We start from the raw sequence: 57,671 nt of genomic DNA, 5'->3' as shown, positions 1-57,671 counted from the left end.
AGAGAATGATTTATTACTAAACATTCTGCCTAAGATTTATATCATTATATTTTCATCAGAATGCTCAAATGTGTAAGGAGATAAGTTACATACTATGAAAAAGAAACAGCAACGACCTCGGATGAGTCCACCCAAATTTTTAGCCATCGGCTTCGTTACTATTGCGCTTATAGGCACCTTTCTGCTTATGCTTCCGATTTCAGGAGAACAAGGCATACATACAAGACTAGTCGATGCTTTCTTTACAGCTGTATCCGCAATTAGTGTTACGGGACTTACGGTTGTAGATACAGGGACGCACTGGTCAACTTTTGGACAGATTGTTATTCTCATGCTCATTCAACTTGGAGGCTTAGGCTTCATGACCTCTGCCACCTGGATCGCGCTTGTGCTTAATCGCAGAATATCTCTGCGGGAACGGATGATTTTACAGGAAGCCATGGGTCAATACCAGATCCAAGGGATTGTGGACCTAATCCGGCGTGTTCTAGTCTATGCCTTTACAATTGAAGGTATTGGTGCATTTCTTCTGACTTTGCGGTTTTGGAAAGAGATGCCGCTTACTGACGCTCTTTATCTCGGTGTCTTTCAGAGTGTTTCCATATTCAATAATGCCGGGTTCGATTTACTCGGAAGTATTCATGGTCCGTTTACCGGTTTTGTAATCTATGGGACTGATCCCATACTTAATATCATCAACATGTGCCTTATCTTCCTTGGTGGCATTGGATTCATCGTCATGTTTGATGTTATGGAATTTCCCAAATGTCGCAAACTGTCTTTGCATTCCAAAGTCGTACTCTCGGTATCAGGTGCGTTAATACTCATCGGTGCATTTGCTCTGTTTGCACTAGAATTCAGTAATCCCAAAACACTCGGATCCCTCTCCTATCCGCAAAAGGTTATGGCGTCCTTCTTCCAATCGATTACTTCTCGGTCTGGGGGTATAAGTACAATCAACATCGGTGAACTTCAGCAATCCTCTCAATTTTTCTTAATCATGCTCATGTTCATCGGAGCTGCTCCCGGTTCCACGGGTGGAGGTATTAAAGTAACCACCTTTGCCGTACTGGTTGGATCTGTGATCACGATGATAAAAGGAAAACGTGACGTTGTTCTGTTTAGGAACCGTATTTCTGAAGCCATTGTCTATAAAGCAGTTACGTTAACCATTATTTCACTGCTGGTTTTGGTTGGTTTCTCGATGTTCCTTTCGGCTACGGAATCCAGTGATTTTCTAACCATTCTGTTTGAAGCCGTATCTGCATTCTGTACGGTAGGTCTATCTATGGGGCTTTCAACCGAATTAACCGATGTAGGTAAATTCACGGTTGCGATTCTGATGTTACTTGGACGCCTCGGGCCACTAACTTTAGCTTATGCTCTGAATCGTAAACGTTATAAAGATCTGTACCGTCATCCTGAAGGCAGAATCATCATCGGATAATAGAATGAAATAGAATATTCCTGCCTGAATCACAGAACAAACCGTCCGCTCCCATCAAGGAGTAGGACGGTTTGTCTGTTTTCACCCCTTTTTATGTAAGGGGCGTGAATTAAGCCTCGAATCCACCAGCGTCGATGGCCGCATCAAGCAGATCATCGAACAAATCATCGTTCTCTTCGATAAGAGCATCGACTTTCAGAAAATCCTCTTCCGGTCCGGATTCCCCAGCAAAGTTCAAACTATAATCCCAGTCTTTCCCGTTCTTGCTTAAGAACGTAATTTCATATGCGGCAGCTTGTCCTTCCATTGTAAAAACCGCATACCCTACAAAATTATTCTCTTCATCACGGCGCATATCTGCGCGTTCGATGGTTAACTGTGACATGAGTCCACTCTCCTTAATTAATGCTTAGCCTAATGCTTAACCTGATACTCACAGATCACAGTATATCATTTTTTGATGTGTTCGATTAGAATTTTTCATCTGCTGGGCAATCTAGTATAATGTGGTTATGATTTTAAAAAATTATGTAATTGGAGGGTACCAAATGTCCGACTTTAAATCATCCCTGGACAAATATGCGGAATTGACTGTAAAAGTAGGGGTCAATGTACAGAAGGGGCAGACCTTAGTGGTCCACGCACCAGTAGAATCCGCTGAATTTATTCGCTTAATCGCTGCTAAAGCGTACGAAGCGGGGGCCCGCCTGGTCAAAGTGATCTGGAACGATGAAAGCTTAACACGCCTTCAGTATGAGAAATCCTCTGATGATGTGTTTACAGAAAAACCAAAATGGTTTGCTGGTGAAATGGTTGAACTCGTAGAGAACGGTGCAGCTGTACTACATGTACTAGCAGAGAACCCGGATCTTCTGAATGGGATTGATCCCGAAAGAATTGCGAACTTCTATAAAACACGCGGCGAAGCTATGAAGCAGTATCGTGCTTATCAGCAAGCTGATAAATTTAGCTGGTGCCTGATTGCTGTTCCATCCCCTTCTTGGGCTGCTAAAGTGTTCCCTGATGTACCTGAAGCTGAACAAATGGACAAACTGTGGGAAGCTATTTTCCATACCGTTCGTGTAGATCAAGATAACCCGGTTGAAGCTTGGCAAGAGCATTTGAAAGTTCTTGATCAGAAATCAGCTGTATTAAATCAAAAGAAATATAAAGCTTTGCATTACATAGCTCCTGGCACCGATCTAACGATTGAGCTTCCGAAGGGACATATTTGGGCTCAAGGAGATAGCATTAATGAGAAGGGTCACACCTTCGTTGCTAATATGCCTACAGAAGAAGTCTTCACAGCTCCATTAAAGACTGGAGTCAACGGCACCGTAAGCAGCACCAAACCGCTAAGTTACGCTGGAAATATTGTAGATAAATTCTCACTTACATTTGAGAACGGTAAAGTTGTCAGCTTTACAGCTGAGCAAGGATACGAAACATTAGAGCGATTGCTCAATATGGATGAAGGTGCACGATATTTAGGTGAGGTTGCTCTCGTTCCCCACAAGTCTCCTATCTCCGAATCCAATATTTTATATTACAACACACTATTTGATGAGAATGCCTCCAACCATTTGGCAATCGGAAGTGCGTATGCATTTTGCCTAGAGGGTGGTAAGGAAATGTCTCAAGATGACCTCGTGAAGCATGGTCTGAATACGAGTGTTACACACGTTGATTTCATGATTGGCTCCGCTGATATGGATATAAACGGTATTACTGAAGATGGCCATGAAGAGCCGGTATTCCGTAACGGAAACTGGGCATTTTAATCCACGACACAGCACCGAAATCCTTAGGGATTAGGTCGCTGTGTCTCTTCGTAAAGCGGCCTCTCCCACTCTATTATTGACCTGAGGTTGATTATACTAATACACATGATGTCTGGAGGATATTATATATGCTTACCTTTGAACAAAAACTTGAGCGTTATGCTGAACTGGCTGTAAAGGTCGGTGCTAACGTACAACCGGAACAAACCTTGGTTGTGAACGCTATGATTGAAGCTGCAGAGCTTGTTCGTCTCGTTGTTAAAAAAGCGTACGAAGCAGGTGCTAAGAACGTTAAAGTTAATTACAGCGACGAACAGGTTAACCGTATTCGTTATGATATGGCATCTGATGAATCTTTCCTCGAACCACCTAAGTACTATGCTGAGGAAATGACTGAGCTAGCTGAGAATGGTGCTGCCTTCATGACGATTCTCTCCGCTAATCCTGATCTGATGAAAGGCGTCAATCCAGAACGAATTTCAAATCACCAGCGTACCTTTGGCTCTGCAATGGCTAAGTATCGCCAATATCAGCAATCTGACAAGATGAGCTGGACCGGTCTAGCTTTTGCATCGCCAGATTGGGCTGCAAAAGTGTTCCCTGATGCTCCACAGGATAAGCAAGTTCCAATGCTATGGGATGCGATATTCCAAGCGGTACGAGCAGATCAGGATGATCCGATTGCTGCTTGGGAGGAACATATTAACAAGCTTCAGCAAAAATCAGATGAGCTCAACAACAAAAAATATCATAAGCTCCATTTCGTTTCGGAAGGAACAGATCTAACAATTGAGTTGCCAGAAGGACATATTTGGGCGCAAGCTGGTAGCATTAATGAAAAAGGCGACCGGTTCGTAGCCAATATTCCAACTGAAGAAGTATTCACCGCTCCTTTAAAAACAGGAGTTAACGGCACTGTACGCAGTACGAAACCGCTGAGTTATGGCGGAAACATTATCGATAACTTCTCGATTACGTTTGAGAACGGACGTATCGTTGGTTTTACAGCTGAAGAAGGTCAAGATACACTTGCCCGTCTGATTGAAATGGATGAAGGCTCTCATTATTTAGGTGAAGTGGCATTGGTGCCTTATGCATCCCCCATCTCTGAGAGTGGTATCCTCTACTACACCACTTTATTTGATGAGAATGCATCCTGTCACTTGGCGATCGGAAGCGCCTATGCTTTTAACATCGAAGGCGGAAAAACGATGTCTGCAGAACAGCTTGCAGAAAGCGGGCTGAACGCGAGTATTACACATGTTGATTTTATGATGGGGTCTAAAGATCTGAACATAACGGGTATTACTCGTGATGGTAAGGAAGAACCTATCTTCGTGAATGGTAACTGGGCTTAAGTTCTAGTTGCAGAATTAAATAAGTATAATAAAACAGCGATTCTCTAATGATCTTAGAGAGTCGCTGTTTTATTATATCTTGATTACGCTTAATTCACGTTAATCTAACCGCGAATAAATTAGAAAATATTGGAGCGTTTCAAACGTAAATGAGTTAAAATAGTGAGAGGTTAAGCAAGAGGATACACCGGGGAAGGAGATAATCGCGTGTCTAACCGACTGCAACTACTCCTTGCAGCAGATTTTAGTGAAATAAGTGAGCCTCTTCAAGAGGAGGTTTACTACGAATTTTATGATTTGGTCTATGGACAAATTATGTATGTACTCCGAGACCACGCTGCTGTTGAGGACATCATTCAAGAATCATTCATAAAAGTAATAACAAATAAGCCTCTTTTTGATAATGAAAATAAATTAAAAGCATGGTTACGTGTGGTATCTAAAAATACAACAATGAATTATTTGAGAAAAAATAAAAAATACCGTAACCAAATGGATGTTGATCGTGTTTTTATAAGTGAAGAGCAAATGGATGCTTCTTCCACTAATGTTGAACATCAAGTTGAATCTAAAATGATGGAAGAATCAATCATACATTATTTAGATCAGTTAAAGCCTGAATATCGAGTACTCATTGAATATCGTTGGAAACACGGGTTATCTTACAGGGAAATCGCCGATCTACTGGACACCAGAGAAGAAATTGTCAAACAGCGACTATTTCGTGCCAGGGAATCCGTAAAAAAAATGCTTTATAAGGAGTGGGGTGTTTTGGATGAACAACGAAAAATATGATGATTGGTTTAATGAAGTTTTTGATCAAGCTTTTGAGCGCGCTGCAAACACCCCTTCACCAGTTAGTAATGACACCAAACGTAACTCCTGGCTACAAGTCAAGCAGCAACTCGCATTGAAGAACAAGCGGAAACAAAGCAGACGTAGATTTCAACTCGCCGCCGTCATTGCTGCATCTATGGCAATGGGCGCCATTATATTCTCACCACCAGCGGTTACTCAAGCGGTCTCTCCTATCTATCAGCAGATCAAGGAATGGGGCGACGGATTTGTAACCATTATATCTGGTAAGAAGACCCCATCATCGGGAACAGTAGCAAAGACTAGTCCCCCTATTGATGATGCAGAAGAAGTAGGTAATCTAGGTGAGAAATTGCTATGGAGTAGCTCCTCTGGGGATTACGATTTTACTTTAGAAGAAGTGAAATCCAAGTTAACATTTCCATACCCAGAATTCGCATACCTCCCGAATAATTATCAGTATAATGATGTCATAGTAGCTCCTAAGGATGATAAAGCACCGATTGATCAAATGACCGTTCAATATATATCGTCTGATAGCAAGCTTCTCAACATTTTATATATCGATTTAGAAGGTGATATCGCAGTAAGTACCGTCGGTTCTCCCGATTCAAAAACTCTTCACTTGAAATCAGGTACAGAAGCGATTTATTCAGAAATTTTCAGTAAGACCCATACCCTGCAATTTACACATAATAATGTGTTAATTCAGATTTTTGGAGAAGATATTAGCAAAAATGAACTGTTAAAGATTGCAAATAGCTTAAAATAAACAAATGGTGTACCCCATCGGGTACACCATTTGTTTTATTAATCCAATTATTGACCCATTAAGAGAGATTGAGTAAACAAGGTTTGTTCTTCATAGGTTGAACCTTTACGAACATAGTGTAGAGTTTTACCGCGATAATAATATCCATCAGAAGCGCTGAAACTCTTAGTTGAAGAATAAGTACTAGCATTAGAGGTAGACCCATCAATTATATCGATATCAATCCAAGTAGAACCTGTCCAACGTTGAAATTGAAAATAAACACCAATGAGGTCCATCGATTGATTTGCGTATGTAGTAGCTGTTAATTGCATGCTAGTAGTCGTCTTCTTTATTGAAGATGATGCATTCGATAAATAAGTACTCATTGGACTTACGGAGTTCAAATTCAATTCAATTGGCGGCGGAGTTGTCTTTGCACCAGGCTCCCTATCCGTTGTGGATGTGTCAGCGGATGCCCCTCCTGCAATCGCTAAACTTAACAACAACGTGGCTGAGAATGCAGTAATAACTCGAAAACGTTTATTCGTCTTTGACATAATTTTCACCTTTTTTCTCATTATTTTATTAAGCACCCACATTTTAACATTATGAATAACCTAAATATTTACAATTATTTCATCATTTTCTGTCATGTAAAATCATGTGAAGCGAAAGAGAACCCAAATAAGTAACATAAAAAGACAGTGGCTTAAAGCCACTGTCTTTCTGAACTGACACTTATTAGGCGCCAGCTTCCGCTTGTAATGCATGTTGTCTTATCAGACGTATGCGAGATATTCTCTTATTCTCTGTTTCTTCTACGATGAACAAGTATTCGCCATAAGAATAGGATTGACCTTTGTGCGGAAGAATGGCTTCCAAACGGGAAGAAAACCATCCGCCAATCGTATCATAATCCTCTGTTTCTACGTCCAGACCAAATTGATCATTGATTTCATCAATCAACATCAAACCGTCAATCGAATACTCATCTTCGGACACAATTTCAATACCTTGCCGTTCCTCATCGAACTCATCCTGGATTTCACCAACGATTTCCTCCATGATGTCTTCCAGTGTAACGAGTCCGGACGTTCCGCCGTATTCATCGATCAGAATAGCGATTTGTGTCTTGCTTCGCTGCATTCTTTTTAGCAGTTCACTGATCTGGATCGATTCAGGAACCGCGATAATCGGACGAATCAATGACAGTTGATCATGAACATGACCTCGCATCAGATCTTTAATATGAATGAAGCCAATAATGTGATCTTTATCTTCTTCACAGATCGGATAGCGGGTTCTCATGCCTTCAAGCGCAATATCGAGATTTTTGTCTACAGACAAATTTGTATACAGACAAATCATATCCGTTCGTGGAATCATGATTTCTCTTGCTGTTGTATCTGCAAACTCAAAAATATTATCAACTAAGGTTAGTTCCGTATTGTTAATCAATCCAATCTCGCTGCTCTCCTTCATCAGATCGCGAATCTCTTCCTCAGTATGGGCATTCCCTCTTTCAATGACTGGTGTCATCCGGAATAACCGCAGCAGACCGCTTGATAAACGGTTTACCAACCATATGATTGGATACATTATTTTATAAAAGACATACATCGGTCTAGCTGTTAAAAGCATAATCGACTCTGCCTTTCGAACAGCTACCGTCTTCGGAGCAAGTTCTCCAAAGACCATATGCATCACAGCAATTAACGTAAATGCAATCACAGTAGCCACGACATGCATTAAAGTATCTCCAAGCCCTAATGACTGAAACCATGGAGCTATCATCCACGCAATCGCACGTTCTCCGATCCATCCAAGTAAAATAGATGAAACCGTAATACCTAACTGGCAAGCGGACAAGTAATCATCTAGATTACGTAAAATCTTCTGTCCAATTCTTGCATTCTTGTTTCCTTCTTCAACAAGATTATCAATCCGGCTTCCTCTAACTTTTACAAAAGCTAATTCTGCAGATACAAAAAAACCGTTAAGTAATACTAAAAGCAATACCAAGGATATTCCTAACCAACTCGGTAAAGGGTCGCTCAATCGATCTCCTACCCGCCTTATCAATTGCTAAGACGAATAGGAACACCTCCTTCGGTTATTAAAAATGTGTGGAGCCATTATGCACAACAACGTATTCACAACACGCGTCAACTTCCCAATGGTCTCATCTCCTCATCTGATTAAACGTAAACAACCTATATAAGTAATTATATAGTTATACGATACACAGTCAAACTCGCTCTTATGACATAAAACTGCGATGTTACATGCTGTTTTTATGTTTATCACCATTTAACACTCATTTACACCAATTTGATGCTCTCTTAATGCTCTCCATTCATAATAGATCAAGAAGTACTATAATGAGGAGGATTTGGTATAATGAAGAACCGTTCAACTCGCATGACTGCTCTTCTGCTTACGCTTGTAACTGCCTTGGGAGGAACATCGCCCAGCCTTGCTTTTGCAGAAGGAGTAAGTGTAAATCAGGAAGTCTCCACTGCACCTGTCATTACGATTTTACCTATTGACGGAGCAGCGATATTAGCTGGACAGAAACTAGACTTTCAAGTAGAAGTTACGGGTCTTTCATCAACAGAAACATTACAGGTACTCGTTAACGGTAAGGATGCTTCATTATACTTCGGCAAAAAACCTGCAATAACGCACACAACAAAAGATCGTTCGGAATATACAATAAGGGATATTTCGTTTAACACACCTGGACAAATCACGATTCAAGCTTTAAGCAAACATAAAGGAAAGACCATTTCGACCACCGTCAATTATAACGTCTATCAAGCTATTGGGGACGGGAAGAAAGCAAAGAATGTAATTCTAATGGTCGGAGACGGGATGAGTGCGAACATTAGAACAGCAGCTCGCGTCGTATCCAAAGGTATGCAGCAGGGCAAGTTCAATGGCTGGCTGGAGATGGAGAAAATGGAGTCACTCGGTATGGTTACCACATCAGGCATGGACTCGATCGTCACAGATTCTGCTAACAGTGCATCTGCTTATGCCACAGGACATAAAACAGCAGTCAATGCTGAAGGTGTTTATCCGAATAATACTCCTGATCCGTTTGATGATCCCAAAGTGGAGAACATTATTGAATTATTAAAAAGAACACGAGGTATGTCAACAGGCCTTGTAACTACAGCGGACATAACAGATGCAACGCCAGCGGCTATGGCAAACCACACTCGCTCCCGTTATGAGTCTGAGTTTATTGCTAAATCCTATTTAGATCCAATACACCGTCCTGATGTGCTGCTTGGTGGCGGAAGAGAATGGTTCCTCCCCGCTTCAGACGGTGGCAAACGGAAAGATCAGATCAATCTGATTGATACCTATAAAAAAGAAGGCTACTCCTACGTCACGAATGCTTCTGAGCTCAACCAGGCTTCAGCGAACGGGAAACTCCTAGGTTTGTTTCGACCTGGGAATATGAATGTCTATTTTGATCGGGAGTATACACAACCAAACAATCCTGACATCGTTGGAGACTATAAAGATCAGCCTACACTAATGGAAATGACGTCTAAAGCACTAAATGTTCTGGATAACAATCAAAACGGATTTTTCCTCATGGTTGAAAGTGCTTCAATCGATAAACAAGCCCATACCATGGATATGGAACGAGTCTTATGGGATACCATTGAATTTGACCAGACCGTAGGACTTGTAAAGGATTATGTGCTTAAACACCCTGACACACTCGTTATCGTAACAGCCGATCACGGACACTCGATGACACTAAACGGTACTTTCTCCGTGAAAGATGCTTCGGGCAAATCAGGGGATGAACTACGTGAGCTTATTGGTACCTATGCGGATTCAAAATTCCCAACCTATGTAGATGCTGATGGAGACGGTTTTCCAGACAAACCGGATACTGATTGGAAGCTTGCTATTGGGTGGGGGAATCATCCAGATTACAATGATAATTATCTGACGAATCCGAAACCAATCAGTCCGACCATTCAAGATCCTACAGTAACGGATAAATCATGGTATATCGCTAATCCCGATAAGGACCCAGATGGAGTCCATTATAATGGTAACCTACCTCATGACGAGGGGCAGGAAGTCCATACCTTCGATGATGTACCGATCAATGCATCAGGTCCTGGGTCGTCTCTCTTTAATGGATATATGGATAATACGGAAGTATTCCGAAAAATCATGACCGCACTCCAGTTAGATCCAGTTAAAGAACAAGTGAAAAAATAATAATTGCATAATCAAAAGCCGCACGTCTCAATGAGATGTACGGCTTTTCATTTCGTCTGTACATTACTAATTATCTTGCCGTTGGCGGCGGATTGCCGATCACGCCCGGATATTGATAATGCAGAGGCTCATTAAACACAACATAGTCAAGATTCACCATAAGCAGAATGATTCTACGGCCGGTTTGAGGTTCACTGATGACAATATGATCGCGTCCAGCTGCTTCTATAACACCTGTAAAGATCTTTGCATTCCACTGGGAGTTGTTCTCATAAGTCATATAAAATGTTGCTTGTTTTCCGAGATTCAAACGCAAAATATTCTCAACATAGGATTGCTCAAACTGTGGAGGTGCAGGAACGACTTTACCGCCCGGAGTCATTGCAGCACCGCTCGGCATCTGTGGAGGAACATTACCTGTATATCCAGCGCCACGGTTTTGTTGCTGAGCTCCTTGCTGACCCCCTTGTTGGAATCCTTGCTGAAATCCTTGTTGTTGCTGGATACCTGGATATCCATTTCCAATCGTAAAGTTCCCAGGTGTGAATCCATTATTAAACATAAGTAATTTCCTCCTTTAATATGCAAAAAAGACGATTAGTATACACTCGGACAATCTTCATAAGTAGGCGCAAAAAAGCAGTGCGCTTTATAACGTCCCGTATTCGCTTGGTCGTACCAGGTCGGTGGGCAATCTCCCTCCGGCCGGAAAAACCACAATGCATTGTTGGCAGGCCAGGTCCGTTCACCATTGATAGCACGCTGAGCGAGCCTTCGATCCCGTTCCCTAGCTCTCTGATAAAAGTAGCCTTTCTGGGTAGCTTCAAATCCTCCCGGACTCTGGTAGACCATGTCGTTCATGTTGCGGATATTTTTGAAATCCATACAGTTTCCTAATATCCGGTTCACTCCGACATTACCGACCATGAGCATACCCTGATCGCCTTCACCTTCTGCCTCAGCACGCATCAACCTTGCCAACAAATCCACGTCTGATGAATTAGCCTTGATTACGGCCACAGTCCTCCTCCTCGCTTCCTTGTTTTCACGATGTATCTTATGTGCATCCGCCCAGTAAGGTGACTCCTTACAACATGATTTTTATAAATTACACTGATCTTACACAATCAGCCATCAGCTTTAATATCTCACTTCTATACTTAATGACGTAAGACCAAGCTGGAAAGTGAGGTAATGACTAACTTATGGAAAAAGAATTCACGCTCTCCTCTCCCATGCAATCGCAGCCACGATCGTCTTCACCTAAAAAGAAAGAATTGCTCACTGGGGCCAGAAGTGCGTCCATTACAAAAACCAGGCGCAAAGAAGTAATACTCGCTTATGTGCTATTAGCACCTTCTCTTCTGCTATTCGGCATCTTCTTGTTCTACCCGCTCCTGAAGTCAGTGTATCTCAGTTTATTTCTCACAGATCCACAAGGCCGGGTTGCCGAATTTGTCGGCATGGCTAACTTCAAAGAAATTGTCACTTCTGAAAAATTCTACACAAGTTTTACAAACACATTAATATTCATCGCATTAACAGTGCCTGCTGGTATAGCAGCAGCTTTACTCCTTGCAGGGTTAACTCATAACAAACTGATAGGCATGAAGGTATTCAGGTTCATATTCTCGTTACCGATGGCAGTATCAGTAGGTACCGGTTCCATGATCTGGATGATTATGTATCACCCTACTCTAGGAATACTTGAATACTTAATTATTTCTTACATCTCATTGGAATTAGTCCTGTACAATGGTTGACCGATCCCAAATGGGCCATGCTCTCCGTTTCATTAATGACCATTTGGATGAATCTTGGTTTTAATTACATTTTGATGCTAAGCGGGATGCAGGGTGTCTCCGACGACATTTATGACAGCACCAAAATCGATGGTTCAGGACCGCTGCGTACATTTTACAGAATTACACTGCCTTTGATCTCTCCTACACTATTCTTCACGCTTGTTGTCTCTGTCATAGGCGCTTTTCAGGCTTTCGGCCAAATTAATATTCTGACTAAAGGAGGCCCAATGAATAGTACGAATGTGATGGTGTACAACATTTATCAGGATGCGTTCATTAACTTTCGCTTTGGAATTGGAAGTGCTCAAGCACTCATCTTGTTTGCTATCATTCTTCTCCTCACCTTTGCCCAATTCAAATTTGTAGAAAAGAAGGTGCACTATCAATGAGCATGCGGCTATTACCCAAAAGCTTCATTTACTTATCATTGCTTATCAGTGCACTTATTGTTGCATTTCCCCTGCTTTACACCTTGTCGAACTCTATGATGAGTGAAGCTGAATCTGCCGTATATCCGCCGCCCTTACTGCCTTCCGCTCTGAATATGGACAATTTCGTAAAAGTCATAGATACCATTCCCGTCCTAAGATTCATTGGGAACAGTATGTTCGTTTCTGTGTCCATTATGGTAGGTCAGATAATCACCGCCAGTTTGGCGGCATATGCCTTTGCATTTCTCAGGTTTCCAGGCAAAACGCTGTTATTCAGCTTGTTTCTAGCCACGATGATGGTTCCATGGGAAGTGATTATGATTCCGAATTACCTAACTGTAAAAAGCCTGAACTGGCTTGATTCCTATACAGGACTTATCGTCCCTTTTCTTGCTACCGCATTCGGAACTTTTTTGCTTAGACAATATTTCATGCAGCTTCCTAAAGAGTTATTCGAGGCTGCGCGGGTCGATGGCTGCGGGCATTTAAGAATGTTCCTGAAGCTAGTGATGCCGCTATCTTTACCGGGAATAGCTACGCTCGGCGTTTACTCTTTTCTTAACAACTGGAATATGTATTTGTGGCCACTTCTGACTACCAATCGAGAGGAAATGCGCACAGTACAGATCGGTATTGGCATGCTTCAGTTTGAGGAAATGAACTCGTGGAATTTAATTCTGGCCGGGGTGTTAACTCTACTACTCCCTTCTCTATTGCTGCTTGCTCTTGGGCTAAAACCACTTCTTCGTGGAATTACTGCAGGAGCGCTCAAAGGTTAACAGACCACCTTGATAAGACTGATGAATCCATATTATCCTTGCGGGGCCAAATATGCTTGGCAACTGCAATTTTGATATAGATGAGCATTTTGCAACAATCCAATAAGCAACCAGGCAAAATGCTGGCTACATACTATATTTTTAAAGGGAGAGATTAACCGCTCATGAAACGTATTGGAAAAAGATCTTTCACGCTAATGTTGCTCGCTTGTTTTATGCTTATAAGTTCTGCTTGTGGAAGTAATAGTGCTCAACCACAGGGTGCAAGCTCCGATACTGCTGAGGCAGCAGGTGCAAGTACTCCTATCTCTAAGGAGCCTGTAAAAGTCGTATGGTGGCATTCCATGAGTGGAGAACTTGGTACGGTAGCGGATAAACTGATCTCGGACTTTAACGCTGAACATCCCGATATTCAGGTTGAAGGCGTCTTCCAAGGAACGTATGATGAAAGTTTAAACAAGTTAAAAGCTTCTCTCGGATCTGCTAGTGGTCCAGCAATGATCCAGGTTTATGAAATCGGCAGCCGCTTTATGATGGATACCAAGGCCGTCAAGCCTGTTCAAGACTTTATAGATGCTGAGCAATATGACATTTCCAGTCTTGAGCCGAACATTAAAAGTTACTATACATTCGATGATAAGCTTTATTCCATGCCATTCAATTCATCCAACCCGATTCTTTATTACAACAAGGATGCCTTTAAAGCGGCTGGCTTAGATCCGGAAAATCCTCCGAAAACCTATGAGGAAGTGGCCGATGCGGCAAAACAGTTGACCAAGGATGGTCAGACTGGTGCTTCATTCGCTATTTACGGATGGTTTATTGAACAATTTTTTGCTAACCAGGGTGTTGAGCTACTGAATAACGGTAATGGACGTAGTGAGATAGCTACAGCATCACAAGTCAACCATGCGGCAGGAGTTAAGACACTCGAGTGGTGGAAAGCAATGCTAGATAATAAAACGTTACTCAATCTCGGCCGAAAAACAGATGATACGAAAAAAGCTTTTGCAGCAGGACAAGTTGCTATGATGCTTGACTCTACCGCCTCCCTACGCGGCATCGTGAGCGCTTCTGAAGGCAAATTTGAAGTAGGTACAGCTTTCTTACCAAAACCTTCTGACGGCGGTGCAGGGGGCGTTATTATCGGTGGAGCTAGTCTATGGCTACTGAACAACAAAACGGAGGCCGAGCAACAAGGGGCTTGGGAATTCATGAAGTATCTTGCTGAGCCTAAAACACAAGCTTACTGGCATGTAAATACAGGGTATTTCCCGGTTACCACCAAGGCGTACGATGAGACTATTGTCAAAGAAAATCTTGCGAAATATCCTCAGTTCCAGACAGCTATTGATCAGCTCCATCAAACAGAACCTAATCAAGCGACGCAAGGTGCTGTTATGGGTGTATTCCCAGAGGCTCGTCAAATTACAGAAACAGCAATAGAAGAAGTACTCAATGGGAAGAAAACGCCGCAGGAAGCTCTGGACTCAGCAGCACAAGAGATCACATCTAAAATTGAAACGTACAACAAAACCGTAAAATAAGATTGATGTTGAATATGTAAGGTGGAATAGGCACACTTTCTTACAGCACAACAGACCCCGTTGCACATGCAGCGGGGTCTGTTCGTTAAATTACATTATTGAAATGAAAGCATAATACCAGCATAAATTGCAACTGATGCACCTAGGCTACATAAGAGAACTGCTCCCGCCCGTCGATTTCGTTTAAATAGAACAAGCATACCTGTTAGTAAGACAGCTCCGATCATGAATAGTATTAAACCGGGTACGCTCCATATAAAGCTGAGTGAGCTTCCCTCAAAACCAGGGTGGAACCATCGGAATGTGTCAGCCCCTTCAGCCGCTGATATAGGCAAGGTGAGATCATGAGGTGCCGCCTGCTGATTCATATAACCAGTAACGATATAGATCAGCCACAATAAAACACCTTCATTCCTAGACCAAGTAGCGGGTTTAAATCCAGGATCATGTAACATTTTTCTTTTCATCAAATAACCATTAATAAAACCGAATACTAAAAGCGGGAGTATTAAAATATGCTTGATAAGAAGGGCTTGTCCATATGGGACTACCCAGCTCATCGTGAGATCAGGTGTCACACCACTCATCAGAAACAGTCCAGATCCGATCACAATGAGAACGGAGATGATGGCTAAAGGATGAAACCATTTTAGAAAAGCACTCCATCCATCTGTTCCTTTATTAAACCATCCGACCATAAGCAGTGTTCCTGTCCAGATCGCCATTGCTGTAAAGTGTCCGAAAAAAGCAAATTCGCCCTTAAATCCAAACAATGAAGCTGCATGGTTAAAGGATGACATTGAGAAAGCAATTCCTAACAAGCTAATAGGCATTAACCAGCGTACAACAGCTTTAGGTCTTCGGTGAATGATAACGGACAATACGGCCATAAGAAGCGATAACGTCGCTACCCATGCATACCTCTCACCTTCTTGGAACGAGAACATCACCGCTTTAAAAGATTGAGCAAATCCAACATCATCTTTAAAGAACATAATGATTTGGAGAATCGGGATGTAGGCACATAAAGCTACGACGACAGCTGCTGCAGGACCTAGCCATATCGGAAACTTTATGAGCGGTTTCTTCGTTTCAGGTGCAAAAGCAAGAACGGTTATTCCTGCTAGGATTGCATATCCCAAGTAAAGGAACGGTTCACTTATCCAATACATTGACTACCTTCTTTTCCGGGATTGTTTAAAGGCAACATACCCTCCGATTGCTGCCAAGACCACAATCAGTGCAATCCACAATGTATTTCCAGATCCGGATTCATCGGCAACCGCAGGAGATTGAGGCTGCTCTTCATTTGTAGTATCGTTCGTAGAAGAATCTACAGTGTCTGCAGGTTCTTCACTTGGTGCATCTTGATCAGTATTGGTTGTTCCATTTCCAGCCTCATTGTTATCAGCTTGATTGTCGGCAGGCTCCTCAGCCTGATCTTGTTCAACATTTGGTGCTTCGACTTGAAACGTGTAATTACCTTTAACTGGATGTCCGTCACCACCAACGATTTTCCATTCAACTGTATAAGTTCCAGAGATTAGCGGACTTCCTAAAGTCGCTTTTAGCTCCGTCTCCTCCACTTTAACCTCGGTAGTGTCTATCTTCTCATTCTTATCGTTTGTGATGCTGAGTGTACTGAGAGTCGGATCAATCTTTTCATTAAAGGATAAGATAAGTTCCTGAACTGATTCTTTTGTCACTGCATTGGCAGCAGGAATGCTAGATTCGAGTTTTGAATGTGCCCAAGATCCGTTAGGAAACATAAAAATAAGGAACATTGCGAATAGCAGAATTTTGATGGATTTCGTCGATTTCAACGGTAAGTCCCCCTTGTTGGATAAGTATTATCTTAATTTTTAACTTTTCTCATAATAGCAAAGTCAGGACAGCAAAGCTAATGAGGAATTTGTGAATTATTAAAAACACATCGGATATGTCAGAATTATAATACGAAATTGGTTTACATAATATTGTTTATGTAACTATATAAACAGCTGGATTTTTGCAAAAAACGGAAAAAGAGCGATCACCCTAATAGGAATGGTCGCTCTAACATGTATTTTTGATAAGAATAATCTCTGGATTAAGTTCATTAAACGGTTCGTTAATGATTTAATCATATTAATATTTAACCTTATTAATTATTCTTCGTAAATCATCTTTCGTGTCATCCCGCCATCGACAACTAGATGAGCTCCGGTAACAAAAGTGTTGGCAGGATCAGTAAGATAAAAACAGGCACGTGCAATATCGTCAGGGTTTCCTACTCTACCAGCAGGATGCTGGGCGTGATCCCGTTCAGATAGTGCACTATACTCTTTTGTCTCAATCCATCCTGGACTAATGCAATTTACTCTTATCCCATCAGGACCCAAACTTACGGCGAGAGCATGAGTTAAAGATGTAATTGCCCCCTTGGAGGCAGCATAAGCTTCAGAATTAGGCTCTGACATTACCGATCGAGTAGAAGAAATATTGACAATGGATCCACCGGATCCACCTTCTTTCATATACTTCGCGGCCTCACGAGATACTAAAAAACAACTGCGAGCGTTCGTGTTCAGTACATCGTCCCATTCATCAATCGTTAATTCATATGGCGACTTCCAGCGTGAAATCCCAGCGTTGTTAATGACGATGTGAATGGCACCTGTCGTCTCAATCGAATATTTTATAAGGTTTATTACATCGTCTTCCTTACGTACATCACAAGTTGTAAACAATATCGAAAAGCCGTCTTTAAGCAGTGCCTGCTCTACTTGACGGCCTTTTTCCTCATTATAATCTGCAATTATAACCTTCGCACCTTCAGCAGCATAGGCACGAGCTAAACCAAGGCCAATACCCTGTGAACCGCCAGTAATGATAACCGTCATATTCTGAAATTTCATATTCGGACTCCTCCTTGTTGTACATGATTATATAACAAAGAGGAAGTCACACAAAGTAATCACCGATGGTTTTCATAACCTCGTACAAGCTCGTGATGGTGACGAGGATAACGTTCAAATTTATAATACCGTGTTCCCTGGAAGGATAGTCTCCCCTCATCCCCTTCTGCACAAATGCCGAACTCGTCACCATTTACCGAGAATTCCATCCGATCTCCACTCTCAACTTCAAAGGTCAGGTAATAGAAAGTCCGGGTACGGCTGGACATATTGTCATCTGGATGATGGCTGTGTGTAACCTCGCTTCTTTTGCTGACGATACGAGAATTTACGGTTAGTAGTGGCTGCCTGTTATTACGGTTCCATTGCATAATACCTTTACCTGCAGATAGCAGTATAATACCAAGGATAACAACAAATACCACGGGCATAACACTGCCAAAAAAATCGAACATCCAAACTGAATCCGATCCCATATACGCTCCCCCTCCCGCCATACAACGTTCTTCATCCCCTGGAACCTTTGTCTTCATTAAATTATATGCAATGATAAAGACAACTTTAACTCATCCCTTGGAAAAAAACTCGATTGTTGTTGGACAAGAGGGTAAACATAACAAAAAGCTGGTATCTGTATCGCTACAAACAACCAGCTTTAAGTCATAAGTTGACTCATTCTCTTTAATTGTCGTCTTAACATGTTATTAAGCATGCATCATTTGCAGAAATTCCTTAGTTTCACGTTGTCCTGCATCTTCATCAGTTGGGAGAAGTCCTTGCTCTGCCCAGCAAGCTCTGCATTTTTCTTCAGTTTCACATAGGTGTGCATCATCACAGTTATAGCATAAGCGAAGCAAGTTAACAGTCATCATATCAGTTTCGATTCTCATCTCAATCACTCCTATTTGTTTTAGCTCTTCTTTACACTTTTATAATAACATGAGATTCGCTCTTATAATGTGAATTATTTCACAATATTGTGAACATCATTTAAATATTGTTCATTTAAAGCTCAGATGTCGTAATTCGTACTAAATCTATGATTCATGAATTTGAAAAAAAACTGCATCACTTCCTATAATAAGAAAGCAACGCAGTCTTAACGTGATATCTTTATCTAACTCTCCAAGTTTCGCCTCCATTGATGCTCTGCAGAAGTCTGGATCGTTTTCCATCAGCAGATTCTACAAGCATCCATCCTACACTGGAGGAAGCAAATTGCATTTTCGAAATAATAGGGAAATCATCAAGCTGTTCTGTAAGATCTGGATCTGCGGGAAATGGAGTCCATGTTTTTCCCATATTCTTGGTGTGATAAACAATCCCGTCATTTACAGTCCATCCTTCAGTAAGAGTTCTAAAGACAGGACTCAAAGTGCCTTTACTTTCTTTAGGATTTAAAGGGAATTCGATTAGTTTCCATGTGTTTCCGCTATCTGATGAGAAATATCCTAAAAATTTCGTAGTTTTATTGAAACAGCTGACAGGTATCCATACATCATTTGTACTTCCGAGAAATTGCGGTGTTCCAGCTATGTAATTTTGACATTTATCAAGCTTGGAATCTTGGAATACATCCTTGGAAGCACTCCACTTGGTCCCCCCATCGCGAGTAATATATAGCTTAGGACCTTTAGTTTCTTTAACTACGGCTAGTCCAGTATAAGAGTTCGCAAAATTCATTCCGACCAAATGTCCTGTACGTGGGATAATATTCGCAGGAGTTCGGGACGCAGGGTAATCTGTATTTTGCATAATGTTTGTCCATTTCCCGCCATTATCATTGGTCCGGAATAAAGCTTTTCCCTGGGATCCAGGGGAGGTCTCTCCAGCAGTCATTACCCATCCTCGCTCGGAAGAAGCAAAGGATAAAGCAGTTACTTGATGCACATCTGGTAAAGAAGATAACTTCCATTCCTTACCGCCATTAACCGTATTCAACAATATGGTCTCTTTACCATTGGGAGCATTGCGAACGATCCACCCATGATCCCTATCCGTAAAGAAGATATCCCGGCCATATACAAGCTTTTCTGCAAAATTAATGTTCGATGAAGGAGAGATATTCACCCAAGTCTCCCCAAAGTCTTCTGTTAGATATAGTCTTAATGATGTCTTAGTCAGACCCCAAGCAATCCCCTTAGACTCACTAAACATATAAAAGTCTGTAAGTCTGGTTTGTATTTGATATTTACTTTGTTCCTTAGGTGTATTGTTTGCCTCTTCAATCGTCGTAACAACGGTTAAAGTTTGTCCATCCTCTACGGATTCAGTATCTTCGTCTATGACAGTTCGTTCAACTGGTGCCGGTGTAGAGTCTGATGAACAAGCGGCAACAATCATTATTAGAATAAATAGCATTACAATGCTAAGACTATACGAATGATTGCGTAATCTCAAGCAGGCTCCTCCTTCGTAATCATCAAGCGTAATCATGTCGCTTTTTCGGTCATTATATCATAAGACTATTGCTATTATAGAACTGAACCTTTTCAGTTTGATAACAATACTGTATCCATTTTACTAATTTATAACATATATTATCTGCGTGAATAATGTAGGCTCCGGGTTGGAACACTTCACAATGTGTTATTTACATGCTATCAGACTAACCTAACTTTTGGAGGCGAATCTCATGTCAAAACCAGACAACCGCAAAGATAATGTTGCTCATTTACAAAAATCCGTACAGGACACCATTGAAAATTATCGTGAAGCAAACGATTATCTCAATGAGTTTGGTGATGAAATCTCTGCTTCCGAAAAACAACAGATTTTGGATAAGAATGAACGCAGAGAGAAAAGTATTCGTGGTTTCCGAGAGGAAATCAAAGATGAAGCCAGTCATCAAAGCGGCGAGTAATTAATCACCTTAATAACATTTGATCGTAACGAAAAAAAGGAGTCTCCATCATGGAGACTCTTTTTTTGTGCACTCTACTTCTAAAAGATAAGTAGGAGTATAAATGTTTACATATTGTCACTTTTCCCCGATGAATTCATGACTAAAAATATTGTATTTTTATAAAATATTTTAAATAAATTCGCGTAAAGAATATCCATTTCGGTTATTAACCCCTATAATGAGTAATTGTATGAGTCACAGCATTTTCCATATAAACCAAAGATTCTAGGAGAAGGAGATGATTGAGTGAAATCAACAATCTTTAAACCAAGCCGTGCAGTTATTATTGGAACTGGTGCGGTAGGAACAACAACGGCCTATACCTTGCTGCTTCGCAAGCGTGTTGCTGAAATCGTACTGATTGACGTAAACCACGATAAGGCTGTAGGTGAGGCGCTGGATATGAATCACGGACTTCCATTCGTTGGAGGCGTCAAGGTATGGGCCGGGGATTATCCTGATTGTGCAGGAGCCGATATTATTATCGTTACAGCCGGTGCTTCTCAGAAACCTGGCGAAACTCGCATCGATCTTTTGAAGAAAAATGCTTCTATTTTTAATGATATCGTACAAAATATAACGAAATATAATCAAGATGGCATATTGCTCATCGCCACGAATCCAGTTGATATTTTATCATACGTAACGCTGAAAGTTAGCGGTTTCCCTGCCAACCGTGTAATTGGTTCCGGAACACTGCTGGATAGTGCACGCTACCGCTATCTTCTTGGTAAACACCAACAAATAGATCCACGAAGTATTCATGCTCATATTATTGGCGAACATGGAGATTCTGAAGTTCCTGTATGGAGTCTCGCAAATGTGGCGGGAATTGGACTTGATATTAATGACGAGGACAAGCAAGAGATTTTTGATAACACGAAGAATGCCGCTTACTCGATCATCAATGCCAAAGGTGCGACATTCTACGCTATTGCGCTCGCCTTGGATCGGATTGTAACTGCAATCCTAGAGGATGAAAGTGCAGTTCTTAATGTTTCTACCTTCCTCCAGGACTATAACGGTGTATCCGATGTATATCTCGGTGTCCCTTGTGTTGTTGACCGCACAGGAGTAAGAGAAGTATTGGATTTACCTCTAAGTGATGAAGAGAAAGTCCTGTTCCATAAATCAGCGGATAAGCTGAAGTCAGAGATTGCAAACCTTAAATCATAACTAATTAAAAAAGAACGTTCGACACTTTCCTCTGCGGGAATGTGATCGGACGTTCTTTTAAATATCAACCTTTAAATTAATTTATGTAATTAATTATTAACATTATGAATAAATATATACATGCAAATCATGAATTAAAAATGATAAGAATGCTATTATAAAAGATTATTAGTTTACATAATATTTAATATGTTACCTAATGGTTGTTGGAAGTTGAACATTCAACCGAGCAATGGCTTCTTCTTTTTCACGACTCGTCACATGCGTATATATCGTCGTGGTTTGTATCGAAGAATGTCCTAATAGTTCCTGAACTGTCCTTAGATCTGCACCCTTTCGAAGTAACATGGTAGCAAATGAATGTCTTAGCTTATGGCTTGAATAGGATAATCTCTGCTGCTTAGGTACATCTGCCTGAAAACGCTCAAATGTCTCAGCAGCGATTTGCTGAATACAGCGTATGGACAAGCGACGACCCTTTTGTGAAGTGAACATCGCCTCCTCTTTGGCTCGCCACGGCTCTAATCTTTCAGCTATTGCTTGCTGTAGCATTTGATTGACAGACTCAGGCACCGGAAGGGATCGCCATTTACGCCCCTTACCAAATACATTTAACGTTTTATGCTCTGGGTTAAAATCAGACAAATTAAGCGCATGGACCTCTCCAATTCGAAGCCCCATGTAGGCCATGAGAAGAAAAATAGCGATGTTTCGTGTCCGATACTTCCCCTGTACTGACTCAAAGAAACGTATCAATTCCTGTTCGTTTAAGAAAGATGGCGTACGATTGGACTCCGTCTTAGATTTCTTCACTCCAGAGGCAGGGTTTTGAGTCGCCAATTCCATCTCGATTAAGGCTTTAAAAAAACAATTTACAGCTGCATGTTTACGGTTTCGCGTTGAATCACTTACACCTCGTTCCCTGACTGAAGACAAATAAGATATGACGTGAAGCTTCTTGACCTGTTCTATATTCTTACCATTCAGCGATTCCAGAAACTCATAAACATCGCTCAAGTAAGATTTCTGCGTATACATGGTATAACCGGCATCCTTCATCCAGATCAGAAAAGCGTCTAGCTGCTCTTCGTAGATGTCTTTAACTTCGGACATAGCGCTTCTCCTCCTTATGCTGATCATTATTTTATCATAAATTAGTCCGCACGTTGCCCATAAACGACTATTCGAAGGATTAATACAACCCAAAAAGCCTGTTCAGAATATATGGAGAACAGACTTATGTTATGAGTTAAGGTTATTGAAATTGATTTGGTTTTTGATAATTAATTATTCAGTAGTATCCGTTATATTTAGAGGTGTTTCTTCAATCTTCTGGAGGCGGCTCTCCAGATGTATCTGTTGATTTGTACCGACCTGAAAGGTTGATCCATCTTGGACGAGCAGGATCTTAACAGCACCGATTGTAATAGCTGATCCCTCATGAACCGTGGATTTCGTTATATATTCCTCGTCCTCCGCAGCCCATTGCGGTATATTCTGTTGAAAGATTGGGTAATCCGAATACTCAACCTCTTGTCTTCCTGTAACCTCTGCTCTTTGAACATTTATACTATGAGTTTTTGAAGCAATGATCTCGGAATCCCCACAAATGAATACCGAGCTATTCATTATGCGGTGAATTGAAACCCCCAAAACCTTAGAGTTTCTCATTACTCTCTTTTTGTTCCACTTCATCTATGGATTGATTATCATTATATCCCGGGTTTTTATTTAGAGTAACCTTGGCTTCGTCATAAACTGAGGAACAGTTAATCACTTCCGTATCTCCAACCAAGAAGACGGAAGAGCTGCAAATCACACTAATTTTAACAGCGCCAACTGACAGTTGTTTGTTTACTACATTTAGCTTCATTTTTACTCCTGCTTTCCGGATTACTCCCGTTCCACATGCTGCTGTACCGCTATATCGATATCTCGCTTAACCAGCTCAATCACTTTATTCTGAATTTGAGTTTTGTTCATCGTTTTATCAGCTAATAGTTGATCCAAATACAAAATAATACGTTCATCGATCTGGTTGCGAAGATCCTGAATGATCATCTCGGTATATTTGGAGTCCACCTGTTTATTCGATTCTTCAGCTGTCTTTTTAATGCGCTGTGAAATATCACGATTTAGATACAGGTTCACAGACTCTTGTATATTCGATAGTAAAATGGCTCTATTCGGATCTGTCTGAATTTCCTGTAAGTTCTGTCCATTCACCGTAATATCTTCTAATGATTTTTCCGTACTGCTTGGTGACATTCCGATGTTCAAAGTGCCTTCAAGCTTCTCGATCTTCAACAGATCGAAATGATACTCTAAACGCTCAATATGGGTCTGACTCTTATCCATCATCGCATTCACATCTTTACGAATTTCCTGTAAAAACTGTTCCAAGCGTTCAATTTTCTCAGATTGCGCCTTCATCTCCTGATATAGCTGCTGAAAGTAATAAGGATGCATACAACCCCCTCCTAGCCCTATTCTATGTGGGGGATTATAGAAAGATTCAGATATCAACACGATTCTACTCTAAAGACAATGTAGGCTCTGGTAAAGGAACCATGGGCGGTTTTGTCTCCTCTTCTTGTTGATTGTCTGCACTTTGTTCTTTCGTCTCTCTACTCTCATATACATGCGACATAGCTTTAATTAATCCAGAAGTGCCTATTTGCAAAACAGATGAATTAGAAACCGTACCAATCTTTAATTGCTGAACGGTTATACATTGATAAACAGTCAAGCTCATAACTCTTCATCCTTAAATTGCAGATATTTGATCAACAGCGTCAGTATCCAGTGTATTCGTGCTGCTCGCCTGGTTATTCGTAATGACCGTTCCAAAGGCGTCACCTACAGAAAAAGAGTTTGCACCACCATAATTTTTATTATTACTTTTCAGAATAACGGATGCTGTATTACCAACCAATACCGTGGAGCTGGGGCCGACGCTATCGATCTTCATATTACCTATTATGGATACCACCATTCCACTCTCCCTTATTGAAACTATGTCATTCTATGTGGATGACTGCCCAGATGTCACTAAAAAATTCATTCACCCATATAATACGTAAGAACAAGGAGGGAAATTATGAGTTCAAAAACAAATGATTTAGATTGGCTCAACGAGGATCCATTCTTCAAAAAGCTTTTACCTTTTAAAGCCATTCAAGAACATCTCAGCATAAAACCAGATGATGTTGATCAATATGTAGAGAATGCTCTTCGCGAAGCAAACTTGAATTCTTCATTAAAAGGAAGAGATTCATCCAAGTTGCATTATGAGCATATCGATACACATCATTTATTAATTACAAAAATACGTGTACCGAAAAAAATCCACCCCGAAAATTTATGGGTACAGCTAAACCGTACGCAAATCCGAATTAATGGTTTTGATGATAATGATGAAAATCAAATCATTCAATTACCGACACCGATCATTCCAGAGCAAAGTAAAGCAACATTTAAGCAAGGATCGCTGCAACTCAAAATGCCTAAAATGACAATTGGTCGGTTTAAAGATGTATCTATTCGTTATCTCTGAAGAACGCCAAAACCTAAAGAACCAGACGCGATTGATTTTCGTCGTCTGGTTCTTTAGGTTTGTATGATTTTTTAACAATTAAATAGGTTGGATAAGATACAAAGATTTGATAGCCTCGTTGAACTTTTGGACAAACTCTTTAGAGTTATTATATTCTTCAGGTAGATTTCCTGAAAAGTCTTTGATCTCTTTTCTAAACTCTTTAAATGCTTCGGAAGAATATTCATCGCTTTTGAGCAGTTGACCTAACATGAATGACTCGTAACCATACTTAAGATAACTTAATTTGACTTTAACATCAGGGAAATCTAATCGGGTGTGCTCCCCTACACTATCCTCAAGCACTAAATATCGATCATATACAAAATTCAATCTCATATTGGCGCTATACATATTTTCATTAATCTTCTTAATTTCAATAGACTCATCTATTTGATCTAGCGACCGATCCAAAGTTTTTACACTTTGATAGAAACTATAGTATGTATCAGAGATTTTATCTTTTGAACCAAACACATTGAAATTTTGATTTATTACAATAACTAATAAAACAACATTCAGAATAACGGAGAAGAACATAAACGCATTTGAATAACTTTTCTTCATTTTTTCACCTCACTAATATCTAAGTTCATTTCAGATCAAATATCCTCCTGTATTGGTCATTTTTAACGATAGAAGAAATTATATAGATATAGCGAATGGTTTGATAGTGGGATATTATTCCTTGCATGTTTTTTTGAATATTGACGAATATATAGTCTAAAAAAAGTCACAGCATTGCAAATTGATTCGAACACTTGTCCACTGTCAAATATAAAAATGCCTTTAATCAAAAACTGCGTATAATTTATGTTATACGCAGTTTTTGTTGGTGTTATGTCCTTGTTATCCGAAGCCAAAAAGCGGTGATTTTGATTAAACTGAGTTGTTTTTCAGGAGTTATTTCAGTCTTTTAGATCGATTTAATATGCGTTTGATTACCTACTGGTTCGTGGGAAGTCCTTGTATGTTGGGAACGCTCACGTATGGATTGTTATAGTTAAATTAGAATTCTCTATTGTTAACCTAACCCATAATAGAGGAATTAATTATATTCCTTTTTGTGGTTCAATTATCATTATAGGTAAAGTGTCAGATCAACAAGATATTTACTGCCAGCAGCAAATCTGACCAAGGGTTGCTGCTTTTTTAATGCGTTAAGTGTAGGTTGTAATTTGATAGCGAGAACCCAGTAACGATTTAGTCTTATACTAGTTTACATAATAAAATTTATGTTAACTTTAACCGAACAAGAATCTTTAGTTAACATTATATATATTATGTAAACTAATTATTATGGACAACATTAAACCCATCACACAAAAAAAGAAACCGCATTAATCTGCGGTCCCTTCATTATATCTTTCAACTCTCGAATCCGATTACTTTAGCTTTACAGCTGGTTCATAAATGAGACTTCTTAATATTTTCTGAGGATATTTCATTTCTGCTACATATTTACTTCCATCTTCCAGTTCGATTGAAATGGCAACGATACCACGTTTATCATATTTATCATCTTGAATACGCGATGCTTTTACAATCGACCTTTCTTCGCCTTGCTTCTGTTTAACGATCGTCTTTGCCCTAGTAATCCAACTTTGGTCGTGTTTGATTTGCTCACTGACCCTTGTTGGTATTGGGGTTAATTTATTCTTAGAAATAAATCTTGAAGAGTCAATCACTGCACCGCTTAAAGAATCAATGGTAACATCATATTTGATGTATGTCTCTCCACTGGCATCCACTTGATTAAACATGTAAGGCTGGAATAGGACGAACCACACTCCCTTTTGCTCAGGACCAAGTTTCATATAAGACACAAACATTTCGAGTTCGGATACATCTCCATCATACAGTTTGCTTATACTTTCTTTCGCTTTTTTCACGGCAGATGCTTCAGTTATATCTTTCGTATCTGGTTTAAGCGGTACAATCCTTTTAGAAAGGGTGTAGTTTATTTTCTCAATCCAATCAATGTATTGTAATAATTCCTCGTCTGTTAATGGTCGAATCGGATAGTAATAGGTGTCCTTATTGATATCAAAGTAAAAGTTGTAGTCTCCAGCTTTAAGAGGTAATTCTTTTTCAGGACGAATTCCTTCATACGTATATTGATCATTTAACACTCTCATTCGTTTAACTTCTTGATCGCTCATTTTACGGTTACTTAGAGGCCCAGCATTCGTATTGTTGTCCGCATAATTATAAATAAGCTGAATATCTTCATCCGTCAGCGTCTTTTCCATATATTCTTTAATTGTTGATACTGGATTCTTCGCTTCTACCTTCAACACTGGAACGTTGCTGCTTGCTAGAGTCACTTCCGGTACAATTTGATCCTTAGACTCCACATATTGGTCCGGTGCTTGCCAATCCACTTCCGTGGACGTAACAATATGTAAGACTGTTAATGTGCTAACTGCCAGTAATACACTAGAGATGGCGATTACCTTTAGAGCACTGGTGACATCCTTTTTGTTCACATCTAAAACCTCCAACTTATTAGTAGGCTTGTCCGCCTTATGTGTATACCTTAATGTATACATGTTAAGAAGTAAGAAGCTCGATGTTAGGAAGTTGTAAAATCATTCGAATTCTAGTACCGATTCTTTCCTCTGATTTGAGTTCCAGTTCTGCTTGATGGGCACTGGCAATCTGTCGACATAATGATAAACCAAGTCCCGCTCCACCATGCTCTCTCGAACGGGCGTTATCGACTCGGTAAAATGGCTCAAACACATGCTCTACATGATCGGCACTCATTCCTCTACCGTAGTCCTGTACTTCTAATATTGTTTTGGCATTTTCCTCATAAGCAAGCAGCCTAATAATGGATCCTTCGCTTGAAACGTGGATTGCATTCTCAATGCAGTTTACCAAAAAGGAAGCGAGTAGATCCTCATCGCCCCATACACAATCAATGTCCGTGTGTAAAACGAGATTAATGCCCGCCTGCTCCAATTGATGAAGCTCCGTCTTCCGGACGGACTCAAATAATTGTTCAACAGATACGTGCTTCCGTTCAATGGGTTGGTGACTCAGCACAGACAGATCCAGCAACTTAAATACCAGATTCTTTAGTCGCAGCGTTTCACTCCAAATATAGCCGCTTGCAGTCATTCGCTCTTCCTCTCCAATATTTGCAGCGTTTAAATATTGCGCGAATCCTTGCATGCTTGTCAGAGGTGTCCGCAATTCGTGGGCAAGGTTATCGACTATTCGTTGCTTCTCTTCAGCCATCGTTGAAAGCTCAGTTATATGCTGTTCTACAGCTTCAGCCATACGATTGAAATTTTTGGCCAACTCACCAAATTCATCGTTGTTCTTTAAACTTACCCGCTGTCCATAATCCCCATCTGCGATATTCTTTGTCGTGTTGGATAGCTGCCGTAAAGGTTTAGTCAACTGTTTAATCAGAACGTATAGCAGTGTTACCAGAATAGGAACAGCAATAAGATTAATATATATAAAATAACGATTCAATTCGTTTTGTCTCGCATATAACTCTTCAATATCCCGCTCGTAAGTCAGAGAGAGGTACTCGTACGGCGCTGGCATCCTATTGGATATCGTAACTCCCCGAACGTTTTGTTCATCCTGACTGGCGTTCTCTTCACTATTATTCGATGAATTAGATTTAACGGCATCCTCCGAGAATACGACCTTATCCTGATTCCAGAGCTGCAATGTAATACCTTGATGCTTGTAGTATTCTGCGTAAGAGGACGCGACATCGTATAATACGGTCTCATTAATCGTCATCCCCCGAGATCTTATAGAATTCAAATTTTCATAGATGTTGTTAGCAATCAATGCCTGCTCACTGGAAGCCCGCTGAACTTCTCTTTCCATGTTAAGTTGCCAACTCTTTTTCATAATCATAACGACACTAAAATCCAGGGTTACTATAAATAGCGTAAGCATAACCAGGAGTGTCTTCTGCCAAAATCGCATGGTTCACCCCTCCGATTCTAATCGGTAACCAAGCTTAAAAACCGTTTTAATACGTTCTTCCCACCCTAGCTTTTTCCGTAACTGTCTGATATGTACATCCACGGTTCGTGTATCTCCTTCAAATTCATATCCCCATGCCAGTTCCAGTAATTTTTCTCGAGATAACGCAATATTTCGATTCTGAATTAATACCTCAAGCAGGTCAAATTCTCTAGCAGTTAGTTCTACTATTTCTCCATCTTTATATATCTTTCGTGCCGCCAAATGGACATCAACACCGTCAGCCATAAATTCTGTATGTTCCTGTACATTCCGTCGTAGAACCACATTTATCCGTGCAAGTAGTTCAAGAATTTCAAATGGCTTTATAATATAATCCTCAGCACCTAGATCAAATCCTGTAATTCGGTCAGCTAATGAGTCTCTAGCGGTAATGAAAATGACCGGAACATGATGATGCCGTATACGACGTATCATTTCAAAACCATCTAGTCCAGGCAGCATAACGTCTAGTAATATCAGATCAAATTGTTCTTGTTCCAATATCGGCAACATTTCTGCTCCACTAAATGCCTTAACGAACTGATGACCCACAAGCTTTAAATTCATCGTAATTAAATCACTAATCGGTTTTTCATCCTCGACCACCAGTATATTCGCCACTATATAAGTCCTCCATATATTGCATGATTCGTAACCGTTGTTTTTCGACAATATAATCCATATTCCTGCATTTGTAAATAAATAAAACCGCTCTAGCAAGAGCGGTTCATTAGCATTATTCCTTTTCTGATGCATTAAGACAAATTCTTTATAATCCTTCCTTAATCAAATCTCTAGCCAACTGAATCAGCTTTTCACGTGACAATGCGCGATCTCCGTAAGTGGTTATTGTATAATAGGCGTCTTGTTCTTCATTGAACCAATTTAAATAGTGGTAGCTAATTTTATCCTCTCTGTTCACACTATTAAATATAACTTCTCTTCCTTCTACCAGAACCGTATTGGCCTTGTTTTCAGGTTGCTGCTCAACTTTCATATGACCGCCTTGTAATAATACAGCTGATATACCAATATGGGCATTATTCTTGGTATATGTAGCGGTTATTGAACCTGCTTCATTCCAAGTGACGGACTTTGTAACAATATCAGCTTTACCTGAATTGTTTACATGATCAAGTTCCTTCTGGATTTCATGATAGCGAGCGCTATCTTTCCCAGATTCACTTATTGAATAAGTATTGGGCCATATTGTCCCATGCTCAAATTCATAACCATTGACTGTCTTCGGGAAAATAGGTGTTTTAGTCCTTTGGTTTTCTTTTGAGAATGATGAATACTCTGTTATACGAAGTTCCTTGTATGCAAAATGGATCATATTTTCCGACAAGCCTTTATTTCTAGCGTTCTTAATGCTATAAGCAATTAATTCTCCGGGCTTAGCAACCTTCATCGCTTGCGAATAGTATTTTTTAACCTGAGCTGACTCTTTCTTAAACTGTTGTGGCTCAGCATATTGTACTTTGACAACCCCTGATGAATTTCTAATTTGGATATACTCAGACGCTGCATATGCGGTCATAGAGAACAAGAATAGAGTAGCGATTCCAGTGACCAGTCCTCTGCTCCACATCCATTTTCGCCCCCAAAAGAGCCGTTTCGGTTGAATTTCATCGATCCGCTGCATAACCTGATTCGTTATTTCAATCTTCGGCATACTTTCTTGAGGTATCGCTTCCAGCCTTATATCTTCGTATTCAAAATCGTTTCCCTTTCGTTGCAAGATATCTCCCCCTCCTTGATCATTGCTTCTTGAACTTTTGTCTTAATACGATCCATTCGTTTATGTAGAGCATTGGGGCTGCTACCTAGAACTTGGCTCATCTCAACAAACGTCATTTCCTCAAATACTCGAAGCACAAGAATATTCCGCTCCTCTAGTGACAGCTTTTCTAATGCTTGAGTTAACGAGTAACTGTATAGACGATCATCAAGCTCTTGTTCTGGACTTGCGGCCGAAGCTTCCCGATTAAAGAACCGCATCACGTGATTTTGCATTTTTCGTCGGCGTATAAGATTGAGGCAATGATTACACGCAATCCTGTACAACCAAGCAGAGAAACTCGCTTCAGGTTTATATCTCGCAATCGATTGATAAGCTTTAACGAATACATCCTGTACGGCATCCTCAGCGTCTTGTTTATTTCTGAGCATATGACAGCAATAACGGTATATTGGCTGCTGAAAAGTCTCAATAATTGCAACAAACTGCTCCTTATCTCCTTTTTGAACTTGATTGATGATCGCTTCTATTTGCTGCTGGTCATGTACTTGATATGGTGACGTTGTTCTCACCTCCCTCTTGTGAATCTATATCTATAACAATTCGCTTTTTAAAAAAGTGCCTTCATTCAAGATTTATTTTAACTATATACGGAAAGGATGTGTCTTTGCTCTATTAATTTTCATCTCTCAAGTTTGAATATATATTTGTATAAAGTAAAAAACACACTCTACGTGAAGTAGAATGCGTTTTTTAGTAGAAGTTCTATCTTGTTATCTCAGCCTTTAATCAGTGTTTCCGCACCGTCAACAAAGACTTTAGTTCCAGTAACATGCGCTGCTTCATCAGATGCAAGAAAAAGGACAACATTCGCGACTTCCTCTGGCTGACCCGGACCGTGTGTTAACGGGATGCCATTCTCGGGAATATCAAACGGAAATTTAACCTCGTTAATATACTTCGATTCCTTCTGAGAATCAATAATATTTGTGTCAATCATTCCAGGGCAAACCGTGTTAACACGAATTTTATACTGGGCAAGTTCTAGCGCTGCCATTTCAGCCAATACGGCTATACCAGCTTTCGAAGTACTATAAGCGGAAAAGCCTGCCTGAGCGATCTGCCGATTACCGCTAACCGAGCTAGTTACGACAATCGAGCCGCCTTTTTCCTTCATATAAGGAATGACTTGTTTAACGGTCTCAAAAGTACCGACCATATTATTCGTGATCGTATGTGCCCATTCTTCACTCGAAAAATATTCGATCGGTGAGATCATACCCAAGATCCCAGCATTGGCGAAAAGAACATCGACTGAACCCCACTTCTCAGCAGTTCCCTTGATCGCCTGACTGATTTCCTCGGGCATCGCAATATTGGCCGTAAAGCTGTGAGCTTCCCCGCCTGCGCTTTTGATTTCTTTCTCAGTCTCACGCACTGTCTGTTCATTTCTGTCGATGAGGCTTACCTTAGCACCTTCTGCGGCGAAACGAATAGCTGTTGCTTTGCCTATCCCTGAACCAGCTCCCGTTACAACCGCTACTTTATTCTGCATCTTGTTCATGTTGTTAATCATGTAGTATCCGCTCCTTTGTCTCCGTCTATCTACCCGTAATTGTTCTAGGGATTGTTCTATCTACTTACCCCATCAATTACGAACTAACCAAACTTCAACGATTAAGGAGCGATAATGCAACATCTCTTCTACCAAGTCGATTGAGGATGCATCCTTATACAACGAATCGTATTATCATCAACTGGAATGTCTAGTTTTCGCAGCGCTCGAATCACGGCACCCGATACCGCGGACATCTCAGGATTCTTAAACTGATACCTTTTATTTTTTCCGGATTCTAAACTTTCAATAAACCTAGTTTTCATATACGGGCTTTTAATGACACCACCAATTCCTGTAACATATACCAGATCAGATTCGAAAAACGAGCCCAAAATATCTACACCGACCATGATTTCTCGCATTGGTTTATCACATACGAACTGAGCTAATCGACTACCTTGCTGCGCGGCATATGTGACAACTGAAGCCATCTCTCCGAACTTTTTATCACGTTCTCTTCGATCCGCTATAAAACCTTGAGCAGCTAAATCGCGAAGTTGGTCTTTATTTTCCACATTCCAGTAGGCGAGTACATTATGTATGAACGTCTCATCTGATTGCTCGATATTCCCCGCTAATATTTCGTAGATTGCATCATACGAGAGAAATCTTGCTGCACTCGCCGCATAATGCTGGAAATCAACGTTTTTGATTTGAATTTCATTTTCATTAATCGCATTAATAATCGAACCCGTTCCTGCCACAACGACAATACCCGGTTCTCCCAAGAATGCTCCTGCATGTGCAACAACCGAATCATTCACATACTCTATGGGGCAGTGCAAATCATCTAGATCGGTTAAACGTGTTACCCATGTCAAATCTTCCTCAGATTCGTAACCTGCGATCCCTGCACAAACCCCTTTAACTTGTTCAACGCTGCAACCCGCTTCTGTGAGTGCCAACTGAATCGTTTGTTGTACATTTATATGAGCATCCTTATCTTTATGGATCGACGAAGCCCCACCTTCTGAATAGGATAAAATATGACCTTCCAAATCACTAATCATTACACGGGTTTGCGTTCCGCCACCATCAATGCCGATCACTACTTCATGGGCCATAATATATGGATCCTCCAATCTATCAGTATCCGATCATTTAATCCACAATATTTACGATTCTATCTTTATGTATTCTTCATCTGACGATTAAGTACCTTCACGTATCTTCGCGTGATTATAATGAATAAATAATAGATAGACCATAAGCTCGACATCAATATTATGAAAATTAGCCCAATTGCAATATCATATGGATATCCATAAAAACCAAAAGAAAACGGTCGAACGGTTAAGATTAAATACCATAAGAAGAAAGCCAGCACGCCATATACCATGAAACCGATGAATGCACGCCACATATTACTTGTGTATACTTTCTTCTTCATTACTCTCCATATCATGATAACCATCAAAAAAGTACCCACAGCAACTAGAATCCATGCTATATATCCAATTACTTTCCCGAATGTCATTGATGCTCCTGGAGACACCGGGGAATATCCCATCATAATGCTTGCCGCATCTTCTATTAATTGTTGTTGAATCTCCGGACGGGATTCACCAAGCAACAACGCTATACCCAGATCATATTTCGGTATAAATAAAATAGCTGTTGAAGATCCTATTCCATCCCCTGTTTTGTAATACACATCAACTTGATGAAGTTGCTTTGCTTCAAATCCACCAATTGTGTAGGAGGCTGTGTTTGTTTCTGTCGGAACTCCCTTAGACTTCATCAATTCCATTGTACTTTGATCCATTAATAATACGTCAGAATACCCAAGCAGAAATGATAAATATTTGCCTAGATCTTCAATGGTACTATACGCTCCTCCATCTGGATCTTGACTCGTTCCAAATGATTCATAAGAACGTTCTAGATGCTGCTTTTTCGCAAAAAACCATGTATACTCTTTCGCAATACTCTCCTCACGGATGTTGCCTAGGTCTCTTCCATACATTGTGTCATTCATTTGCAGTGGATCGAATATACTCTGATCCATATAGTCGTAATAGCTCATCCCTGTTACATACTCAATGACAAGCCCTAGTGCATCATAACATGCATTACAGTAATTCCCGGTTTGTCCGGGGGACTCCGGCATATGCACTCGATTAAACAATCGAACATATTGCTCTATCGAATCCTTAGATTGATCATTTCCGAATACTAGCCCATCTGTCTGGGATGAAGTCACTCCACCTGCAGCATGGATCAATAAGTGCTTAACCGTTACTTGATCAGACATTTCTTGATTTTTAAAGCTAAACCACGGAATGTATGATTTAACCGGCTGATCGATATCCAGTAATCCCTCACTGTACAATTTCAGAATAGAAGTTGCTGTTAATGCTTTTGTGATGGATGCCGCAAAGTAAATTGTTTTAGAAGATGGCTTACTCTTAAGTTCCAGGTCAGCAACACCATAACTTTCTGTTCTCACAAGCTTATCTTTATGTACGACTCCTATGACGCCGCCAACGATGTCATTCATCTTCAACTGATTGCTTGTGTACTCCATTACTAATTCAAGCTTTGACTCTTCTAAATTCTCGCTACTCACACGATCTAGTGCAGTTACGGTAGAAATCGGATAAATTAACATTACCGCTATCAGAAAAAGGCTGACCAAACGTATATAAAGTTTAATACAACCACATCCTTATCCATTCAAATTCTCAGATTCACAGCTTCATGTTAATTAGCGAGGATGAGCCTATTTCAATTTCTTTTTTCTTACTGAAACAATCATCAGACCAATACTAAAAAGAAATATAAATATCGATATAAATTGCGAAGTCGTAAGTGCGCCAACATGACCTCTGACCAAGTCTCCTCTGAAAAATTCAAGAACAAATCTCCCTGCACTGTATAAGATTAGATAGAGTGCGGCTACCTGACCGTCTCTCGTCTTCTTTTTAGCAAACAATACTAATGCTGTGAAAAGCAGAAAATCTAAGCCGCTGGAAATTAGCTGCGTAGGTATTAATGCTACTCCACTAGGAGCAAGAGAATGTTCAGGGAATATCACTCCAAAATGACTTGTTGTTTCCATACCATAACAGCAGCCAGCCAAAAAGCACCCAATTCGTCCAAACCCCTGTGCGAGCGCTACTGAGGGTATAAGTAAATCGAAATATTTCAAGAAATTCAATTTCTTTATTCTGCAATACAAATAACCAGCAAGGATACCTCCAATAATACCTCCATAGACCACGAATCCTTCTGTGAAGTTTAACAAAATCTTAGGATTCTGTATGATATTGTTTAATTGTGTGAACCAGTACAGAAGTTTTGCACCTAGCACTCCACCTAACAGAGACCACAGGGTCAAGGAAGCAATGTGGTCGGCATTTAGATCAAGACGCTTTGCCCGATAAGAAGCGACCAAACAAGCTGCAAGGATACCGATTGCGATCATCAAGCCATATCCGTGAATAGTCAACGGACCGATTGTTAACAAATCATTCTTCATACTTTCACCCTTTCAAGAGGTCGCATTTATTTTCATCTGCTCCAAGTAATAAAGAGATCAGCTTTGATACCTGTTTGAAAATATGAGGAGCATTCTCACTAGATGCTACACGCTTTCTCTCCTCTTGTAGCAGCCCAAAGATTCCATAGACTAATATAATTGCTGATTGACGACTATCGTCTGTTTTCATCAACCCCTTTGTAATACCTTCTTCAATATATAAAATGACAGGATCAACAGCTCCACTCAACATTTTCCCTGATAGCAATCTGAAGACCTCTTCGTCATGTTGGGTACCGCGCACTTTATCGCGCCCATTTATTAATCCTAGCCAATGAGAGAATACAAGTTGATACCGTTGTTCAAAAGGAATTTCTGTGTTCTGCAAAATGGCGCCTATTTTCTCCACAAACAGGTCTGTGTATTTGTTCATTGCCGCTTCAAAGATTTCTTCCTTCGATTTAAAGTGATGATAAAACATTCCGAATGAGCCGTTCACCTCCGTATAAATCGATTTGACAGAAGTATTCTCGTACCCGTTCTCCATGAATAACTTAATAGCAATATCAATTAATTCTTCTCTTCTCTCTTCCGGATTCTTAACCACTCTAACCATACTAGATCACCCCCTGACAGAGTATCACTCTGTTTGTAGTTTGCTTTACAGAGTGTCGCTCTGTCAAGAATAATATTCCAATTTGACAGCAAACCGATATCATGAGGGATAGCAAAGACGTCAAGAATGAGGTTTCATAAATAGCAAAAAGTTCTTGTTACAAGATTGTTGCTATTAGGAGCTTGTGTTAAAATAGATCAGAACATATGTTTGGGATCCATTGGATAATAATGGCCTGGCGTTCTGTTTATGGAGATTTTAGTGAGTGATTTACCGAAAGCTAAACAACTTCACTAATTCCAAGCCATACAAAAATTAATGTGATTCCGTTTCTTGGAACTGCAAAAGAACCTTGAAAAACAACTTTGTAAGCGAGATATGGTTTAGATGCTTGTTTAAGAAGTAAATTTTAATTCTGTCCAAGTTATTAGAAGTCATAGTAACGGAGGGGTTCATGTCTATTAATCAGGAACATCTTATTACATTTCTTGTAGAAGCCAAAAGAAGCACTTATGCATTCCAGGGTGATGGTGCATCGGTACAACCATTACTAAACGGTTCAAAACAACTGGAATACCATAGTGGCGATTATTTTTATCGAGATATTTACTTTGGCTCGGGTTTCTTTATTGGACAAGAAACGGTTGAATTTGAGAGTCGTGCGATTTGGTCAATGGTCTATTCAGGCGGGGTCATTACCCAGAACGCAAATTGGGATGTCATTGGTCCGATATATGGCTTCCTTCGACAAGCGCTAAGGTTGGTCGATACAAAGTCGATATATCGTGGTCCAAAACATTTTGAATCCGATAATTACATTTTCAAAAATGAGTACGAAGGTAATATTGACTGCTTTCATGGGAATGAAACCATCCTAATGGATGGTCAAAAGGTATATGAATTACATTACAACGGAGGAGTAGTTCGATAAATCTTTCTTTTAGCAACAGTTTTTCGAAAAGAGCCAATAGCAAAAAGCTCCCCTATATACATGTAGAGGAGCTTAAGCCTTACTTACTATAATGTGTTTATTTCTCGGGTAATCGCAGGATATCTATGTATTCGACATTTGAAGCCTTTGTCTCATGCCTGCATCTCATCCTCGATTCGTTTCATAAAATCTTCAGCAGCACTATAGCCCAATTGCTTAAGGTACCAACTATTAGCTGCTGCCTCAATTAGTCCCGCTACATCACGGCCCGGCTGAAGCTGAACCTCAATATGCGGAATTTGGACACCGAGATATTCCGTGAACTGAGGCACTACTTCCAGCTCATTATTTAGTGAATTATCCTTCCACGGGGACAGCTCAATATCTAGGACAATTCGCGTCTCGTCTTGAAATGCCGTACGTCCATATTGACGCACAACATTGATTAGACCTATGCTCCTTAGGGCGAGGAACTCCCGGGTCGTCCCATTATGTGTACCAAGAAGGGTTGATGGACCCAGTTTCTTGAGCACTACAATATCATCTGCTACAAATCGGTGACCTTTTCGGATCAGTGTATGTGCGGTCTCGCTTTTACCTATTCCTGATTTGCCTCTGAGCAGGATTCCTATACCCGCAACGTTTACACATACCCCATGTATCGACATTTCAGGTGCCAACGACTTTACTAAAAAACTATCGAGCTTGGGAATGAAATCAGATGCCTTCTCTGTCGTTCGCAGTAATGGTATTCCTTCCTGATCACAAAACATAGTCAGATATGGAATTTCCTGCTGTCCTGACGTCACGATAAAGCAAGGTGGGTGATATTTTACGATATTTCCGATATGCAGCTGGCGATCTTCAACGCTAAGTGTTAATAAATAATTAATTTCTTTACGACCGAGCACCTGTACTCGCTCCATAGGGAAAAAATCAAAATATCCGACAAATTCAAGTCCCGGTCTGTGCGTTTGTGGACGAGTGATGACACGATCCAGACGATTCGCTCCTGCAAGCAATTCCAAATGGAATTTGTCCTTAATGTTTTGAACAGTGATTAATTTCATGTTGTTAACCTCCTATGGCTAAGGTGTAACAGAGATACGTCTGATTTTAGTGAATTATTCGGATATATTCAACACCCTACAGATACTTTCCTGTCTCTTGTTCTTTAGCGTCTGGTCTAAGTACTTTCTCTGATTCGAAATCGCTTAGCGCTTATCCTATTTTCAACGTCCACAATCTAAGAGCTGTTTCCTCAAAGGAATCAGCTCTTAGTATTCAAAATAATATATTTATACCTAACTGAATAAGTCCTACCTAGAATCAAACGGCTAGCTACATAGCCATTTCCTATCCATCCCGTTGCTTTCGACTCTCGTCATCGTTGATTCATATCCACCCCCATCAGGGTAACTCCATGCACCCTTATTGGAGTTTCCATCAGAACTAAAAATACCTTTGAAGAATGAATTCGATCCCTTCTCACCTGCCCAAATGACAAGTGTATCCCCCTCGATCTCATAAACATAGTCAAAAGTATTACCTAGCGTGTCATAGTACCTGGATTGGATATCTGTGCTTGCTCTCTCGCCGAAAGGCTTCAAATGCCCAATAAACTCAATGCCTTTTACTTCTTGCCCGTTTTGGGAGAGCTGGACGCGTTGGATCAAAAAGTGTCCGCCTTCCATCCACTCATAGGTTACGGTTCCTTCGGCTCCGCCGCTAATAACCCAGGTACCAACTAAACGATTCAGAGATTGAAGATCCGTCATATTCTCATCCTCCTTGAGCAATATGGCTCTTACAGTTCGAATTCAAATACAGCCTTCGCTAACATATCAGGTGCCATTATAACTGCAGAGTGGTCTTGACCTGCGAGCGTCTGAATATCTGCCTTGGGCAAGAGCTCGGCAAGTTCGCGTGCTGCGTCATGGAATAGAGGCTCGCTGTTTTCCCCTGTCATGATTAATGTTGGGGTGTTTATGATCCACCTGCTCTTAGGCAGCGGCTTACCGGACTGTGTAGATCCCATAATCATGCCATCATAAGCAAGCGTGTGTGCCAAGGACTCCATCTTACTCCAAGATGGATCGGCCTTCATATAGTCGATGAATTCTCCTGGAATGCCTAGAGCTTCAGATGCGAAATATTCGACTGCTTCAGATCTCTTACCGGCATCAATCAGCGAATTCAATCGTTGGACGTAATCAGCAGGCACCGGCTTGCGGCTATCATTAATGATAAACGGTGGTTCATACAAATAGAGCTTTGCTACTCGATCTCCTAGCAAATTTACCGCTTCAAGCGCCAATACTGCTCCAGACGAGCTTCCGAACAGGCATGCTTTGCCACCGGCGACTTTAATTAGAGCTTCGATATCTTCGACTTCTCTCTGGACGTCATAAGGCGCAGTATCTGAACTCTGGCCTCTTCCACGGCGATCATAATTGTATACAGTGAATTGTGCCGTCAAATGCTCCGCCAATTGAGATGCATCCTCATGGTCAGCTGCTGCCGATGAAACAATGATGAGTGCAGGACCATTCCCTTCTTTTTTATAGGCAATTCGTGTTCCATCCTTAGAAATAATCGTTTCCATAGTTACCCTCCTTATAAGTTTTCTGAATATTCTTCTAGACGATCATACGCATCAGTCAATCCTTCGATCATTCCCATGGCTTCTGCATGATCTAGTTGTTCATTGGTTGCGAATCGCGTCACGATGCTAATACGTGTCCCTCTGATACCTTCCTTGAACAGAACTGTGGTGAACATTTCACTATCCGAAACAATATTCCATTCCTTGTCCGTAAATGTATCTGTGTACACCAGCTTGTGAGGTGCCTCGACCTCTTCATATACGGCTCTGCAAAAGACTTCTTCACCGCTACCGGAATCCGGTTTCAGACTGTATCGCCAAACGCCGCCTGGCCACACATCCATTTCATAAACGGTTGTCGTAAATCCTTTTGGCCCCCACCATTGTGTGATATGTCTTGGATCTGTCCAGCCTTCCCATGCAAGCCGTGCAGGAAATGAAACGATACGTTCGACGGTGAGTTCTCTACGTTCATAGTTTTTAAGAATGGTTGTTTTTCTCTTCATCTACATCTATCCTTTTTAGATTGTTTTCTAATGCATCCATCCTACTGTTCCAAGCATCTCAGTAATGTAGCATGTAGCTAGTACGTAAATGACGAGATACATACGGCTGGCTGATACCTAACGCTTTAACAATTTCTCCGACTGATTTTGGGCCTTTTTTTAGCAGTTCAACAATATTGAACCGATTAGGCTCTGCAAGAGTTATTAACGTTAACTGCATGGCTGATGTGTTCATGCACCCAATATATATCATCACATATATATACGTCAATATATATATTACCTTCCAGCAAATTATTAATAAGTAAGACTTTCAAATATGGGCATGCTGGAGGGTCCGCTGGGTTTGCTTTAAGCAATTAACTATGAATTGAATTAATTAATTAAAATGACCATCTCGATTTAAAGCTCAGTTTATCGAGATGGTCATTTCTTAAGGAAGACAAGGTGAATAATCGACAGCACAACAGATCACATTTATTTCAGTCAAGCAGTAGGATATTTGTTCTTATCTTCTTCTGTAATCTCGCGTACAACTCTGCAAGGATTACCAACCGCAATCACTCCATCAGGAATATTCTTTGTAACTACGCTGCCTGCTCCTATTACAGTATTATCACCAATCGAAACCCCTGGAAGTATTGTCACACCCCCACCTATCCATACATTGTTACCAATCGTAATCGGATAAGCATATTCTAAACCTTGGTTACGCTGCTCAACATTTAAGGGGTGACCTGCCGTGTACAACGCGCAATTCGGTGCAATGAATACGTTATCACCAATCGAAATTTTGGCAGCATCCAGCATGACAGCATTATGGTTACAATAGAAGTTCTCACCTATCTCAATATTGTATCCTTGATCACATACGAAAGGTTGTTCAATTAAAAACTTATCACCTGTTTTAGCAAACAGTCTTCTAATAATCGCTTCCCTTTCATTCAACATACTTGGGCGAAGGTTGTTATATTCATAGCATAGCTCTTTTGCCTGAAGACGTTCTTCCACAAGTTGTTTATCGTTATTATTATCATATAAGAGTCCGATTTTCGCTTTTTCTTTTTCTGTCAAACTCATAGTTGTAAAACTCCTTCAATATGTAGTTTCTTTGAGGCTTCTATCGCGCTCTTACCTTTTCTATTTCCGCCAAAAAGTCGTACAATCTGCTTTATCCATCATATTAAACTCGATCATTCTCTCAAGTAATGAGTAATCAACGGGTTGATTCCACTTAATGCGTATCAACTCTTTGGTGTGGTCATAGCCAGCCTGTACAATTTCATCAGAAAAATGATTAATTCCTACCCTTTCAGGGGCAACTGCCATATGATGTTTGGCTATACTAAAACCAATTATAAATGTGCCGTGATCTGTAAACATAGGCTGATTCCACGCAATTTTCGGCTCTAAGTTTGGAACTTTATTATGGATCCAAGTCAAAACTTCCTCTACACGTTCACGGTGGAGCGGATTATCAATCTTCGCTAAATATTCTGCAAAAGCGTCCACGTTATTCCCTCCTATATTTAACTAACATCTTACATATTTACGTTTAAAACCAATCTTCCCTCTCTCAACTTCCTTTTGAATTTTTTCGGAAGCGAGAAGAATGCTGCTTTTTTTCTGGTCCCGCTTAATCTCCACGGGTCCTATAGCATTAGCTATTTCTACAGCCATATCATGCAGTGGCAAATAAGAAACCCCTACAGTGTATATAAAATTATTCATAGAGGATTTCGTTCGCTCAGGTGAACCATGAATCGTATTCTTGACTTGTTCTAGCATACTGGCAATCTTACTGCTCTCAAATTCAGCATCCGGACGATTACCCAATAGCCAGCAGTAACAGCTCCAGCCCGCCGACATTTTAAGCTCTTCTCCACTAGCAATCCATTTATCAGCAACTGTTTGTGCAATATCCGTTTCTGCTAAAGTCACAGCAACCACATAGTCGGATAACATATAAAAATAAGCGCCCTCGATCCAACGATCAAAATCCGCTTCAGTCATAATTACAGGATCTGCAATAATACCGGCAAAATACATCGCATCATAGTTTCCTGTCGCGTATAGCTGCTCTGCTAAAGGTTGATTTTTCTTGATCTTTTTAGCAATCGGTTTCATAGCCCCTGTAGCTACGCCAAAAAGTGGTTCGTGTGCACCATTGCTTATATACATCTTTTTTAACCGGTCCTTACCGAGAGCTTCTAGTTCCTGCATAACCATTTCGAAATCCATTACTGCACTTCCTTTCTATACAATCATACGACCCTACTGTAAGCATCTAACTTATTTACTTTAAAGTATATATTAATTAATGATGTGAATGAAAGTAACGGATCACGCAGACCTACTGCTTTCGATGTCTTTAACAACATTAATTAAAAAAATACAAACAAGATAGTATTGAAAAAGATTTAGCAAATAAAAAAAGACCACATTAAGGGTCTTTTTCTACGGTAGTGTGCAGTGATTTCCTTCAAAGAACGATTTCTTATTCCATAGTCAAAATACGCGGAGATGTGGTTTGTACAGACCTGGACGCGAACCAAGAACCTAGACAGGCAGCAATAACACTCAGTGGAATCACCGCTGCAATCCCTCCTCCATTCATAATTAATGGAACTTCCACAATACCGTAATCCGCCAAAACGATATTAAGCAAAGGGGGAAGTCCAATCAATCCCAAGGGGACTCCCACACAAGCCCCAATCGCGGAGACAACGAATATCCCTGCTGTTACCGAAATACGAATCTGCCTTGAAGTCATTCCGATAGATTTATAAATACCGTATGTTCGGCTCTCTTTCTTCATATTAATACGGCTGATGCTGTAGATAATGACAAAGGTAATCACGATGAATAGCAAGGCCATAATCGACATTGGCAATATCAGTATGGTAAACGCTTGAGAGAATACATCATCCACCAAAGTTGCCTGACTTGCAGTCGAGATTTCGCTGCCATACTTAAGATTCAACTCATCCACGAAGTCATCAATTGAAACGCCGCCTTTCAGATTGATAAAGATTGTATTCATTACTGCTCCATAGCGGGGATTAACTTCTTTGATGACATCCGATGTAATTCGACCCGTATAGGACATGTTAGCAATCGCCTGATAAATACCAGTAACGGTTAGAGTATGCTTTTCTCCTTCAATGTAAATATCCAGTGGATCACCTAGTTCAACATTCAGATTCTTCGCAATGTTTACACCTATTGAAATTTCCCCAGCATTCAACGGATTTCGGCCCTTAACGTTCTCATAACCGATCTCATCGTAATTCCCTTCAGCTACCGTCAATAATATTCCCATTGTATCCTGCTTCATTTCGGCTGCGAGTTCCTTATTAATCGGCAAAACCGCATTAGCGTCTCCATAACGGCTATAGTTCTTCACTCTTTCATCGGTAAGTACTTCCGTACGAAGCTGTTCATAGGACATTTTATCTGGATTATCGATTCTTACGGATAGATCGGACGAGTCATAGCCCCATTTCGCTATAGTTCCATGAATCGAAGAAATACTGTATACAAACAAAAATCCAAACACAAGTACGGAAGTGGATAAGGCTGAGATCAGAATGATCAATGCGGAACCACGAAGATTCTTCAACACCCCTCTTAGCCCAATCACCATTTCTGTCGGAAGCGAGCCCAGCTTCAGAAGCTTCTTCTTCCATGTGTTTTCACTACCTAATTTTCTCGAATGATCCTTCTCCGATTTCCCGTAACGAATCGCTTGCGCCGGTTCGACACTACGAGCTTTATAGGAAAACAGCAGTGCGGATATAAAGATTACCGCTATCACCGCAACCCCCACCCATATTGCGATTGTCGAAAATGGAACATTCATATCTGATGTCCCCGTATTGAGATAAGCCATCGAGCTGCTAACAATTTGGTTGGAAAAGAAAAAACTGAGTAATATCCCGGGGATGACGGAGATAAAAGCCAAAAGCGTATATTGTGACACATATACCGAAACCACTTTTCGTGAGGACAATCCGACGGACTTAATAATGCCGATGGTCCTGTAATTCGATAGCACTGCATCTGAAATCATAAAACCAAGCGTATAAAGAGCAACGGAGATCATCACGACCGCGAGAAAAACCATAATGAAGCTAATAACTTGGTTTGAGATCATATAATACGAGGATATACTCTCAAAATCCTTCACTGACTCCAAAAAAGGAGTGCCTAGCGATCTCTCGAAGGTTTCCCAATAAGCACGGTTCTGGCTGTAATCATCGAATCGCAGTCCGGTCATATACATATCATTGCCTTGTAGAGAGGACATATGGGCATTGTAATCCTGATCATTCATCCAAACCCTTCCACTCGTTGCAAAAGGTGAACAATACGAAATGTCTACAACAACAGCTGCGACTTGCAATTGGAAGGTTTCTTTATCGGTCTTGAATTCAATCGGATCACCGACTTTAATATCGTTGGAGTTAGCAAGAGATGTTGGAATCCAGGCTGTTCCAGGTTTCGGAGCATTCCCCTCCTCCCCTTGGACAAACAAAAGCCTATCGACCGGAAAAGGGCCATTTGGCGTATCCATCATAAACAAATCAACATTGGGAATTTCCTCTCCAGCATGAGACATACTGGAAAGATAGCGGTAACGCATCATATCCGAGGTTGTCACTCCTTGCTGCGCTGCCCACCAGTCGTGAACCTGCTGAGGATCATGTATACCGTTCTCCAAACGTAATATTTGATGGGCGCCATGAGTTTCGGCATGCATATTCTCGTACACACGGTTCGTATTATTGATGACTAGCACCGCCGTGGAGAGAAGCAAAGCAGATAACATGATGATGATCGCCATGAAGCTGTTTTGTACTTTTTTATTTTTTAAGTTTGACCAGCATAGCTTCCAGACCGCATACATCCTTTATTGCCCCCTTTCTGATATAAACTCAAATATTTGGTTCTCTCTTGCTTTCAATTGTTCTATCGAATATTTGCCAAGCTCCAAAATCCCATCAATATTACCATCCTTCACCAAGATTAAACGATCTGCTCTGCAGGCTGCCTTAATATCGTGTGTGACCATGACGATCGATTGTGATTTACGGTTCATCTCAGTCAAAATATCCAGAATAATCGTCCCCTGCTCCTGACTGAGTGCTCCCGTTGGCTCATCGGCGAAAATCACCTCAGGTGAATTGATCAACGCCCTTGCAATCGCTGCCCGCTGTTGCTGACCACCGGATACTTGAGACGGCAAGCGATTAGCTAGCTCCGCGATACCCATCATCTGCAACAGGTTCATTGCCTGGTTATGGATATCGTTTTTACTACGTCCAGCTACATATCCTGGAAAGGAAACATTTTCTAACAGGGTGAAATCTGGGATTAAATTGATGGATTGATAGACATAACCGATTTTGTTAGAGCGAAAATCCGTGATCTTTTTTTCAGAATATTCGTCAATCCGCTGTCCCTTGAAATACACTTCCCCGGAGGTTAGCGTGTCCAGACCGCTTAGCAGATACAGCAGCGTGGATTTACCTGAGCCTGAGCTGCCCATAATGACGGTAAATTCGCCTTCGAATAATTCTAGATTCACGCTTTTCGCCGCATGGAATTGTTCTGTACCCGTAGAGTAAGATTTGCATAAATTAATCGCCTTGAGCATAACTACCTTCTTGGTATTGACTGTACTCATAAAAACTCCTCCTTGTAATTACAGCTTTTGTTTTTATTACATCAGCTGTATTTTTCCATTTTGGTTAAATCGTCTAATGATTTTGATCATATGGCGTTAATCATGGTGGAGTGGTCATTTCACATAACTGATAAGGTAGGTTTGTATGAGAGGAGTGCTATTTATGTTCAATGATTATGTCGCCTGTGTCGGAGATGCCTATTATAGCTTTATTCAGTACTGTACAATATACAGTAGCTGGTTTTACACATATTAACATTCAGTACTGAATAATGCAAGATACCTAGTAATATTTCCTTCCTGTTTTTATGCCCATTTCATTAACAAATAAAAAAAGTCGCAAGTTCCGCGACTTTTTTTTGAAACATTTCCATACTAGATTGTTATCTCGATTGTCTTAAATCATTGCCTATTTCTCTCACGACAGTTAACAAGAGCGAGAGAAATCCGCTATAATTGACAAAAACATATATCCAAGGAGGATATGATGTATGCTTCAGAAGCAAAAGGAACTAGTCAGCTTGATCGAACAGCATTCAAACCATAATCATTTCGAAACCTCAATTCCTTCACTATATTTCTACCGTCACTCTGGGATTTCAGAAAAAGCCTATAGAGTTTATACCCCTTCTTTCTGTGTGATTGCTCAAGGCGTTAAAGAAGTACTTTTGTCTAGAGAGCGCTTTGAATACGGTTCGGCTGATTACTTGATCGCCTCTATGAATCTGCCGGTTATTGGCCAAATCATCAAAGCTTCATCTGATGCTCCTTATTTGAGCTTCAAGCTTGAATTTACCCAGAATCAAATTTTAGAGGTTATGAATGACTCAGGGCTACAAATAAAAACTAGAGAAAATGCAAAGCGAGCTTTATTTGTTGGCAAAATGGAATCTACCTTAATGGACGCGGTTCTTAGATTGATCCGCCTATTAGATACCCCTAGCGACATTCCCTTTCTCGCTCCCCTTTATATAAAAGAAATTTTATATAAATTATTGCAAGGACCTTACGGGGTAACGCTTGCTCAGATCGCTATGGAAGGAAGCAGCACTTATCGAATTAGGAATGCGATTGAACAGATTATCCAAAATTATGATCAGCCGTTGCGGGTAGAAGAGCTGGCCCAAATAGCCCATATGAGTGTTTCTACCTTTCATCGTAACTTCAAAGAAGTAACTGCTATGAGTCCGATTCAGTTCCAGAAACAACTGAGATTACAAGAAGCAAGACGTATATTGTTAAATGAATCTGCTGATGCATCTGATGTTGCCTTTCGGGTAGGATATGAGAGCGCCTCACAATTCAGCCGTGAGTATGTCCGAATGTTTGGAGCTCCCCCAAAAACGGATATCAAGCATTTAATGGAACAATATGATCCTGCTAAAAGTTTGGTCCACCAAGGAGACTAATAATCTTCATAAGTATAAATTTATGTTGTGAATTATTAATGATTAAAATTAAAAAGATGTTTTTGGTTATATTAGGCTGTCTGATCATCGATTAAAGCGAAACCGGAGAGACTAACATTCTCTTGCCTTTCGTTTATTCGGGTATTCCTTGTGTTACTCCATGGACATAGGTAAGCCAAGGGGTATCTAAGGCACCTTGCCCTGGGTCATAGGTAAAGAAATATTCGACAGTATCCCCATGTTTCAGATTATTTACAGGATAAATATAGTTACCGTTTCCCTCCTGGTTCATGGCAACGTTCATCTGGACGCCGTTGTTGACTTTGTAGTGCAAATCCGCGAAAGTTGCGCCATGAACATAAAACAGCAAGTCATCATCAATCTTCTTCAAGCCCTGGACCTCATCTCCAATAATGATCACCGGAGATGGCTCAGGTACAACAGTTATAGTAGAGCTAGCTGTTTTATGACCATCAAAGGTTGTAGCTGAAATGGTTGTCGTGCCTGGAGAGAGCCCTGTCACAAGTCCGTTTGGACTTACGGAAGCGATACTAGAATCAGATGCGGACCAAGTAACTTGCTTATTCGTTGCATTAAATGGTGACACGCTAGCGCTTAACTGAATATTTTGGCCAACTTCCACTTGCGCTATGGAAGGGTTCACAGTTACACCGGTAACCGGAACGGTCTCAGAATTTTCGCCGCTATTATCCTTATAGACCCGAACGTAGTCCACCAGCATTGTAGCTGGAATATCAGATGGATCCGGAGTCCGGCCGCCGTCAAAATGTCCACCGATCGCCAGATTCATAATAATATAGAATGGCTGGTCGAATGGTGCGTTTGGATTGTTTGGTGCAGCTACCGAATACCATTGATCTCTGGTGACTTTAAAGAAAAACTTGCCGTCCACATACCATTTGATGTCGTCCTCTTCCCAAATCATAGAATACACATGGTAATCACTCGCGAAGGTCTGCCCTTCGGGGAAGTAATATTCGCCGGCAATATATCGGTTCACTGGCCATTGTCCGCCGAAGTGTACAGCTCCGCTTGTCGTACCGGGTAGACGTCCTTTGGCTTCCATGATATCAATTTCTCCAGAAGCAGCCCACGCACCATATATAGAATCTTCCGGCAGCATCCAAAGTGCAGGCCAAACGCCATTGCCTGTAGGTAACATGGCACGAATGTCAACTCTCCCATATTGGAAAGAGAGATGATCTTTAGTGTTAAGTTTACCTGAGGAATATTGCGCATACCGGCTTGGGTCCTGCGGAAAGGATTTTGGCTCATTCAAAGCTCTAATATTCAGCTTTCCGTCCTGTACAAACACATTTTGTGAGCTGTTCGTGTAATGCTGTAGCTCGGCATTACCCCAACCCCAGCTATTAGGATCTTCATTGATGTAATAACCTGTTTCATAGTTCCATTTGCTCGTATCAAGTGCGTTTCCATTAAACTCATCCTGCCAGATGAGATTCACACCTTCGATGCCTGGATCACTAGGCGTTCCGATCTCAATATCCTCCTGATCGGTTATGTCCGGACGTGGAGCATCAGGATTGCCTATTAACGTATAGGTGACGAAATTATTGTCAACATTTCCACTCTGCTCCCCGTTTAACGGATAGCCGATACGAATCTGGATGTCCTCCTGTATCGGCTGTAACCACAAGCCATAGATATAATCGGCCCAATACCCCCACTGATTCGCATCAGACATGTTATTGTAGCCATTAGCAGCGTAGACAAAACCGCTTTGACTGGAATTACTCATGTCTACCCATTGCCCATTCATATTGATCTCGTACACAAAATTACCAATCTCTGTCCCTATTGGCGCACCTCCGTCAATCTTAGGAAGCGGGATGCTAATGGCGCCCTTCGAATCAGCTGTAAAGGTTATTCCATCATAAGGAGTTATGACATAGGAGTTTCTTACGGGTTCATTAAAGATGATCGAGTAAATGATGTTAGCTGAAGAAGTCTTCGATTCTAGCTTAACGTTAATCGACTCCGTTACGTTAAACCAGTATCCACCGCCTCCTTCGGTGAATTGTCCAAAGTTGCTGTCATAGATCCAACCGCTGTCAGCATTATTATCTATATCAACCCATGTGCTGCTGTTAACCGGCTTTACATACACCTTTAAATCTTCAGCTACGGCCTCATAGATGATAGCGGGATCATGATTGAATGTAGGATATGTAAATCCTGTACTGCCGGTAAATCCTGCCGTGATTTGCGGTCCTTGTGTAGGTGTCATAGAAGTAATCGTTGTTTTATCAACGTTTTGATATTCAAGCGTGTAATCAAGACTGACTCCATTGGATTTGGAGTACAGCTGAATCTCGGTCGTTTCGGAGACGATAAACCAATAGCCATTCAAGCCCCCATCGCTCCAGTGCCCCCAGTTCTTGTTATAGATAAAGCTGCCGATACTATCGATGTCGACCCAATTGCCGTTCTGTCTCACATGAACGCCAACATCACCCGACACTTGATTCCAAGTGGCAGAGCCTCCATTGAAGATCGGCATGACAAAACCGTAACTGGCCTCTCCGACCCCGGATTTCGAAATGATTGGCCCGTCTGCCGCTGAGAAGTATGACATCGAGGTAACTGTGGTTCCTGTTGCCTCAGCTGCTTTCAGATTTGAAGTCGGCCATGCACTGATGCTGCCCAGCATTACAAGAGCCAAGAACAAATGAAATACCTTCTGCTTGAACCGTTTCTCCGAGCGAATAAGACCTTTCATAATTGCCCTCCTTATTTCAAAAAATAGATTTCCCCAGTGTTAAGCAAGAAAGAAATCGCTTACACAGGGGATCATCTATATTCTATCGAATAGAGCAATCTTACGAAAAGGTGCAATAATTTTTGTTGTACCCCAATATTTTGGATATTGATTCGTTACACTTGTTTAAAGTCTTGTGTCCTGATATTTCCCTTCTCTTTCCGCCTTCTGTCGCATCTGCTGCCGATATTCTGTGGGCTGGACATGCATCACCTCTCTGAATGTCCTTGTAAAGCTTTTATAGCTTTCGTATCCAACCATGGCCGCTACCTCAACGATTTTATGATCGGTTTCAGCTAAAAGCCTCCGGGCTTTCTCCATGCGTACATCACGCAAGTATTCAGCGAAGCCTTTACCAATATTCTTCTTAAATAAGTTTGAAAAATAGGCATAGTTCAATGACACGTGATTGGATACCATCGCAAGATCCAGAGGTTTATGATAGCTCTCGTGTATGTATCGGATCGCTTCATTCAAATCCTGTGAGTTGCGATAGCTGCACTTGTACTCATAATAGAATTGGTTCAATCGAAGCATCTGCTGCTGTAGTACTGCAATATAATCGCGAATGCCCGGATAATCGAAGAGATTGCGTAAAGATTCTATATCGAGCGCCTCTTCCCCCATGTAGGGGCGGATCAATCGTTCGTATTCCTCCAACATTTTCACCGTAGCACTGCATAGCTGAAGGGTATAGCGAATGTGGTAACGCTGAAGCACATCTTTATTGAAAATCGCAGATATACCATTTGCGATTATGCCGCTGTTTTTTGTCCCAATGTTTTGGAATAGGGCATAAAGCTCTTCATATGGGAGCTGCCATTCCTGCTCCAGGCGTTGGATGTGCTCAGGTAGAATACAGAGCTGATCAGGAAACAGGTAACTATGATGGTATAGCTCAATTACTTGGGTGTAGCTATGCGGCAATGATTTTAATCCTTGATTAGGACTGGTCATAACCGCAATAGACTTGATCTGCTCTACCTTTAGCGCCGACGGTAAAGCATTCGAATCTACAGTGGCATCCACCGCAAGGATCATGTACGGACGGAGCTGCAGGCAAATACACTTACGCCTGCCGTACACTCTGTAAGCAATGGACTCCATGCTATCAACACTACTTACCCCTGGCTGATTAATCCACCGTTCCTCCCGCAGAAGGCATAGACGATAGCCTTGCCACAGCTCTGGATTATGTTGCTGGGTCTCTATAACCCACGCTTCATCACTCGCTGCACCTTGCATAAACATTCGTAGCTCCTTGCGATCCGTTTCCCGGGCAAGACGGGAGACGTGCTTCATATTACGGGAGAGTTGCTGCCGTGTTTTGATCTCTTGCCATATCTGCTCTATCGATGATTGCAAATCCTCCCGCTTCACAGGCTTCAGGAGATATCCTTTTGCACCAAGGCTAATGGCTTGTTGAGCATACGTAAAGTCGCTATAGCCGCTGATAATCAGGTATTCCACCTTGAGGTACTCTGATTTCGTTTGCGCCATGAGTTCCAGTCCATCCATATCCGGCATTCGAATATCAGTGATTACCAAGTGGATACTGTGCTGACGCAATATCGCCATTGCTTCAATCCCGCTCGCTGCACAGTAAAGATTGCCGATCTGTAGATCAAATTGTCGCAGCATCGTTTGCAGGCCATCGCGTATGTGTTTTTGATCATCCACAATGAGAATATTGATCATATCCTACCAACCTCCAAGATTTACGTTTTCCCAAGGCAAGCGTATGGTTACGCAGGTATAAGCACCATGTATACTGTCAATCCAAAGACCGCAATCCTTACCATAATGCAACTGCAATCGCTTGTGCACATTTTCAATGCCCAGTCCGTTCTTGCTGGTTATAATCGGGGAATCCGAGGTACCACTCAGTACGGCATGCAAGCGGGCAAGCATTTCCGGTTCAATACCTACACCGTCGTCCCGTATCTGGATCAGGAGATGCTTGTCATTCTCAACCGATACAGTAATATCAATGTGCACGATATCGTCCTTAGGTGCTGCATGATGAACAGCGTTTTCAACTATGGGCTGCATACACATTTTAGGAATGGTATAACGAAGCACCTCATTCGGTAGATTGGCCGTCAATACGATATACTCGCCTTCCATAAAATTAATGAATTGAATATAGTTTTGTATGTTGGCAAGCTCCTCACTAAGAGCTACAGTATCACTCCGCCACTGCATGTTATACCGAAGCTGTGAACCTAATGATACCAGTGCACCCGCGATAGCTGGCTGCTTCTGAACCTCTGCCAACATTCGGATAGATTCCAGCGCATTGTATAAGAAATGAGAATTTATCTGTGAATGCAGCGAGTGCAGCTGAGCGTTTTTGGCAATCAACTGCTTATCCACGACTTGCGTCATCAGATGTTTGATTTCATCAAGCATATTGTTGTAGCTCACTGCTACCTCATCGATCTCATCGCCAGTTTCATGATTATCAAGACCGACATCAATTTTCGCATCCAGTTGACCTGTTCGAACCAGACGCATTGAAGCGAGAACACTATCGAGACGCCGAAAAATACGCCGAGTTGTATGAGATACGAGCAGCATAATCAGCAGAAGCACGCATAATGTAATTGCCACCACAAAAGCATACCAACTGCGAGGACCCTTCATCAGTGCCTGATGGGAGGCAATATCCACTACATAAGCTTTCAGAGGGGCAATATAGCGGTATAGTGCATAGTAAGTATGGTCTCCTACTTTGACTTTCACCGGACTTTCCTGCTGAAGCATATCCATATTCCCGTGAATGCCACTAAGGATTGTTTTCAGTTCTTCCCCTGCTTCTTGCGAAAACGCATGTCGGGGATTATAAATGGCTCTTGAAGGATCACTTTCGTCCATCACAACCGAAAAGAAGTCACCTTCATTCTCCTCGAATAATTCACTGAACATCGCGCTATGCGAAACGCGTATTTCCACAAGGCTTGGTCGTTTCTGTTGTTGTCCCTGAAGGCGTACCAGCCTGTAATAAGACAGCGAATGCTCTCCATTCTTAAAAGAGAATAAGCGGTAAGCGGCTCCACCTTCCTCCCTCAGCTTTACCCAATAATCCTGCGGCCAGAATTTGTCATAATGGTAGATTACCGGCCATATTTCAAACAAATTTGGATTATCGACGTAGAAACTAAGTTCACTGATCAACGAATGGCTCTGGATAATATTATGCATCTGCTCATACTGATTCTGTCTGAATTTAACCAGCCGCAAGCCATCCCCAAGCATATTGGAATGTATAAAATCCACGAATGCCGATTGTGTCAGGGCAGTCGAGGAAGCGTTTTCAACAATGTCCATTTTGCCTCTCAGTTGTTGTTCGAGTCGCGAAACATGATTGTTTCCCGTAGTCATAGCATCCTTATAGAGTTGAGTTTCTTGTGTACGAATAAATAAAAAGGATACCAAAATGCCAGGGATAGCAATCGTAATACTAAGCGCAAGGAACAACTTTTGAGATATGCGGGAATTACGGTACAGACGTCTCCACTGAGTCAACAGATAATTCATTCAAAGTCCTCCCCCACCTCTGTAATATACCATATATTACAAATCTGCTGGTAGGTAAGCATTTCGTTATACCTAATGTTAGAAACCACAAAAGCAGAGAATACCGGCCACTAATTCAAGCGGCCGGCAAAACTCATATAAGGTATTGTTATTCCGCCATTTTTGCTTTTCGGGCATCCAGTTCTGTCTGGCGATATTCCATTACTTGATCAAAGCCGTAACTCACACGGCGTTCAAGGAAATTCTCAAAAATCTTATCAAAAGCAGCTTCATCTTTTGCGGTAATTAACTCAGGCAGCACTTCTTCCCAATTTTGAGATATACGTGACCAGGCTACCGCAGCATCTGAATCACCCATTGGATCTAGACCTTTGTAAATTCCACTGTCGATATCAGCCTGCCCGTTAGCAAAGTCCTCCATTTGTTTAATATAAGGAGCCTTCTCGGGTCTCCACTGGTTGACGATGACAGGATTCCGCATCATCCAGTACGTATCCACGATACCGTACTCTTTTTCCAGCTTCTCGATATCGGTTTCAAGTAATTGCACCATTTCAGGCTTCAATTCTGAGTTGCCATTCACCATGTCCCATGTTTCGCCCTCCTTACCTAGAAATAGATCTCTTTGACCTTCTTCGCTAGTCAGATAGGACAGGAAACGGATGGCTCGTTCAGGATTTTTAGTAGATTTACTTACCATCGTAACCATCCATCCGTCCATGTTGCCAGGGAACAATTTTGCACTATCCCCCTTTGAATTCTGCGGTCCATCCACTGCAATATAGTAAGAATCAGGATTTGAGCTAGCAGCAAGCATCGGGTTAACAGCAGACATTCCCGTCCACTCTCGAATCATCATGAAATAACGCGCGTTATTCGTTTTTTCTTCAACCTGCGTATCCGAATCCACCAAAAAATCAACATTTAACAACTTGCGCTCGTATGCGGTGCGGAAGGTTTTCAGCCAAGTGATATAATCCGGATCGGTCATTCTGTCATATACTTTACCGTCTTTCTCGTGTGGTACAGCCAGTAGGTTGTGCAGGTACTCGGTCATGCCGTAAGGTACATTTCCTTGTGCAAAGAAGGGGCTTATAGGTTGACCCTTATACTCTGGATATTGATCCTTAAGCAATTGAAGCGCATTCAAGAATCCTTCGGGGGTGCTCAGATCTGGACTCCCCATCTCCTCATAAAGATCTTTTCGTACCAGAAAGGTCTGGTTGGCAGCCGATAGGCCGGTTTCATGCATCAAGTTTGGACTGTAAGAATCATTTGGAATACCATACGTATTGCCGTTCTCTTGGCGGTACCATTTAAGGGTACCGTCTCCCGCTACTTTGAAGAAATAAGGATCATATTGTTCTGCCAATTCATTCAATGCATACACATGATCGCCTTCCCATAGCTTTTTGACAGCGTTTTCCCATGATCCCATCGTAATCAAGTCCGGCAGCTGTCCTGAGGTCATCATCAGGGTCATTTGCTCGTTCGCTTCACCGGACGGAACTTCGATTTTGATATTAACGCCTGTTTTTTCCGTTATATGCTTGGAGGCCAAGCTTTCCCCCCATGTCTGGCCATACCAATTCGCACCTACAAACCATGTTAAATCAACAGGAGAAGTATCTTGCTTCCATGCAGGCTCATCGGGATTCAGCTTAACTTCGACCTGCTGGTCTGTCTTATTATCTGTAGGCTGTGGAGTAGGTGGCTTTTCACTTTGCTCGGAACGAGTACAAGCGGCCATGCTAAGGACCAGAATCGTGGCCAAAACGAAGGCTAAACATTGTTTGATAGATTTTCGCTTCATTATAAGTACTTCCTCTCTTTCAAATGATAGAATACAATATTTCTTTATCGAGCGCCCTTCAAAACCAGATCTTAGAAGAGGCGATGACGATTACCCTTTAATTGCACCAATCATAACGCCTTTGACAAGATAGCGCTGTATAAACGGATAGAAAATAAGAATCGGCAACGTGGCCACCATCATGGAAGCAAACTTTATGGAGTTGCCTGGCAGCCTTGCGCCAAACTGGGCCATCGCCTGCTGTTGCATAAAGGACATCGAGTTCTCTGCTATGATTTTATAGAGTAAGGTTTGTAGCGGTAGCATATCTGGCGAATGAATATAAATTACGCCTTGATAGTAATCGTTCCAATGATATACGGCTGAGAAAAGTGCGATTGTTGCGATGACCGCCATACTGTTAGGCAGTACGATTTTGAATAGCACCCCATAATCCGACGCCCCATCGACTTTCGCGGATTCCTCCAAACCGTCCGGAATGGTGCGAAAGAAGCTCATGAATATGACCATATTGAAGAACGTGTACATTGCAGGAATGATAAACACCAGAAAATGATCATACAAGCCCAGTTTAGTCATGAGAATAAACGTAGGAATCAGTCCGCCTGAAAACAACATCGTGACTAAAGCGATTTTGAGATACAGCTTGCGGCCAATCAGATGCTGCTTGCTCATACCGTAAGCCACAATGGCGGTAAACAACACATGCACCGACGTTCCGATCACTGTTCGCAATGTAGTGATGTAAAAACCGTTCATCATACTTTTATCCTGAAACACGACACTGTAACTGGACAGTGATATTTCTTTGGGAAACCAGTTCACAGTACCCAGCATTGCTTGTTCCGGTGCGTTTAGCGAATTAATAAACACAAACCACATCGGGTACAGCGTGATAAAGCAAACGGCCAACATCAGCAGTGTATTACAAATCTCAAAAACGCCGATTCGACGAAACCTCCTGCGACTTAGCATGTTTTTGTCCTCCCTTCTTCTTTAGTAATCGATTTCATGATTCGTGATTAAAAAATACTTTCGCCGGTTAGTTTTTTAGATGAGAAATTGGCTAAAAACAACAAACCCAGCGCCACGATGGATCGGGCAAATAGTACGGCCGTCGAGAAAGAGTGGCGCCCAGATACCAATCCCATGTTATAGATATACAAGTCTAAGCTCTCCGCCATCCTCATGTTCATGTTGTTTTTGAGCATAAAGATCTGTTCAAAGTTGCTTCCCAGTATTCCACTAACAGCTAAGATAAACAAAATAGCAATGGTTCCGCGAATACTCTGAACGGTAATATGCCACATACGTTGCCAGCGGTTCGCGCCATCAAGCTCTGCAGCCTCGTACAATCCCGGATCTATGCCGGATA

General features: G+C 41.2%; 56 protein-coding genes and 2 pseudogenes (1 of these 58 only partly in view). 14 read left to right on the top strand and 44 right to left on the bottom strand.

All coding sequences use genetic code 11. The features are described from left to right. Nucleotides 1–94: 94 nt before the first annotated feature. A complete protein-coding gene (locus ACFQV5_RS15280; protein WP_379248202.1) occupies nucleotides 95–1,447 on the top strand; it encodes a TrkH family potassium uptake protein in 1,353 nt (450 codons plus the stop codon). Nucleotides 1,448–1,556: 109 nt separating this feature from the next. Here ACFQV5_RS15280 and ACFQV5_RS15275 read toward each other — a convergent pair whose 3' ends face one another. Then, a complete protein-coding gene (locus ACFQV5_RS15275; RefSeq protein WP_379248201.1) occupies nucleotides 1,557–1,832 on the bottom strand; it encodes a hypothetical protein in 276 nt (91 codons plus the stop codon). A 163-nt stretch (nucleotides 1,833–1,995) separates the two neighbouring features. Between ACFQV5_RS15275 and ACFQV5_RS15270 the strand changes: the two genes are divergently transcribed. From ACFQV5_RS15270 to ACFQV5_RS15255, 4 genes are all read left to right on the top strand, one after another. Continuing rightward, on the top strand, nucleotides 1,996–3,228 hold the full coding sequence (locus tag ACFQV5_RS15270; RefSeq protein WP_379248200.1) for an aminopeptidase: 1,233 nt from the start codon (nucleotides 1,996–1,998) through the stop codon (nucleotides 3,226–3,228). A 128-nt stretch (nucleotides 3,229–3,356) separates the two neighbouring features. Beyond that, a complete protein-coding gene (locus tag ACFQV5_RS15265; protein WP_379248199.1) occupies nucleotides 3,357–4,586 on the top strand; it encodes an aminopeptidase in 1,230 nt (409 codons plus the stop codon). 207 nt (nucleotides 4,587–4,793) lie between these two features. Further along, the gene (locus tag ACFQV5_RS15260; RefSeq protein ID WP_379248198.1) at nucleotides 4,794–5,381 is read left to right on the top strand and encodes an RNA polymerase sigma factor; all 588 of its coding nucleotides are present in this window, start codon (nucleotides 4,794–4,796) and stop codon (nucleotides 5,379–5,381) included. Next, nucleotides 5,362–6,174 carry a DUF4367 domain-containing protein gene (locus ACFQV5_RS15255; RefSeq protein ID WP_379248197.1) on the top strand — a complete coding sequence of 271 codons (813 nt, stop codon included), beginning with the start codon at nucleotides 5,362–5,364 and terminating at the stop codon, nucleotides 6,172–6,174. The genes ACFQV5_RS15260 and ACFQV5_RS15255 overlap by 20 nt, the downstream gene beginning before the upstream one ends. A gap of 47 nt (nucleotides 6,175–6,221) precedes the next feature. On the opposite strand, the gene ACFQV5_RS15250 is transcribed toward ACFQV5_RS15255, so the two are convergent. Both ACFQV5_RS15250 and ACFQV5_RS15245 read right to left on the bottom strand, forming a co-directional pair. Next, on the bottom strand, nucleotides 6,222–6,713 hold the full coding sequence (locus ACFQV5_RS15250; protein ID WP_379248196.1) for a hypothetical protein: 492 nt from the start codon (nucleotides 6,711–6,713) through the stop codon (nucleotides 6,222–6,224). Between the two features lie 184 nt (nucleotides 6,714–6,897). Further along, nucleotides 6,898–8,214, bottom strand: coding sequence for a hemolysin family protein (locus ACFQV5_RS15245; protein ID WP_379248195.1), 1,317 nt, complete (start codon nucleotides 8,212–8,214; stop codon nucleotides 6,898–6,900). Nucleotides 8,215–8,556: 342 nt separating this feature from the next. Between ACFQV5_RS15245 and ACFQV5_RS15240 the strand changes: the two genes are divergently transcribed. Then, nucleotides 8,557–10,410: an alkaline phosphatase gene (locus ACFQV5_RS15240; protein WP_379248194.1), complete on the top strand. Its 1,854-nt coding sequence runs from the start codon at nucleotides 8,557–8,559 to the stop codon at nucleotides 10,408–10,410. A 70-nt stretch (nucleotides 10,411–10,480) separates the two neighbouring features. Here the strand turns inward: ACFQV5_RS15240 and gerQ are convergent, their stop codons facing one another. Continuing rightward, entirely contained in the window at nucleotides 10,481–10,972 is a 492-nt protein-coding gene (gene gerQ / locus ACFQV5_RS15235) for a spore coat protein GerQ (RefSeq protein ID WP_379248193.1), read from the bottom strand. 35 nt (nucleotides 10,973–11,007) lie between these two features. Further along, a complete protein-coding gene (locus tag ACFQV5_RS15230) occupies nucleotides 11,008–11,430 on the bottom strand; it encodes a cell wall hydrolase (RefSeq protein WP_379248192.1) in 423 nt (140 codons plus the stop codon). Nucleotides 11,431–11,615: 185 nt separating this feature from the next. On the opposite strand from ACFQV5_RS15230, the pseudogene ACFQV5_RS15225 reads away from it, so the two are divergent. The 3 genes and pseudogenes from ACFQV5_RS15225 (at nucleotide 11,616) to ACFQV5_RS15215 (ending at nucleotide 14,972) form a co-directional block, all read left to right on the top strand. After that, nucleotides 11,616–12,604, top strand: a pseudogene (locus ACFQV5_RS15225) (carbohydrate ABC transporter permease). Beyond that, complete coding sequence (locus ACFQV5_RS15220) at nucleotides 12,601–13,425, top strand: carbohydrate ABC transporter permease (protein ID WP_379248191.1); 825 nt, start codon at nucleotides 12,601–12,603, stop codon at nucleotides 13,423–13,425. Before ACFQV5_RS15225 ends, ACFQV5_RS15220 begins: the two are co-directional and overlap by 4 nt. A 164-nt stretch (nucleotides 13,426–13,589) precedes the next feature. Further along, the gene (locus ACFQV5_RS15215) at nucleotides 13,590–14,972 is read left to right on the top strand and encodes an ABC transporter substrate-binding protein (protein ID WP_379248190.1); all 1,383 of its coding nucleotides are present in this window, start codon (nucleotides 13,590–13,592) and stop codon (nucleotides 14,970–14,972) included. Between the two features lie 95 nt (nucleotides 14,973–15,067). On the opposite strand, the gene ACFQV5_RS15210 is transcribed toward ACFQV5_RS15215, so the two are convergent. The 6 genes from ACFQV5_RS15210 to ACFQV5_RS15185 all read right to left on the bottom strand — a co-directional run bounded on the left by ACFQV5_RS15210 (nucleotide 15,068) and on the right by ACFQV5_RS15185 (nucleotide 20,269). Next, nucleotides 15,068–16,144 carry a copper resistance D family protein gene (locus tag ACFQV5_RS15210; protein WP_379248189.1) on the bottom strand — a complete coding sequence of 359 codons (1,077 nt, stop codon included), beginning with the start codon at nucleotides 16,142–16,144 and terminating at the stop codon, nucleotides 15,068–15,070. Between the two features lie 3 nt (nucleotides 16,145–16,147). Further along, entirely contained in the window at nucleotides 16,148–16,795 is a 648-nt protein-coding gene (locus ACFQV5_RS15205) for a copper resistance CopC family protein (protein ID WP_379248188.1), read from the bottom strand. A 324-nt stretch (nucleotides 16,796–17,119) separates the two neighbouring features. After that, nucleotides 17,120–17,869 (bottom strand): SDR family NAD(P)-dependent oxidoreductase, encoded by a 750-nt coding sequence (locus ACFQV5_RS15200; RefSeq protein ID WP_379248187.1) that lies wholly within the window; start codon nucleotides 17,867–17,869, stop codon nucleotides 17,120–17,122. A gap of 59 nt (nucleotides 17,870–17,928) precedes the next feature. Beyond that, the gene (locus ACFQV5_RS15195) at nucleotides 17,929–18,345 is read right to left on the bottom strand and encodes a DUF2500 domain-containing protein (protein WP_379248284.1); all 417 of its coding nucleotides are present in this window, start codon (nucleotides 18,343–18,345) and stop codon (nucleotides 17,929–17,931) included. A gap of 228 nt (nucleotides 18,346–18,573) precedes the next feature. After that, nucleotides 18,574–18,759 carry a hypothetical protein gene (locus ACFQV5_RS15190; RefSeq protein ID WP_379248186.1) on the bottom strand — a complete coding sequence of 62 codons (186 nt, stop codon included), beginning with the start codon at nucleotides 18,757–18,759 and terminating at the stop codon, nucleotides 18,574–18,576. Nucleotides 18,760–18,982: 223 nt separating this feature from the next. After that, nucleotides 18,983–20,269, bottom strand: coding sequence for a WD40/YVTN/BNR-like repeat-containing protein (locus ACFQV5_RS15185; protein ID WP_379248185.1), 1,287 nt, complete (start codon nucleotides 20,267–20,269; stop codon nucleotides 18,983–18,985). A 235-nt stretch (nucleotides 20,270–20,504) separates the two neighbouring features. On the opposite strand from ACFQV5_RS15185, the gene tlp reads away from it, so the two are divergent. Together tlp and ACFQV5_RS15175 are read left to right on the top strand one after the other, a co-directional pair. After that, a complete protein-coding gene (tlp, locus tag ACFQV5_RS15180) occupies nucleotides 20,505–20,732 on the top strand; it encodes a small acid-soluble spore protein Tlp (protein WP_379248184.1) in 228 nt (75 codons plus the stop codon). A gap of 288 nt (nucleotides 20,733–21,020) precedes the next feature. Further along, the gene (locus tag ACFQV5_RS15175; RefSeq protein WP_379248183.1) at nucleotides 21,021–21,950 is read left to right on the top strand and encodes an L-lactate dehydrogenase; all 930 of its coding nucleotides are present in this window, start codon (nucleotides 21,021–21,023) and stop codon (nucleotides 21,948–21,950) included. Between the two features lie 192 nt (nucleotides 21,951–22,142). Here ACFQV5_RS15175 and ACFQV5_RS15170 read toward each other — a convergent pair whose 3' ends face one another. The 6 genes from ACFQV5_RS15170 to ACFQV5_RS15145 form a co-directional block, all read right to left on the bottom strand. Further along, a complete protein-coding gene (locus ACFQV5_RS15170; RefSeq protein ID WP_379248182.1) occupies nucleotides 22,143–23,063 on the bottom strand; it encodes a tyrosine-type recombinase/integrase in 921 nt (306 codons plus the stop codon). Between the two features lie 174 nt (nucleotides 23,064–23,237). Next, entirely contained in the window at nucleotides 23,238–23,579 is a 342-nt protein-coding gene (locus ACFQV5_RS15165) for a spore germination protein GerPE (RefSeq protein ID WP_379248181.1), read from the bottom strand. Between the two features lie 28 nt (nucleotides 23,580–23,607). Beyond that, the gene (locus ACFQV5_RS15160) at nucleotides 23,608–23,823 is read right to left on the bottom strand and encodes a spore gernimation protein GerPD (protein WP_379248180.1); all 216 of its coding nucleotides are present in this window, start codon (nucleotides 23,821–23,823) and stop codon (nucleotides 23,608–23,610) included. A gap of 20 nt (nucleotides 23,824–23,843) precedes the next feature. Next, nucleotides 23,844–24,419: a spore germination protein GerPC gene (gerPC, locus tag ACFQV5_RS15155; protein WP_379248179.1), complete on the bottom strand. Its 576-nt coding sequence runs from the start codon at nucleotides 24,417–24,419 to the stop codon at nucleotides 23,844–23,846. Between the two features lie 64 nt (nucleotides 24,420–24,483). Then, entirely contained in the window at nucleotides 24,484–24,705 is a 222-nt protein-coding gene (locus ACFQV5_RS15150) for a spore germination protein GerPB (protein ID WP_379248178.1), read from the bottom strand. Nucleotides 24,706–24,717: 12 nt separating this feature from the next. Beyond that, nucleotides 24,718–24,945, bottom strand: a complete 228-nt coding sequence (locus ACFQV5_RS15145) for a spore germination protein (protein WP_379248177.1) — start codon at nucleotides 24,943–24,945, stop codon at nucleotides 24,718–24,720. 105 nt (nucleotides 24,946–25,050) lie between these two features. On the opposite strand from ACFQV5_RS15145, the gene ACFQV5_RS15140 reads away from it, so the two are divergent. Next, nucleotides 25,051–25,506 carry an Hsp20/alpha crystallin family protein gene (locus ACFQV5_RS15140; RefSeq protein ID WP_379248176.1) on the top strand — a complete coding sequence of 152 codons (456 nt, stop codon included), beginning with the start codon at nucleotides 25,051–25,053 and terminating at the stop codon, nucleotides 25,504–25,506. 78 nt (nucleotides 25,507–25,584) lie between these two features. On the opposite strand, the gene ACFQV5_RS15135 is transcribed toward ACFQV5_RS15140, so the two are convergent. The 11 genes from ACFQV5_RS15135 to ACFQV5_RS15085 all read right to left on the bottom strand — a co-directional run bounded on the left by ACFQV5_RS15135 (nucleotide 25,585) and on the right by ACFQV5_RS15085 (nucleotide 37,003). Beyond that, the gene (locus tag ACFQV5_RS15135) at nucleotides 25,585–26,112 is read right to left on the bottom strand and encodes a hypothetical protein (RefSeq protein WP_379248175.1); all 528 of its coding nucleotides are present in this window, start codon (nucleotides 26,110–26,112) and stop codon (nucleotides 25,585–25,587) included. 818 nt (nucleotides 26,113–26,930) lie between these two features. Then, on the bottom strand, nucleotides 26,931–28,034 hold the full coding sequence (locus ACFQV5_RS15130; RefSeq protein WP_379248174.1) for an SH3 domain-containing protein: 1,104 nt from the start codon (nucleotides 28,032–28,034) through the stop codon (nucleotides 26,931–26,933). Between the two features lie 64 nt (nucleotides 28,035–28,098). Next, the gene (locus ACFQV5_RS15125) at nucleotides 28,099–29,505 is read right to left on the bottom strand and encodes a sensor histidine kinase (RefSeq protein WP_379248173.1); all 1,407 of its coding nucleotides are present in this window, start codon (nucleotides 29,503–29,505) and stop codon (nucleotides 28,099–28,101) included. A 3-nt stretch (nucleotides 29,506–29,508) separates the two neighbouring features. Further along, nucleotides 29,509–30,168 (bottom strand): response regulator transcription factor, encoded by a 660-nt coding sequence (locus tag ACFQV5_RS15120; protein WP_379248172.1) that lies wholly within the window; start codon nucleotides 30,166–30,168, stop codon nucleotides 29,509–29,511. 148 nt (nucleotides 30,169–30,316) lie between these two features. Then, nucleotides 30,317–31,288 carry a hypothetical protein gene (locus ACFQV5_RS15115; protein WP_379248171.1) on the bottom strand — a complete coding sequence of 324 codons (972 nt, stop codon included), beginning with the start codon at nucleotides 31,286–31,288 and terminating at the stop codon, nucleotides 30,317–30,319. Beyond that, nucleotides 31,249–31,860, bottom strand: coding sequence for an RNA polymerase sigma factor (locus ACFQV5_RS15110; protein ID WP_379248170.1), 612 nt, complete (start codon nucleotides 31,858–31,860; stop codon nucleotides 31,249–31,251). The genes ACFQV5_RS15115 and ACFQV5_RS15110 overlap by 40 nt, the downstream gene beginning before the upstream one ends. A 206-nt stretch (nucleotides 31,861–32,066) precedes the next feature. Next, a complete protein-coding gene (locus ACFQV5_RS15105; protein ID WP_379248169.1) occupies nucleotides 32,067–32,864 on the bottom strand; it encodes an SDR family NAD(P)-dependent oxidoreductase in 798 nt (265 codons plus the stop codon). Nucleotides 32,865–32,992: 128 nt separating this feature from the next. Then, entirely contained in the window at nucleotides 32,993–33,970 is a 978-nt protein-coding gene (locus tag ACFQV5_RS15100; protein WP_379248168.1) for an N-acetylglucosamine kinase, read from the bottom strand. Nucleotides 33,971–34,035: 65 nt separating this feature from the next. Then, on the bottom strand, nucleotides 34,036–35,517 hold the full coding sequence (locus ACFQV5_RS15095; protein ID WP_379248167.1) for a serine hydrolase domain-containing protein: 1,482 nt from the start codon (nucleotides 35,515–35,517) through the stop codon (nucleotides 34,036–34,038). Between the two features lie 111 nt (nucleotides 35,518–35,628). After that, complete coding sequence (locus tag ACFQV5_RS15090; protein ID WP_379248166.1) at nucleotides 35,629–36,387, bottom strand: prolipoprotein diacylglyceryl transferase; 759 nt, start codon at nucleotides 36,385–36,387, stop codon at nucleotides 35,629–35,631. Between the two features lie 4 nt (nucleotides 36,388–36,391). Next, nucleotides 36,392–37,003 (bottom strand): TetR/AcrR family transcriptional regulator, encoded by a 612-nt coding sequence (locus ACFQV5_RS15085; protein WP_379248165.1) that lies wholly within the window; start codon nucleotides 37,001–37,003, stop codon nucleotides 36,392–36,394. 454 nt (nucleotides 37,004–37,457) lie between these two features. Here ACFQV5_RS15085 and ACFQV5_RS15080 point away from each other — a divergent pair, with 454 nt between their 5' ends. Continuing rightward, nucleotides 37,458–37,934 (top strand): DUF5680 domain-containing protein, encoded by a 477-nt coding sequence (locus ACFQV5_RS15080; RefSeq protein ID WP_379248164.1) that lies wholly within the window; start codon nucleotides 37,458–37,460, stop codon nucleotides 37,932–37,934. Between the two features lie 152 nt (nucleotides 37,935–38,086). Here the strand turns inward: ACFQV5_RS15080 and hprK are convergent, their stop codons facing one another. The 10 genes and pseudogenes from hprK to ACFQV5_RS15030 form a co-directional block, all read right to left on the bottom strand. Beyond that, nucleotides 38,087–39,004: an HPr(Ser) kinase/phosphatase gene (hprK, locus tag ACFQV5_RS15075; protein ID WP_379248163.1), complete on the bottom strand. Its 918-nt coding sequence runs from the start codon at nucleotides 39,002–39,004 to the stop codon at nucleotides 38,087–38,089. Between the two features lie 267 nt (nucleotides 39,005–39,271). Further along, nucleotides 39,272–39,712 (bottom strand): hypothetical protein, encoded by a 441-nt coding sequence (locus tag ACFQV5_RS15070; RefSeq protein WP_379248162.1) that lies wholly within the window; start codon nucleotides 39,710–39,712, stop codon nucleotides 39,272–39,274. Nucleotides 39,713–39,741: 29 nt separating this feature from the next. Beyond that, nucleotides 39,742–40,539 carry an alpha/beta fold hydrolase gene (locus ACFQV5_RS15065; protein ID WP_379248161.1) on the bottom strand — a complete coding sequence of 266 codons (798 nt, stop codon included), beginning with the start codon at nucleotides 40,537–40,539 and terminating at the stop codon, nucleotides 39,742–39,744. 11 nt (nucleotides 40,540–40,550) lie between these two features. Beyond that, the gene (locus tag ACFQV5_RS15060) at nucleotides 40,551–41,045 is read right to left on the bottom strand and encodes an SRPBCC family protein (RefSeq protein ID WP_379248160.1); all 495 of its coding nucleotides are present in this window, start codon (nucleotides 41,043–41,045) and stop codon (nucleotides 40,551–40,553) included. An 82-nt stretch (nucleotides 41,046–41,127) separates the two neighbouring features. Next, a pseudogene (locus ACFQV5_RS15055) lies at nucleotides 41,128–41,265 on the bottom strand (ArsR/SmtB family transcription factor); the annotation flags it as partial. A 266-nt stretch (nucleotides 41,266–41,531) separates the two neighbouring features. Beyond that, on the bottom strand, nucleotides 41,532–42,119 hold the full coding sequence (locus ACFQV5_RS15050) for a sugar O-acetyltransferase (protein ID WP_379248283.1): 588 nt from the start codon (nucleotides 42,117–42,119) through the stop codon (nucleotides 41,532–41,534). A gap of 66 nt (nucleotides 42,120–42,185) precedes the next feature. Then, nucleotides 42,186–42,557, bottom strand: coding sequence for an iron chaperone (locus ACFQV5_RS15045; protein WP_379248159.1), 372 nt, complete (start codon nucleotides 42,555–42,557; stop codon nucleotides 42,186–42,188). Nucleotides 42,558–42,578: 21 nt separating this feature from the next. After that, nucleotides 42,579–43,286 carry a DNA alkylation repair protein gene (locus ACFQV5_RS15040; protein ID WP_379248158.1) on the bottom strand — a complete coding sequence of 236 codons (708 nt, stop codon included), beginning with the start codon at nucleotides 43,284–43,286 and terminating at the stop codon, nucleotides 42,579–42,581. Nucleotides 43,287–43,542: 256 nt separating this feature from the next. Continuing rightward, nucleotides 43,543–45,954 carry an ABC transporter permease gene (locus tag ACFQV5_RS15035; RefSeq protein ID WP_379248157.1) on the bottom strand — a complete coding sequence of 804 codons (2,412 nt, stop codon included), beginning with the start codon at nucleotides 45,952–45,954 and terminating at the stop codon, nucleotides 43,543–43,545. Between the two features lie 3 nt (nucleotides 45,955–45,957). Continuing rightward, nucleotides 45,958–46,734 carry an ABC transporter ATP-binding protein gene (locus tag ACFQV5_RS15030; protein WP_379248156.1) on the bottom strand — a complete coding sequence of 259 codons (777 nt, stop codon included), beginning with the start codon at nucleotides 46,732–46,734 and terminating at the stop codon, nucleotides 45,958–45,960. 491 nt (nucleotides 46,735–47,225) lie between these two features. Between ACFQV5_RS15030 and ACFQV5_RS15025 the strand changes: the two genes are divergently transcribed. Further along, nucleotides 47,226–48,143 carry an AraC family transcriptional regulator gene (locus ACFQV5_RS15025; RefSeq protein WP_379248155.1) on the top strand — a complete coding sequence of 306 codons (918 nt, stop codon included), beginning with the start codon at nucleotides 47,226–47,228 and terminating at the stop codon, nucleotides 48,141–48,143. A gap of 133 nt (nucleotides 48,144–48,276) precedes the next feature. Here the strand turns inward: ACFQV5_RS15025 and ACFQV5_RS15020 are convergent, their stop codons facing one another. The 6 genes from ACFQV5_RS15020 to ACFQV5_RS14995 all read right to left on the bottom strand — a co-directional run. Then, a complete protein-coding gene (locus tag ACFQV5_RS15020; RefSeq protein ID WP_379248154.1) occupies nucleotides 48,277–50,904 on the bottom strand; it encodes a family 16 glycosylhydrolase in 2,628 nt (875 codons plus the stop codon). Nucleotides 50,905–51,069: 165 nt separating this feature from the next. Then, the gene (locus ACFQV5_RS15015; RefSeq protein ID WP_379248153.1) at nucleotides 51,070–52,641 is read right to left on the bottom strand and encodes a response regulator; all 1,572 of its coding nucleotides are present in this window, start codon (nucleotides 52,639–52,641) and stop codon (nucleotides 51,070–51,072) included. Between the two features lie 3 nt (nucleotides 52,642–52,644). Continuing rightward, nucleotides 52,645–54,483: a sensor histidine kinase gene (locus ACFQV5_RS15010; protein ID WP_379248152.1), complete on the bottom strand. Its 1,839-nt coding sequence runs from the start codon at nucleotides 54,481–54,483 to the stop codon at nucleotides 52,645–52,647. Nucleotides 54,484–54,631: 148 nt separating this feature from the next. After that, on the bottom strand, nucleotides 54,632–56,296 hold the full coding sequence (locus tag ACFQV5_RS15005) for an extracellular solute-binding protein (RefSeq protein WP_379248151.1): 1,665 nt from the start codon (nucleotides 56,294–56,296) through the stop codon (nucleotides 54,632–54,634). A gap of 90 nt (nucleotides 56,297–56,386) precedes the next feature. Next, entirely contained in the window at nucleotides 56,387–57,271 is an 885-nt protein-coding gene (locus ACFQV5_RS15000) for a carbohydrate ABC transporter permease (RefSeq protein WP_379248150.1), read from the bottom strand. A gap of 47 nt (nucleotides 57,272–57,318) precedes the next feature. Further along, nucleotides 57,319–57,671 carry the 3' end of an ABC transporter permease gene (locus ACFQV5_RS14995; protein ID WP_379248149.1) on the bottom strand. 568 nt of this gene lie beyond the right edge of the window, so only the last 353 of its 921 coding nucleotides appear in the window; its start codon lies beyond the right edge, outside the window — the gene reads right to left on this strand; the stop codon is at nucleotides 57,319–57,321.

Origin of the sequence: Paenibacillus sp. GCM10028914 (genome assembly GCF_042666275.1) — a bacterium.
In the GTDB taxonomy this organism is placed as follows: domain Bacteria; phylum Bacillota; class Bacilli; order Paenibacillales; family Paenibacillaceae; genus Paenibacillus_AQ.
This window is presented reverse-complemented; position numbering and strand designations above follow the sequence as displayed.

Bases quoted from the DNA above. Each gene is read 5' to 3' on its own strand.
- hprK (WP_379248163.1), bottom strand. From the start codon at position 39,004: ATGAAATTAATCACTGTTCAAAACATTAAGGACAAATTCCATTTGGAA.
- ACFQV5_RS15255 (WP_379248197.1), top strand. From the start codon at position 5,362: ATGAACAACGAAAAATATGATGATTGGTTTAATGAAGTTTTTGATCAA.
- ACFQV5_RS15240 (WP_379248194.1), top strand. From the start codon at position 8,557: ATGAAGAACCGTTCAACTCGCATGACTGCTCTTCTGCTTACGCTTGTA.
- ACFQV5_RS15125 (WP_379248173.1), bottom strand. From the start codon at position 29,505: ATGCGATTTTGGCAGAAGACACTCCTGGTTATGCTTACGCTATTTATA.
- ACFQV5_RS15280 (WP_379248202.1), top strand. From the start codon at position 95: ATGAAAAAGAAACAGCAACGACCTCGGATGAGTCCACCCAAATTTTTA.
- ACFQV5_RS15150 (WP_379248178.1), bottom strand. From the start codon at position 24,705: ATGAGCTTGACTGTTTATCAATGTATAACCGTTCAGCAATTAAAGATT.
- ACFQV5_RS15265 (WP_379248199.1), top strand. From the start codon at position 3,357: ATGCTTACCTTTGAACAAAAACTTGAGCGTTATGCTGAACTGGCTGTA.
- ACFQV5_RS15210 (WP_379248189.1), bottom strand. From the start codon at position 16,144: ATGTATTGGATAAGTGAACCGTTCCTTTACTTGGGATATGCAATCCTA.
- ACFQV5_RS15080 (WP_379248164.1), top strand. From the start codon at position 37,458: ATGTCTATTAATCAGGAACATCTTATTACATTTCTTGTAGAAGCCAAA.
- ACFQV5_RS15090 (WP_379248166.1), bottom strand. From the start codon at position 36,387: ATGAAGAATGATTTGTTAACAATCGGTCCGTTGACTATTCACGGATAT.
- ACFQV5_RS15010 (WP_379248152.1), bottom strand. From the start codon at position 54,483: ATGAATTATCTGTTGACTCAGTGGAGACGTCTGTACCGTAATTCCCGC.
- ACFQV5_RS15000 (WP_379248150.1), bottom strand. From the start codon at position 57,271: ATGCTAAGTCGCAGGAGGTTTCGTCGAATCGGCGTTTTTGAGATTTGT.
- ACFQV5_RS15105 (WP_379248169.1), bottom strand. From the start codon at position 32,864: ATGATTAACAACATGAACAAGATGCAGAATAAAGTAGCGGTTGTAACG.
- ACFQV5_RS15170 (WP_379248182.1), bottom strand. From the start codon at position 23,063: ATGTCCGAAGTTAAAGACATCTACGAAGAGCAGCTAGACGCTTTTCTG.
- ACFQV5_RS15195 (WP_379248284.1), bottom strand. From the start codon at position 18,345: ATGGGATCGGATTCAGTTTGGATGTTCGATTTTTTTGGCAGTGTTATG.
- ACFQV5_RS15085 (WP_379248165.1), bottom strand. From the start codon at position 37,003: ATGGTTAGAGTGGTTAAGAATCCGGAAGAGAGAAGAGAAGAATTAATT.
- ACFQV5_RS15145 (WP_379248177.1), bottom strand. From the start codon at position 24,945: ATGGTGGTATCCATAATAGGTAATATGAAGATCGATAGCGTCGGCCCC.
- ACFQV5_RS15030 (WP_379248156.1), bottom strand. From the start codon at position 46,734: ATGAGTACAGTCAATACCAAGAAGGTAGTTATGCTCAAGGCGATTAAT.
- gerPC (WP_379248179.1), bottom strand. From the start codon at position 24,419: ATGCATCCTTATTACTTTCAGCAGCTATATCAGGAGATGAAGGCGCAA.
- ACFQV5_RS15070 (WP_379248162.1), bottom strand. From the start codon at position 39,712: ATGACGGATCTTCAATCTCTGAATCGTTTAGTTGGTACCTGGGTTATT.
- ACFQV5_RS15270 (WP_379248200.1), top strand. From the start codon at position 1,996: ATGTCCGACTTTAAATCATCCCTGGACAAATATGCGGAATTGACTGTA.
- ACFQV5_RS15165 (WP_379248181.1), bottom strand. From the start codon at position 23,579: ATGAATAGCTCGGTATTCATTTGTGGGGATTCCGAGATCATTGCTTCA.
- ACFQV5_RS15135 (WP_379248175.1), bottom strand. From the start codon at position 26,112: ATGAAGAAAAGTTATTCAAATGCGTTTATGTTCTTCTCCGTTATTCTG.
- ACFQV5_RS15040 (WP_379248158.1), bottom strand. From the start codon at position 43,286: ATGGATTTCGAAATGGTTATGCAGGAACTAGAAGCTCTCGGTAAGGAC.
- ACFQV5_RS15020 (WP_379248154.1), bottom strand. From the start codon at position 50,904: ATGAAAGGTCTTATTCGCTCGGAGAAACGGTTCAAGCAGAAGGTATTT.
- tlp (WP_379248184.1), top strand. From the start codon at position 20,505: ATGTCAAAACCAGACAACCGCAAAGATAATGTTGCTCATTTACAAAAA.
- ACFQV5_RS15005 (WP_379248151.1), bottom strand. From the start codon at position 56,296: ATGAAGCGAAAATCTATCAAACAATGTTTAGCCTTCGTTTTGGCCACG.
- ACFQV5_RS15200 (WP_379248187.1), bottom strand. From the start codon at position 17,869: ATGAAATTTCAGAATATGACGGTTATCATTACTGGCGGTTCACAGGGT.
- ACFQV5_RS15035 (WP_379248157.1), bottom strand. From the start codon at position 45,954: ATGTATGCGGTCTGGAAGCTATGCTGGTCAAACTTAAAAAATAAAAAA.
- ACFQV5_RS15025 (WP_379248155.1), top strand. From the start codon at position 47,226: ATGCTTCAGAAGCAAAAGGAACTAGTCAGCTTGATCGAACAGCATTCA.
- ACFQV5_RS15100 (WP_379248168.1), bottom strand. From the start codon at position 33,970: ATGGCCCATGAAGTAGTGATCGGCATTGATGGTGGCGGAACGCAAACC.
- ACFQV5_RS15015 (WP_379248153.1), bottom strand. From the start codon at position 52,641: ATGATCAATATTCTCATTGTGGATGATCAAAAACACATACGCGATGGC.
- ACFQV5_RS15095 (WP_379248167.1), bottom strand. From the start codon at position 35,517: ATGTTAATTTATCCGATTTCTACCGTAACTGCACTAGATCGTGTGAGT.
- ACFQV5_RS15060 (WP_379248160.1), bottom strand. From the start codon at position 41,045: ATGAAGAGAAAAACAACCATTCTTAAAAACTATGAACGTAGAGAACTC.
- gerQ (WP_379248193.1), bottom strand. From the start codon at position 10,972: ATGTTTAATAATGGATTCACACCTGGGAACTTTACGATTGGAAATGGA.
- ACFQV5_RS15160 (WP_379248180.1), bottom strand. From the start codon at position 23,823: ATGAAGCTAAATGTAGTAAACAAACAACTGTCAGTTGGCGCTGTTAAA.
- ACFQV5_RS15275 (WP_379248201.1), bottom strand. From the start codon at position 1,832: ATGTCACAGTTAACCATCGAACGCGCAGATATGCGCCGTGATGAAGAG.
- ACFQV5_RS15250 (WP_379248196.1), bottom strand. From the start codon at position 6,713: ATGTCAAAGACGAATAAACGTTTTCGAGTTATTACTGCATTCTCAGCC.
- ACFQV5_RS15215 (WP_379248190.1), top strand. From the start codon at position 13,590: ATGAAACGTATTGGAAAAAGATCTTTCACGCTAATGTTGCTCGCTTGT.
- ACFQV5_RS15140 (WP_379248176.1), top strand. From the start codon at position 25,051: ATGAGTTCAAAAACAAATGATTTAGATTGGCTCAACGAGGATCCATTC.
- ACFQV5_RS15065 (WP_379248161.1), bottom strand. From the start codon at position 40,539: ATGGAAACGATTATTTCTAAGGATGGAACACGAATTGCCTATAAAAAA.
- ACFQV5_RS15190 (WP_379248186.1), bottom strand. From the start codon at position 18,759: ATGAGAATCGAAACTGATATGATGACTGTTAACTTGCTTCGCTTATGC.
- ACFQV5_RS15220 (WP_379248191.1), top strand. From the start codon at position 12,601: ATGAGCATGCGGCTATTACCCAAAAGCTTCATTTACTTATCATTGCTT.